General features: G+C 58.2%; 49 protein-coding genes and 1 other RNA gene. 28 read left to right on the top strand and 22 right to left on the bottom strand.

What is annotated here, in order from left to right; all coding sequences use genetic code 11:
* Positions 1-658 precede the first annotated feature (658 nt).
* Complete coding sequence (locus KP703_RS04720; RefSeq protein WP_253555792.1) at positions 659-2,365, top strand: carbohydrate porin; 1,707 nt, start codon at positions 659-661, stop codon at positions 2,363-2,365.
* Positions 2,366-2,375: 10 nt separating this feature from the next.
* On the opposite strand, the gene KP703_RS04715 is transcribed toward KP703_RS04720, so the two are convergent.
* The gene (locus tag KP703_RS04715) at positions 2,376-2,897 is read right to left on the bottom strand and encodes a DUF721 domain-containing protein (protein WP_215753962.1); all 522 of its coding nucleotides are present in this window, start codon (positions 2,895-2,897) and stop codon (positions 2,376-2,378) included.
* A gap of 10 nt (positions 2,898-2,907) precedes the next feature.
* Here KP703_RS04715 and mutY point away from each other — a divergent pair, with 10 nt between their 5' ends.
* A complete protein-coding gene (gene mutY / locus KP703_RS04710; RefSeq protein ID WP_215753961.1) occupies positions 2,908-3,966 on the top strand; it encodes an A/G-specific adenine glycosylase in 1,059 nt (352 codons plus the stop codon).
* Positions 3,967-3,974: 8 nt separating this feature from the next.
* Positions 3,975-5,012, top strand: a complete 1,038-nt coding sequence (gene hemH, locus KP703_RS04705) for a ferrochelatase (protein ID WP_215753960.1) — start codon at positions 3,975-3,977, stop codon at positions 5,010-5,012.
* 38 nt (positions 5,013-5,050) lie between these two features.
* On the opposite strand, the gene nth is transcribed toward hemH, so the two are convergent.
* A complete protein-coding gene (gene nth / locus KP703_RS04700; protein WP_252353854.1) occupies positions 5,051-5,716 on the bottom strand; it encodes an endonuclease III in 666 nt (221 codons plus the stop codon).
* A gap of 304 nt (positions 5,717-6,020) precedes the next feature.
* Here nth and KP703_RS04695 point away from each other — a divergent pair, with 304 nt between their 5' ends.
* Positions 6,021-7,814 carry an ABC transporter ATP-binding protein gene (locus tag KP703_RS04695; protein ID WP_215753958.1) on the top strand — a complete coding sequence of 598 codons (1,794 nt, stop codon included), beginning with the start codon at positions 6,021-6,023 and terminating at the stop codon, positions 7,812-7,814.
* Between the two features lie 411 nt (positions 7,815-8,225).
* A complete protein-coding gene (locus KP703_RS04690; protein WP_215754011.1) occupies positions 8,226-10,688 on the top strand; it encodes a TonB-dependent receptor in 2,463 nt (820 codons plus the stop codon).
* 205 nt (positions 10,689-10,893) lie between these two features.
* Here the strand turns inward: KP703_RS04690 and KP703_RS04685 are convergent, their stop codons facing one another.
* Positions 10,894-12,540, bottom strand: coding sequence for a dihydroxyacetone kinase subunit DhaK (locus tag KP703_RS04685; RefSeq protein ID WP_215753957.1), 1,647 nt, complete (start codon positions 12,538-12,540; stop codon positions 10,894-10,896).
* Between the two features lie 206 nt (positions 12,541-12,746).
* On the opposite strand from KP703_RS04685, the gene KP703_RS04680 reads away from it, so the two are divergent.
* Together KP703_RS04680 and KP703_RS04675 are read left to right on the top strand one after the other, a co-directional pair.
* Complete coding sequence (locus tag KP703_RS04680; protein WP_215753956.1) at positions 12,747-14,048, top strand: CocE/NonD family hydrolase; 1,302 nt, start codon at positions 12,747-12,749, stop codon at positions 14,046-14,048.
* Positions 14,049-14,092: 44 nt separating this feature from the next.
* A protein-coding gene (locus tag KP703_RS04675; protein WP_148425110.1) for an IS5 family transposase occupies positions 14,093-14,850 on the top strand; the annotation gives its coding sequence in 2 pieces (ribosomal slippage) (positions 14,093-14,414 and positions 14,414-14,850; 759 coding nt in all).
* 307 nt (positions 14,851-15,157) lie between these two features.
* On the opposite strand, the gene thiC is transcribed toward KP703_RS04675, so the two are convergent.
* Complete coding sequence (thiC, locus tag KP703_RS04670) at positions 15,158-17,032, bottom strand: phosphomethylpyrimidine synthase ThiC (protein WP_215753955.1); 1,875 nt, start codon at positions 17,030-17,032, stop codon at positions 15,158-15,160.
* 451 nt (positions 17,033-17,483) lie between these two features.
* Between thiC and KP703_RS04665 the strand changes: the two genes are divergently transcribed.
* Positions 17,484-18,977 (top strand): sugar porter family MFS transporter, encoded by a 1,494-nt coding sequence (locus KP703_RS04665; protein WP_062249539.1) that lies wholly within the window; start codon positions 17,484-17,486, stop codon positions 18,975-18,977.
* Between the two features lie 90 nt (positions 18,978-19,067).
* On the opposite strand, the gene KP703_RS04660 is transcribed toward KP703_RS04665, so the two are convergent.
* From KP703_RS04660 to aroQ, 4 genes are all read right to left on the bottom strand, one after another.
* Positions 19,068-19,859, bottom strand: coding sequence for an acetoin reductase (locus tag KP703_RS04660; RefSeq protein ID WP_215753954.1), 792 nt, complete (start codon positions 19,857-19,859; stop codon positions 19,068-19,070).
* 154 nt (positions 19,860-20,013) lie between these two features.
* Entirely contained in the window at positions 20,014-21,357 is a 1,344-nt protein-coding gene (accC, locus tag KP703_RS04655; protein WP_062140967.1) for an acetyl-CoA carboxylase biotin carboxylase subunit, read from the bottom strand.
* A complete protein-coding gene (gene accB / locus KP703_RS04650) occupies positions 21,357-21,821 on the bottom strand; it encodes an acetyl-CoA carboxylase biotin carboxyl carrier protein (RefSeq protein WP_062140969.1) in 465 nt (154 codons plus the stop codon). Before accB ends, accC begins: the two co-directional genes overlap by 1 nt.
* Positions 21,818-22,273, bottom strand: coding sequence for a type II 3-dehydroquinate dehydratase (gene aroQ / locus KP703_RS04645; protein WP_025829366.1), 456 nt, complete (start codon positions 22,271-22,273; stop codon positions 21,818-21,820). Before aroQ ends, accB begins: the two co-directional genes overlap by 4 nt.
* A 266-nt stretch (positions 22,274-22,539) precedes the next feature.
* On the opposite strand from aroQ, the gene KP703_RS04640 reads away from it, so the two are divergent.
* Positions 22,540-23,157 carry a septal ring lytic transglycosylase RlpA family protein gene (locus KP703_RS04640; protein WP_215753953.1) on the top strand — a complete coding sequence of 206 codons (618 nt, stop codon included), beginning with the start codon at positions 22,540-22,542 and terminating at the stop codon, positions 23,155-23,157.
* Positions 23,158-23,254: 97 nt separating this feature from the next.
* On the opposite strand, the gene KP703_RS04635 is transcribed toward KP703_RS04640, so the two are convergent.
* Positions 23,255-24,241, bottom strand: a complete 987-nt coding sequence (locus KP703_RS04635) for a YihY/virulence factor BrkB family protein (RefSeq protein WP_082779377.1) — start codon at positions 24,239-24,241, stop codon at positions 23,255-23,257.
* Positions 24,242-24,688: 447 nt separating this feature from the next.
* Here KP703_RS04635 and KP703_RS04630 point away from each other — a divergent pair, with 447 nt between their 5' ends.
* From KP703_RS04630 to KP703_RS04620, 3 genes are read left to right on the top strand one after another with little or no spacing between them, the layout of a single operon-like run.
* Entirely contained in the window at positions 24,689-25,819 is a 1,131-nt protein-coding gene (locus KP703_RS04630; RefSeq protein ID WP_061490982.1) for a type III PLP-dependent enzyme, read from the top strand.
* Between the two features lies 1 nt (position 25,820).
* Positions 25,821-25,994, top strand: a complete 174-nt coding sequence (locus KP703_RS04625) for a hypothetical protein (RefSeq protein WP_197463929.1) — start codon at positions 25,821-25,823, stop codon at positions 25,992-25,994.
* Entirely contained in the window at positions 25,991-26,707 is a 717-nt protein-coding gene (locus KP703_RS04620) for a YfdX family protein (RefSeq protein ID WP_215753952.1), read from the top strand. The genes KP703_RS04625 and KP703_RS04620 overlap by 4 nt, the downstream gene beginning before the upstream one ends.
* Before the next feature lie 53 nt (positions 26,708-26,760).
* On the opposite strand, the gene KP703_RS04615 is transcribed toward KP703_RS04620, so the two are convergent.
* On the bottom strand, positions 26,761-27,633 hold the full coding sequence (locus KP703_RS04615; RefSeq protein WP_373687439.1) for a sulfurtransferase: 873 nt from the start codon (positions 27,631-27,633) through the stop codon (positions 26,761-26,763).
* Positions 27,634-27,926: 293 nt separating this feature from the next.
* On the opposite strand from KP703_RS04615, the gene KP703_RS04610 reads away from it, so the two are divergent.
* On the top strand, positions 27,927-28,973 hold the full coding sequence (locus tag KP703_RS04610) for an aldo/keto reductase (protein WP_215753950.1): 1,047 nt from the start codon (positions 27,927-27,929) through the stop codon (positions 28,971-28,973).
* A 13-nt stretch (positions 28,974-28,986) separates the two neighbouring features.
* Here the strand turns inward: KP703_RS04610 and ccmB are convergent, their stop codons facing one another.
* Positions 28,987-29,655 (bottom strand): heme exporter protein CcmB, encoded by a 669-nt coding sequence (gene ccmB / locus KP703_RS04605; RefSeq protein ID WP_082779376.1) that lies wholly within the window; start codon positions 29,653-29,655, stop codon positions 28,987-28,989.
* Positions 29,652-30,308, bottom strand: coding sequence for a heme ABC exporter ATP-binding protein CcmA (gene ccmA, locus KP703_RS04600; protein ID WP_082779807.1), 657 nt, complete (start codon positions 30,306-30,308; stop codon positions 29,652-29,654). Before ccmA ends, ccmB begins: the two co-directional genes overlap by 4 nt.
* A 263-nt stretch (positions 30,309-30,571) precedes the next feature.
* On the opposite strand from ccmA, the gene acnA reads away from it, so the two are divergent.
* From acnA to KP703_RS04580, 4 genes are all read left to right on the top strand, one after another.
* Complete coding sequence (acnA, locus tag KP703_RS04595; protein WP_062140981.1) at positions 30,572-33,265, top strand: aconitate hydratase AcnA; 2,694 nt, start codon at positions 30,572-30,574, stop codon at positions 33,263-33,265.
* Between the two features lie 82 nt (positions 33,266-33,347).
* Positions 33,348-34,094, top strand: coding sequence for an amino acid ABC transporter ATP-binding protein (locus tag KP703_RS04590; protein ID WP_043549388.1), 747 nt, complete (start codon positions 33,348-33,350; stop codon positions 34,092-34,094).
* A gap of 62 nt (positions 34,095-34,156) precedes the next feature.
* Positions 34,157-35,653: an ABC transporter substrate-binding protein/permease gene (locus KP703_RS04585; protein WP_252353851.1), complete on the top strand. Its 1,497-nt coding sequence runs from the start codon at positions 34,157-34,159 to the stop codon at positions 35,651-35,653.
* A 226-nt stretch (positions 35,654-35,879) separates the two neighbouring features.
* Entirely contained in the window at positions 35,880-36,785 is a 906-nt protein-coding gene (locus tag KP703_RS04580) for a LysR family transcriptional regulator (RefSeq protein ID WP_062140983.1), read from the top strand.
* A gap of 44 nt (positions 36,786-36,829) precedes the next feature.
* On the opposite strand, the gene KP703_RS04575 is transcribed toward KP703_RS04580, so the two are convergent.
* The 3 genes from KP703_RS04575 to KP703_RS04565 form a co-directional block, all read right to left on the bottom strand.
* Entirely contained in the window at positions 36,830-37,795 is a 966-nt protein-coding gene (locus tag KP703_RS04575) for a hypothetical protein (RefSeq protein ID WP_215753949.1), read from the bottom strand.
* Between the two features lie 62 nt (positions 37,796-37,857).
* Positions 37,858-39,141, bottom strand: coding sequence for an AAA family ATPase (locus KP703_RS04570; protein WP_062249557.1), 1,284 nt, complete (start codon positions 39,139-39,141; stop codon positions 37,858-37,860).
* On the bottom strand, positions 39,138-39,731 hold the full coding sequence (locus KP703_RS04565) for a hypothetical protein (RefSeq protein ID WP_215753948.1): 594 nt from the start codon (positions 39,729-39,731) through the stop codon (positions 39,138-39,140). The genes KP703_RS04570 and KP703_RS04565 overlap by 4 nt, the downstream gene beginning before the upstream one ends.
* Positions 39,732-39,956: 225 nt before the next feature.
* Here KP703_RS04565 and rimP point away from each other — a divergent pair, with 225 nt between their 5' ends.
* The 5 genes from rimP to rbfA are packed head-to-tail and all read left to right on the top strand — an operon-like array spanning position 39,957 to position 45,919.
* Entirely contained in the window at positions 39,957-40,541 is a 585-nt protein-coding gene (gene rimP / locus KP703_RS04560) for a ribosome maturation factor RimP (protein ID WP_062140989.1), read from the top strand.
* A gap of 30 nt (positions 40,542-40,571) precedes the next feature.
* Complete coding sequence (gene nusA / locus KP703_RS04555; RefSeq protein WP_062140991.1) at positions 40,572-42,104, top strand: transcription termination factor NusA; 1,533 nt, start codon at positions 40,572-40,574, stop codon at positions 42,102-42,104.
* Between the two features lie 25 nt (positions 42,105-42,129).
* Complete coding sequence (locus KP703_RS04550; protein WP_062140993.1) at positions 42,130-42,783, top strand: RNA-binding protein; 654 nt, start codon at positions 42,130-42,132, stop codon at positions 42,781-42,783.
* Entirely contained in the window at positions 42,780-45,452 is a 2,673-nt protein-coding gene (gene infB / locus KP703_RS04545) for a translation initiation factor IF-2 (protein WP_215753947.1), read from the top strand. The genes KP703_RS04550 and infB overlap by 4 nt, the downstream gene beginning before the upstream one ends.
* Positions 45,449-45,919, top strand: a complete 471-nt coding sequence (gene rbfA, locus KP703_RS04540; protein WP_215753946.1) for a 30S ribosome-binding factor RbfA — start codon at positions 45,449-45,451, stop codon at positions 45,917-45,919. Before infB ends, rbfA begins: the two co-directional genes overlap by 4 nt.
* Before the next feature lie 22 nt (positions 45,920-45,941).
* Here the strand turns inward: rbfA and KP703_RS04535 are convergent, their stop codons facing one another.
* The gene (locus KP703_RS04535) at positions 45,942-46,394 is read right to left on the bottom strand and encodes an Lrp/AsnC family transcriptional regulator (RefSeq protein WP_215753945.1); all 453 of its coding nucleotides are present in this window, start codon (positions 46,392-46,394) and stop codon (positions 45,942-45,944) included.
* Positions 46,395-46,520: 126 nt separating this feature from the next.
* On the opposite strand from KP703_RS04535, the gene alr reads away from it, so the two are divergent.
* The 3 genes from alr to KP703_RS04520 all read left to right on the top strand — a co-directional run bounded on the left by alr (position 46,521) and on the right by KP703_RS04520 (position 50,860).
* Entirely contained in the window at positions 46,521-47,675 is a 1,155-nt protein-coding gene (gene alr / locus KP703_RS04530; protein WP_373687437.1) for an alanine racemase, read from the top strand.
* Positions 47,676-47,703: 28 nt separating this feature from the next.
* Positions 47,704-48,963, top strand: coding sequence for a D-amino acid dehydrogenase (locus tag KP703_RS04525; RefSeq protein ID WP_215753944.1), 1,260 nt, complete (start codon positions 47,704-47,706; stop codon positions 48,961-48,963).
* Positions 48,964-49,228: 265 nt separating this feature from the next.
* A complete protein-coding gene (locus tag KP703_RS04520; RefSeq protein WP_252353845.1) occupies positions 49,229-50,860 on the top strand; it encodes a glucoamylase family protein in 1,632 nt (543 codons plus the stop codon).
* 75 nt (positions 50,861-50,935) lie between these two features.
* Here the strand turns inward: KP703_RS04520 and KP703_RS04515 are convergent, their stop codons facing one another.
* The 5 genes from KP703_RS04515 to KP703_RS04495 form a co-directional block, all read right to left on the bottom strand.
* Positions 50,936-51,328: a VOC family protein gene (locus KP703_RS04515; RefSeq protein ID WP_043549369.1), complete on the bottom strand. Its 393-nt coding sequence runs from the start codon at positions 51,326-51,328 to the stop codon at positions 50,936-50,938.
* 25 nt (positions 51,329-51,353) lie between these two features.
* The gene (locus KP703_RS04510; RefSeq protein ID WP_215753943.1) at positions 51,354-53,009 is read right to left on the bottom strand and encodes a fumarate hydratase; all 1,656 of its coding nucleotides are present in this window, start codon (positions 53,007-53,009) and stop codon (positions 51,354-51,356) included.
* Positions 53,010-53,051: 42 nt separating this feature from the next.
* Positions 53,052-53,600 carry an SspB family protein gene (locus tag KP703_RS04505; RefSeq protein ID WP_215753942.1) on the bottom strand — a complete coding sequence of 183 codons (549 nt, stop codon included), beginning with the start codon at positions 53,598-53,600 and terminating at the stop codon, positions 53,052-53,054.
* Positions 53,601-53,843: 243 nt separating this feature from the next.
* Positions 53,844-54,176, bottom strand: a transfer-messenger RNA (tmRNA) gene (gene ssrA / locus KP703_RS04500).
* A gap of 35 nt (positions 54,177-54,211) precedes the next feature.
* Complete coding sequence (locus KP703_RS04495; protein WP_215753941.1) at positions 54,212-54,916, bottom strand: HPP family protein; 705 nt, start codon at positions 54,914-54,916, stop codon at positions 54,212-54,214.
* Positions 54,917-55,133: 217 nt separating this feature from the next.
* Between KP703_RS04495 and thyX the strand changes: the two genes are divergently transcribed.
* The 3 genes from thyX (at position 55,134) to KP703_RS04480 (ending at position 56,770) form a co-directional block, all read left to right on the top strand.
* The gene (thyX, locus tag KP703_RS04490) at positions 55,134-56,045 is read left to right on the top strand and encodes an FAD-dependent thymidylate synthase (protein ID WP_061507791.1); all 912 of its coding nucleotides are present in this window, start codon (positions 55,134-55,136) and stop codon (positions 56,043-56,045) included.
* A 10-nt stretch (positions 56,046-56,055) separates the two neighbouring features.
* Positions 56,056-56,331, top strand: coding sequence for a hypothetical protein (locus tag KP703_RS04485; RefSeq protein WP_062248999.1), 276 nt, complete (start codon positions 56,056-56,058; stop codon positions 56,329-56,331).
* Positions 56,332-56,485: 154 nt separating this feature from the next.
* A complete protein-coding gene (locus KP703_RS04480) occupies positions 56,486-56,770 on the top strand; it encodes a hypothetical protein (RefSeq protein ID WP_062141009.1) in 285 nt (94 codons plus the stop codon).
* Between the two features lie 40 nt (positions 56,771-56,810).
* Here KP703_RS04480 and KP703_RS04475 read toward each other — a convergent pair.
* On the bottom strand, positions 56,811-57,671 hold an 861-nt coding region (locus KP703_RS04475), incomplete at its 5' end, for an Mrp/NBP35 family ATP-binding protein (protein WP_215753940.1).

Below are 57,671 nucleotides of genomic sequence, written 5' to 3'. Positions count from 1 at the left end.
TCCTTTTCGTTATGCTCTTTCCAGATAGATAGCATTTCTGGTTCAGTAGAAAACAAGATAAGTCATTGATAAAATTATAATTTGTATGAGAAATTCAATAGAGTCGAACGCTATGTGCACGTTATATCCATATGGAAAAAATATGGAAAATCCCTCTTTCATATATTGGACATTGGATGAATTTCAGCGCCTTAAAGGGTTCATGCACAGCAACAGTCAAGCGCGATGTTTTCAAGGGTGTCTCTCAGGTCATTCTTGATGCGTCTCTTTTGCTCTCTAAGGAAGATTTGGAAATAACAGTACGGTATTCTTGTTTATAATATCTTACGTTTTCTATTTCCATTTTGATATGAACCGATATTCTGTCGGATCTTTTTGAATGCGTGCGCATAATTATATATAAATAAAAAACCAAAACTCCATATAAATTACTTAATAGTTAGATTCTATATTTATTGAACATAACGTTTTTGTGTTTTATATACTGTTGTTTTCCCAAATCATTTCAGAAAAAACATGCTATCGCATTTTGCCGCCTTTCTGGTGAGAGTCGGCATTCTTGGCGGAAGGCGGGCCCTGATGTGTCAGGGCCCGTTTTAAAAAATGTTGGGTGACCTCTCCAGCTTTCCACGCTTTAACCGGGAACTTTCTGGCCAGAGTGCTAAAACTTATCCATGGTCAGATGATGTATCGCAAACGCTGCAACAGGTTTCCTGTATTCAAACCGTTTTCTGCTTTACGGGGAGTAACGCTTGCAGGAAGCCTGCTAATCACTCTCTCTTCCGGTGTCGCGCACGCTGAAGACGCCAGCGTCTTATCGTCTCCGACCAAAAAAACCGTTTATGTTGATGTTCTTTCCGGAACACCATCCCAGGATGATCCGTCTCAGCCGGACGCCCGTGTGCTTGTGCGGCCTAAGAACTCTCCGCTTCCGGCAAGTGGTGTGCCGGTTGCCCCCTGGCCCGGGCTGGCGACGATGGATGTTCCCAGTGTGGATGAATATCAAAGTGCCAGGACCTTTCATAAACTGGAGCTGGATGATCTGACGGGCAAAGAAGGGCCATCCTGGCTGCTTCCTTCAGAAGTGGATGCCCAGCGCCGCACGGATATGGATGACCCGTATTATGTCCCCACCGCAGGGAGCGGTCATCTGGTTCCGCAAATCATGCCATTCCGTGAAAGACTTCAGAAAAAAGGCTTTGTTTTCTCTTTTACGTATAAAGGGGAAGCTATGGCCAATATCCATGGTGGCATGCAGCGTGGCATGGATTATGTGCATGAGCTGACCCTGCAAATGAACTTTGATCTGGGGAAACTGGCGGGCTTGAACGGGTGGTCTATCCATACCCTGCTCATGAACCGTGCGGGGCGAGAAGTGTCGCATGACCGGGTTGGGGATTATTATGTAAACCTTATGGAAGTTTACGGACTTTCCGGGCACGTCGTGGCCCATCTGGTCGATTTTTATGCGGAAAAGAAGTTTCTCCAGAACCGTATGGATATCACGTTTGGCCGCATGTCTCTGACGCATGTTTTTGCAACATCCCCTCTTATCTGCTCTTTTATGGTGACATGCTCGGCACCCGTAGCTCTGAAAGTCGATCCGGGATTTGCCGTTTACCCAAAAGCGACATGGGGTAGCCGTGTGCGCTTTCGTCCCACGCGCGATACCATGGTGCAGCTGGGTGCTTATCAGGTCAGCCCGCTTGCCAATAACCCCAGCGGGTGGGCATGGGGGAGTGAAAACACCACAGGCCTGATGTTGCCAATAGAGTTTACATGGCAACCCTTCCTAACGCGAAACCGCCTGCCAGGGCATTATGTTTTTGGTTATGCACATGATACGTCGCGCTACCCGGATGTTATGGGAACATCTCCGGCCAACAAGGTTGTCGCTGCGGGCCGCCTGCACAGTGCGCCAATGGATATGTTCTGGTTTGAGGGGGACCAGATGATTTACCGTAAAGGGGGCCGTAACCAGATGGCTGGTGGTTACCTCATGGCGGGGTATATTCATAACACGCCGCGTGTTTCCTCCATCTCTGATGAAGCCTATGGAGGCCTGTCCTTTAATGGTGTCATTCCGGGTCGCCTGACTGACAGGCTGGGAATTTTATATTCCTGGTATCATGTCAGTCATCGGAAAGAACTGGGGCAGATGTATGCGCAGGATGCCGGTCTTTCTCTGGGCGCTCAGGTTCTGGCACCGCAGACGGACTCTCACGTTATTGAAGCCTATTACGCAATCGACGTCGTTCCCGGTGTGCTGGTTCAGCCTGAATTTCAGTATATGATTCGTCCGGGCGAAACCTCTCGCAGACCAGATGCCGCACTGGTTGGATTGAAAGTAATTGCCAACCTGTAAGGATTGTTCGTTAACGCCCCGCTTTTTTCTGCACGATATGCGCGCCCAGAGATTCCAGCGCCTCCTTTAACGGGCTGTCTTCCATCTCCGGCAGATGGCACGGGCGCATGGCGGCCTTGGGCGTGCGGCGTGCGGTTATGCGTTGCCCGGCGGCTGGGTCCTGCACAAAACGCAGACGCGCCACCAAAGCCTGCCCGCACCATGTATTGATGCGCGCAATCAGGGCATCGCTCAGATGCTGGAGCTCCATGGCGACCGGCCCGGCACACGCAATGCTCAGAGTGCCGGCAGATAATTTGCGGGGTGTTGTGACGGCAGCATGAGCCGGACCCACAATATCAGCCCAGTCTGTAAAGAGCTGCACGCCTGCCGGGGAGCGTTTCTTGAAGGCCGGGGCCGTAACATTGGGCAGCAATGCGGCGAGACTGCGGGCCGTCATGGCCCGGCGTGGCGGTGCGGGCGGTGTTTGCGCTTTTTTGGTGGTGGCAGTTTTGCGCCCTGTTGTCTTGCCGGAGGGACTCTCCTTCGTCATAACACTCTCCGTGAAAAAGCCATCCGCCCGATCCCTGCTCGACTGGTATGACAGACATCGCCGCACTCTGCCATGGCGCGCCGAAGTCGATCAGCATGCTGACCCATACCATGTCTGGCTGAGCGAGATCATGCTTCAGCAGACAACGGTCAAGGCTGTTGGTCCGTATTACCATCGTTTTCTGGAAAAATTCCCTACCGTGCAGGATCTGGCGGCGGCGGACCGGGATGCTGTGCTCTCCGCATGGGCCGGGCTGGGCTATTATTCCCGCGCCAGAAACCTGCATGCCTGCGCACAGCAGGTCGTGGCACTGGGCGGCTTTCCGCAGGATGTCGCCGGCCTGCGCGCTCTGCCGGGGGTAGGGGCTTATACAGCGGCGGCGGTGGCGGCCATTGCGTTTGGCGTGCCGGTGGTGCCGGTGGATGGCAATGTGGAGCGCATTACCGCCCGCCTGTTTGCGGTGGAAGAGTCGCTACCCGCCGCCCGCAAAACACTGGCGAAGCTGGCTGAAGGGCTGAATGCGGACCGGCAGGCACAGGCACGTCCTTCCGATTTTGCTCAGGCGTTGTTTGATCTGGGGGCGTCCCTGTGCTCGCCGCGTTCTCCGGCCTGTGCTCTGTGCCCGTGGCGGGAGAGCTGTGCTGCGCAAAAAGCCGGTATTGCTGCCACTCTGCCACGCAAGGCCCCTAAAGTGGCGCGGCCGGTGCGTTATGGCGCGCATTTTCTGGCAGTAGATGCAGCGAAGCAGGTCTTGTTGCGGAAGAGGCCGGAAACCGGGCTACTGGCAGCCATGACGGAACTTCCCGGCACGGAGTGGCGTTCGGAGCCCTGGTCAGAGGCCGGGGCTCTGGAACAGGCGCCCTGCAAAGCCTCCTGGCAAGCTTGTGGCGTGGTGCGGCATGTGTTTACGCATTTTACGCTTGAGGTCACAGTTTACGCTGCGCGGGTGCAGCATTTTTCCAATCAGGCCGTGCAGTCGGGTTTTCTGGCGCCGGTTGGTAGTGTGGCCGGGCTTTCATTACCCTCCGTCATGCTCAAATGCATAAAACTGGGGCTTAAAGCTCTGTAAGAGGTTTCATGGTCTTCCACCACATTCCCTCCCGTAAACAGCCCAACGGCAAAGCGCGGCATGAAGGTCGTCCGGGTATTCTGCTGCTCAATCTGGGCACGCCGGATGATACGGGGTATCGGGCCGTGCGGCGGTATCTGTCCGAATTCCTCTCTGACCGACGGGTGATTGAAGGCTCTCCGGTGCTCTGGCAGCCCATCCTGCAGGGTGTGGTGCTGACCGTCCGCCCCGGCAAAAGCGGCAAAGCCTACGAGCGCATCTGGGATAAAGAGAACAATGAAAGCCCGCTGCGGGGTTACACGCGCGGGCAGGCAGAGGGGCTGCACGCCCGGTTTGCGGCTGATAATGTGCCGGTCGCCTGGGCCATGCGCTACGGCACGCCGTCCGTTGAGGCTGGGGTACGTGAGCTGCTGGAACATGGGTGTGACCGTATTCTGGCCGTGCCGCTCTATCCGCAATACAGCGCGACCACCACCGCGACTGCGAATGACCAGCTTTTCCGTTTTCTGATGACGCTGCGTAATCAGCCCGCTATTCGCACGCTGCCAGCGTTCCCGGACAATCCGACTTATATCGAGGCTTTGGCCAGTTCCGTCCGTAAGACAATGGCCGCACTGGATACGCCGCCGCAAATGGTGGTGGCATCGTTCCACGGTCTGCCTCAGGAGTATGTGGACAAGGGCGATTCCTACCTTGCGGACTGCCAGCGCACAGTGAAAGCGCTGCGTGAGGCGTTGGGGATGGATGAGACTATGTTGCCGCTCACCTTTCAGTCCCGCTTTGGCCCCACCAAATGGCTGGAGCCCTACACCGCGCCGTTTATTGCAGGGCTGCCCGAAAAAGACGTGAAGCGCATTGCCGTCATCACGCCCGGCTTCATGACCGACTGTATTGAAACGCTGGATGAAATTGGCAACGAGGTCTGTGAAGACTTCATCAAGGCTGGTGGGGAGGAATTCACCCTGATCCCCTGCCTGAATGACAGCGTGGAAGCCATTGACGTGCTGGAACAGCTCACCCGGCAGGAACTGGCGGGCTGGTTATAAGGCGCTCCTGAACACCTCGTCGGGGCAGTAAGGCACTCTCACAGTGTCTGACGCGGCGGCTTGATAACGGGCCGGTCTGTTTTGACAGGATACAGGCACGGCTCACTGGCGGCACAGCGCCAGCATTCCGGCTTGCGGGCTTTGCACACGTAGCGGCCCTGCAGGATCATCCAGTGGTGGGAATCGCGGATCATCTCTTTGGGGATGCGTCGCTCAAGTGCGGCTTCCACCGCTTCCACTGTCTTGCCGCGCCCTAGTCCTGTGCGGTTGGCGAGCCGGAAAACATGCGTATCCACCGGCACGGTCGGCTGATGGAAGGCGACATTCAGCACCACATTGGCTGTTTTGCGGCCCACGCCGGCCAGCGCTTCCAGCTCTTCCCGTGTGCCGGGAACCTCGCCTTTGTGGCGTTCCAAAAGCTGGCGAGAGAGTTCCACCACATTTTTCGCCTTGTTGCGCCAGAGGCCGATCGTGCGGATCAACTCACCCACGCCATCTTCCCCCCGCGCCACCATGGCTGCCGGATTGGGAGCTGCGGCAAACAGGGCCGGGGTCACGCGGTTGACGGAGGCGTCCGTCGCCTGTGCGGAAAGCACCACCGCAATCAGCAGCGTGAACGGCGTGCTGTAATGCAGTTCCGTTTCCGCATCCGGCCAGGCGCGCTCAAGGTCTGTCAGAAACTGCACAATTTCTGGCCGTGTCATGTCCCGCGGGGCTGTGACCTTGCTATCTGCGGCGGTGGGGGCAACAGGCTTTGCGGCCTTTGCTGTCTTGCGTCCGGCAGCGGAGGATTTGGGAAGGTGAGCCTCTGCCTCGGCAGGGGTGCGTGTCTGTCTGGCCATGTGCAAACTCTACCGCGTGCGGGGCGTTGGCGTCTATCTCCGGTTGGCCAGAACAAAGCGGCGGTCAGTGCCGGAATGTTTGCTAAATACGAGGCCGCACGATACAGACACAGAACCAGACCTCAGCCGAGGTTCGCTGTTTTCTCCCTTTTTTCGGATTGTTCTGATGAGTACCTCCTCTTCCGATACGGGTCGTGCCGTACGGGGGCCAAACCTGTTTGTCGATGTTCTGAAGTTTGTCATGCAGCGGTGGATAGAATTCCCCCGCCCGCTGATAGTCACAGTCGCCGGGGTCATGTTTGCAACCCTGCTGGATGTGCTGATGCCAGTTCTGGCCGGCCGTCTGGTGACCGATGTTGCGCAGCCTGCGGCTGAGTCCAACCTGATCCGCGACGCTTTGTGGATGCTGGCTGGCATGGCTGCCTGTGGCGTGGGCAACGTTCTGGGCAAGCGTGCCGCGTATCTGGGTATTACGCATCTAAGCACGCAGGTCATGCAGAAAATTGTCGGGCAGGCCTTTGCGCATGTGCAGCGCCTCTCCACGGACTGGCATGCCAATACCTTCGCCGGTTCCACCGTACGGCGGCTGACGCGCGGCATGTGGGCTGTGGACATGCTGGATGACACACTGCTGCTGATGCTCATCCCGGAAGCCTGTCTGCTGGTGCTCACCACACTGGTGCTGGCATGGCACTGGCTGCTGATGGGTGTGCTGCTGGGTGTGCTGTCGGCGGTGTTTATCACCTGCTCCTGTCTGCTCACACTGCGCTATGTGGCGCCCTCGGCCCGTCAGGCCAACCAGTGGGACAGCAAGATGGGCGCCGCTTTGGCGGATTCCATCACCTGCAACGCCGTGGTGAAAGCCTTTGGCGCGGAGGAGCGGGAAGAAGCCCGGCTGATGCAGGTTGTGTCTGAATGGAAAAAGCAGACTTGCCACACATGGACGCGCGGCACCAACAGCGCCAGCATTCAGAACCTGATGGTCACGGCCATGCGCGTTATCCTGTCCGGTGCGGCTGTCTGGCTGTGGCTGGACGGCAAGGCGGGGCCGGGGGATCTGGCCTATGTGCTGACCATGACGTTTCTCGTGCAGGGCTATCTGCGGGATATTGGCCAGCAGGTGTCTGTGGTGCAGCGCTCTGTGAATGAAATGGAAGAACTGATTGAGCTGTGGCGGACCGAGCCCGGCGTGAAAGATTTGCCCGTTGTGCAGCCTTTTACTATTCGGGAAGGGGAAATCCGGTTCGAGCATGTGTCCTTCCAGTATCCCGGTCAGACACGGCCCATATTTACAGATCTCAGCCTGACGATTGCGCCCGGTAGCCGCGTAGGGCTGGTCGGGCCGTCCGGTTCCGGGAAGTCGACCTTTACCAAGCTGTTGCAGCGGCTTTATCCGCTGAATGGTGGGAAAATTCTGATTGATGGCGTGGATATCGCCACGGTGAGTCAGTCTCGCCTGCGGTCGCAAATTGCCATTGTGCAGCAGGAACCCACCCTGTTCCATCGCAGTCTGGCGGACAATATTGCTTATGGTCGCCCGGACGCCACACAGGCGGAAATTGAAGAAGCCGCCCGTTTGGCCAATGCGTCAGATTTTATTGCGCGCCTGCCTGATGGGTATCAGACGCTGGTAGGGGAACGGGGTGTGAAGCTCTCTGGCGGTGAGCGCCAGCGTGTTGCCATTGCCCGCGCCTTTCTGGCCGATAACCCCATTCTGGTGCTGGATGAAGCCACGGCCAGCCTTGATTCAGAATCTGAATCTCTGGTGCAGGACGCTATGCAGCGGTTGATGGAAGGCCGCACGGTGATTGTGATTGCGCACCGTCTGGCCACGGTGGTGGATCTGGACCGCATTCTCGTGTTCGAGCGCGGGCAGGTAGTGGAAGACGCACCCCACGCGGAACTGGTGCAGAAGCCGGATGGCCTTTATCGCAGGCTCTATAATCTTCAGTCTTTGTAACAGAAACTTTCCGGGGCAAGGGGCGTTGTCTCCTCGCTCTGGTCTGCCTCGCTTAAGAGCAGGGAAGGTGCGGCCTTGTGGTGGCACTCTGTTGCAGGATCACCACACCTCCTGAATAATACGAGATAACCCGCCCCAACCCTAATTGCACATTAATAAGAGTGTTATAAATAAACACGCAATATATGTGTTTATTAAACATGTGCTTGGGAGCGTTCTGCTGTGCGCAAAGGTTTTTCGTCAGAGACTATCATTCGGGTCCGTTCAGCACAGGGGCGCGTACCGGTTTGTGGTCGTGGTTTTTCCTCTGCTCTGCTGGCTGCCACCCTGTTGTCCGGTTTTGCCGGAGGGAAGGCTTTTGCGGCGGAGGAACAACCGTCCGGGAAGGCCGTAAAGCACACAGCTCAGGCTGTGCCGCATAAAACCACGGGACAGGCCGTTCGCCCGGCAGCGGTGCATCCGGTCTCCGGCACGGCGGCTCCTGGCACAACCGCAGCTCCCGCTACGCTGACTCCCCAGCAGGTGCGCACGCTGCGTGGGTCAGTTGCGGCGCCCGGCCCGGTTGCGGCGGAGGGTGAAGAATCCGTGATTGTGACCGGCACGCGCGAGACGGGCGGCCGCAAGGCGCGTGAGAGCCTTTCCCCGATTGATGTCGTCTCGGCCAAGCAGTTGAACCAGACCGGCCAGCCCAACCTGCGGGAAGCACTGGCTCAGCTTCTGCCGTCTCTCACCATGCCGACCGGCGGGTTTGATAGTGGCGCGCTGACGGATTCCATCAGTCTGCGGGGCCTGAACCCGAATGAAACACTGGTGCTGGTGGACGGAAAACGTCGTCATACCACAGCCAATATCTATGCCGATCCCGGCCCGCAGCAGGGCTCCACGGCTGTCGATATCGACATGATCCCCATGGCGGCTATCGACCATGTGGAAGTGCTGCGCGACGGGGCTTCCGCACAGTACGGGTCAGACGCCGTGGCGGGGGTGGTGAACATCATCCTCAAAAAGCAGGACCACGGGTTCCATGCGGAATCTATCTCCGGCATTACCGCTGCGAAGGATGGTTTCCAGCAGGGCGTGTATCTGGACGGCGGGGCACAGCTTGGCAGCCGTGGTTTTGTGCATGTGAGCGGCGATTTTTATCATACCGATCACACTTTCCGCAGCGCGCCCGATGCACGCACAGGCCAGAAAAACAATTACGTGCTGGGCCAGCCGGAACAGACGCGTGAAAGCGTTGCCATCAAGGCCGGGTATGATCTGACAGATAGCATTCAGCTTTACGGCACGGGCACATATGCGCATCGGCACGCGGAATCCTACCAGAACTATCGCCTTGCCAGTTCTCTGGCCAGCTATCCGGGTTATGCGGCCATCTATCCGAATGGTTACTCGCCTCTGGAAACAATCGAAGAGAATGACTTCGAGCTGACTGCCGGTGTTAAAGGAAAACTCGCTGGCTGGAACTGGGATTTTTCCACGGTTTATGGGCGCGATTTTGACAATATTGGTCTGACCAACTCCGCCAATCTGGCTATTGAGAAAGATACAGGCCGCACCCCGACAAACTTTGACGTGCAGGGCTTTAACAATTCTCAGTGGAGCAACAATTTCGACCTCTCCCGCAAGTTTAAATTCTCAGGCTGGCCGCATGAGATCAACGTCGCAGGTGGGGCGTCCTATCGGTATGAAAGCTATTCCATCGGCACGGGCGATGCGGACTCTTTGTATGGTAGCGGGTCCGATGCCATGGCGGGGACCAACCCCGGTAATGCAGGCAACTTTAGTCGTGATGTCGTGGCCGGATATATCGATGTTTCCACACATCTGACACGCCACTGGCAGCTGGATCTTGCTGGCCGCTACGAGCATTATACGGATGTGGGGGACACAGAAACCGGCAAGGTTTCCACCCGGTATGAGGTCTCTCCGCGTCTGGCCTTCCGCGCGACTATCTCCAATGGCTTCCATGCGCCGACACTGGCGCAGGAACATTACAGTGCACTGGCGATCTCTCCCACCGCAGCACGAGGCCTGATTGCCGTGAACTCTCCGGGTGCTCTGGCCAACGGGTCTTCCCCGCTCAAGCCGGAACGTTCAACCAACGTCAGTGGCGGGATTGTCATGGAGCCGTTCCGCAAACTGCATGTGACTGTGGATGTGTATCAGATCAACCTGCGCGATCAGATCATGCCCGGTGGGCAGGTTTATGGTGCGCAGGCCGCTTCTGCGCTGACCATGAACGGCTTTAGCCTGCCGAGTGACGTTAACACATGGTCTGCGTCCTCCCTGTCTACCCACTGGTTTGCCAACGTGGCCAGCACCCGCACGCAGGGGCTGGACCTGACGGCGACCTACCCAACCCAGCTTGGGAACATTGGGCGTATTGACTGGGATGTGGCGATCAATCTCAACCGCACCCGTCTGTCCCATCAGGGGACAGATGCGCAGGGAAATCCGTTGATGAATGCGCAGAGTATTGCATATCTCACCACAGCCTATCCGCGCAGCAAGATGATTTTTGGCGGCCGCTTTACCAGTGGAAAGTGGACAGTGGGTGTGCACGAAATTCGTTATGGCCAGACCACGTCTCAGCTCACCTATTATGGGGGTGCAGGGAATACCAGCTCTCTGTCCAGCACAAACTTCCTACAGTTCCATAACACGCCGAAATTTATTACCAATCTGGAAGTCACCTACCGCGTGCATCCCAGACTGGCGCTGACACTCGGTGGCAATAACCTGTTTGATGCCCGTCCCAGCCGCGTGCCGGATAACAACCGCTATCTGGGGGCACCGCAATATTACATGAGCACGTCCCAGCTTGGCATGAATGGCGGCTTCTATTATTTGCGGGGTGATATCAATTTCTGAACGCAGAAAGAAACAGAATCCTTAAACAATCTGACCCAGTAAGGACGATTTTTTAAGTGTAGTGCAAGTTTGTTCAGTCGGCTTGCAGCGGGTGCTTTAAGCGCGTGAGGCATCCAGATTTCTTATGAAAAATGCCTGTGCATCATGGAGGAAACCCATTTTGCACAGGCATTTTTTTTGCCGCTTTCTGAGGGCTGAAGGTGGATCAGCCCATGCTGGCCAGAGCCTCAAACATCCGGGCAATAGCTTCCGCGCCGGGGTCGGGGATATTGGCTAGTTTGGAGTCCGGCACATAGGAGGCGCGGCCTGCATTGGCGTGTGTCATGCGTTTGGTGGCATCCGCGCCGTCACGCGCAGCCTGCGCGACTTCTGCCAGTGCGCCACCAGCGGCCAGAACTGTAAAAGCCGGGTGCAGAGCATCAATCATGGTACGGTCTCCCGGCTTGGCCCCGCCATGCTGCTGCATGGTGGTCAGGCCTTCCACCAGGGCCCTGGCCCATGTGTCCGAACTCCGTCCGGCGGCGGAGAACATGATGGAGAGCAGCACACCACTGGACCCACCGGCATGCCGGGCCAGAATAGCGCCGAAAGTAGCAAACAGCTCCTGCGGGTTTGCCAGAGGCAGGCGATCCACGGTCTTCAGGATTTCCTGAGCACCTTCCGCAAAGGTAGACCCGGCATCCCCATCTCCAATCTGGGCATCCAGCGCATTCAGGGCTTCCGCATTGCCAATCAGCGTTTTGGCAGCGTGGCGGATCAGTGCTTCAATTTTAGGGGATGCAGAGGGCGGGAAACGGAATGTTTCCGGCAAGGCTGGCAGAGGGCGCACGGTGGGGGCTGCAAACGGAGCAGCGCCCGGCCACGCCCACGGTTCCACCGGCGCGGTCAGGGCGGCAAGGATTTCTGCACTCAGCGGAACGGCAGTCAGGGAGAAACCGTTCATGTCCAGCGCCGTCATCATGGGGGCCGGACCAATAATCAGATCCGTGTTTTTGGCCAGATCAGTTTTGGCAAAGGCGTTGAGCAGCAAGGTCATTTCAATGGGTGGCACACTGCCCAGCATGTTCAGAAGCAGGGCGTAGCGTTCGTGTTTGCCTGAGGCATTTTTGGCGGGGAGAGCTTTGGCGAGTGTATCTGCGGCCAGCCCCATCAGCGTGTCCGCCTGTGCCAGCGTAATCTGCTGCGCGCCCGGTTCTCCGTGAATGCCTAAACCCAGTTCCGCCTGCTCCGCTGTCAGTCGGGTTGTGTGGGCCGGGTCATAAGCGTTGCAGTCCGTCAGCGAGAGGCCGATGGAAGAAATCTGCGCAGCGGCACTGCGAGCCCGCTCGGCCACGCGGGCCAGCGGTTCACCCTGACTGGCGGCATAGCCGGCAACTTTATGCACCAGAACGGTGCCAGCCAAACCACGGGCAAAGCGATTATCGGGCAGGGCAATATCATCCCCCACCACAACGGTTTCGACCTGATACCCCATGCTGCGTGCCTGCTCGGCGGCCAGTGCAAAATTCAGGCGGTCCCCGGTATAGCTTTTAATAACCAGCAGGCAGCCTGCTTTGCCAGTCACGGCCAGAATGCCTGCCAGAATGGCATCCACGCTGGGGGAGGCGAAGAGCGAGCCACATACGGCGGCATCCAGCATGCCTGCGCCGACAAACCCGGCATGGGTTGGCTCATGTCCGGCCCCGCCACCGGAAATAACGGCGACATGCTCAGGGTTACGCTCTTTTCTCAGCACCACGCGAATATCGGGATATCCATCCAGCCGGCACAAATGCTGCCCCATGGAGGAGCGGAGCAGGCCATCCAGAGAGTCTGTCACAAGTGTTTCGCGTGTGTTGAAAAAACGCTTCATAGAAAACTGGTCCTGCAAGTGTGCCAAAAACAAAGACTAAATTTTTAACTCTTTGAGAGATTTTTAAAAGACAAATACAGGTAATTTTTTAAGTGATATGCAATTTTGATGTAGATTTTGGTGTGTGAAAATTTCCGTGGCACGTTTTTTGACACTCAAAGACTTTATGAAATAATGGACTAAACCGATATTAAGGTACCATCATTATGCGGCTGTATAAAAAACTATATTATTCTCTTTCTCTTTCTCTTTCTCTTTCTCTTTCTCTTGCCTCTCTTCTGGTAACAGGCGTGGCGTCTCCGGCTCAGGCAAAAGATGTCACCTTCCCTTATCTCTCCATTCCTCTGCATGAAACCATTTTAGGAGTGCGCGGCCCTGCTGATGGTAATGCGCGGTTGCAGGTGACGGTTTATCTGCCCGATGGGCGTGGTCCATTCCCAGTTGCCGTGATTAATGCCGACGCAGATCATGTGTCTGATACGCAACCGGGGGAACGGCTGGGTTATACATTCCTGACCGGGTATTTTCTCTCGCGCGGTTACGCCGTTGCACAACCGATGCCGCAGGGGTTCGCTGGATCTTCCGGTAAGCCACTCTCAACTGGCTGCGCGCTGGATCAGACCGGACTTCTGAACGCTCAGGACATCAAAGCGGTTCTGCACAATATGTCTGCCATTGTGGAACTGGATATGTCGCGGATTATTGTGGCCGGGCAGAGTTTTGGCGGCTGGACCAGTCTGGCACTTTCCACTCTGCAGATACCGGGCCAGAAGGGGCAGATTGTATTTTCCCCGGCTTTTCTGGCGCGTTCCTGCCAGCAGGGAGATACGGCGCTCATTCAGGGAGCGGAAAAACTGGGGGCTGCCAGTCACCAGATGCCAACCTTGTGGGTCGAATCTCATCCCGATAGTCTGGTGCCAGAGGCCACATGGCGGCAGATGCAGGCCGCGTACCAGAAAGGCGATGCGCATGTCAGCGTTCTGGATGTGCCTACGATTAAGAAAGATAGTGGGTCACTCACAGGAAATCCAGAAAATTTCTCACTCTGGATACCGAAGATGGATGCCTTTTTGCAAAGGCTTGGTCTGCCTGCGCAGGACGTCCAGCCGGGATATTTACCGTCTGTTTCAAAAGCCCCGCCTGAAACGCATTTTGCAAAAATTGATGATCTGGAGGCGTTGCCGACACAGGATGACAAAGCAATTGCTCAGTATAAGATTTTTTTGAAAAAGCCGTTCCCGCGTGCTTTTGTGATTGGCGATAATGCTGCGTCATCAGAGTCCGGCGGGCTTGACCCTCGGGTAGGGGCCTTAAAGCGGTGTGCCCAGATGAGCAGAAACTGCCAGCTCTATGCGTATAATGACAAAGTGGTTTGGAAGGGCCCCTTGCATGGTCAGGTCGCGGTCCATTCTATCGTCATGACGCATCAGCAAACGGTGGGCGTTTTTCAGGTTTCTCTTGATCAGAGCTGTAAGGAACAGTTTGTTCCTAGGCTCAGGACCCATTGATTTTTGTAGGGAATTTTGATTCAGGCTCTGCAAGGAGACTGAAGATGAGCGACCTGTTTTGGCTGACGGACGATCAAATGGAGCGCCTGCGACCGTTTTTTCCCAAGAGCCACGGCAAACCTCGTGTTGATGACCGCCGCGTGCTGAGCGGCATCATTTTCGTGAACCGCAATGGTCTGCGCTGGCGGGATGCGCCCCGGGAATACGGCCCACACAAGACGCTCTACAACCGTTGGAAACGTTGGGGCGACATGGGCATTTTCATGCGGATGATGGATGGCCTGTCTGCCGAAAAAGCAGAGCCTCAGACCATTATGATTGATGCGACCTATCTCAAAGCACATCGCACGGCTTCAAGCCTGCGGCTAAAAAAGGGGATCCAGGGCGTCTGATCGGACGGACAAAAGGTGGCATGAATACGAAGCTGCATGCGGTCACGGATCAGAACGGACGACCGCTGAGCTTCTTCATGACGGCGGGACAGGTCAGTGATTACACCGGTGCCGCTGCTCTGCTGGACAGCCTTCCTATGGCACAGTGGATGCTGGCGGACCGGGGTTATGATGCTGACTGGTTCCGGGATGCCTTGGAGGAAAAAGGGATCAGGCCCTGCATTCCGGGACGGAGATCCCGCGGAAAGCCAGTCAAATACGACAAGCGAAAATACAAAAGACGCAACCGCATCGAGATTATGTTCGGAAGGCTCAAGGACTGGCGGCGGGTCGCAACCCGCTATGACAGATGCCCCACCGTCTTCTTCTCCGCCATCTGCCTCGCCGCAACCGTCATCTTCTGGCTATGAGTCCTGAGCCTAAGGTTAAAATTGTCAGACCGCCGCTGCATGGTAGCATAGGGATTGTGCCGGATACTAAAGGCATTCCCTCTTATCAGCCGCCCTCACCCCTGGCGCGGTGTACGCAGCCTGTGCACGGGTCATTAGTGCAGTATCGTCCATTTGCCAATTATGCTGGGCAGGATAGTTTTGTGTTTGAAGAGCAGGTAAACCGGGACAATACCCGGCATTCTACAACAGTTATGAATATTTCTATTCACTGAGTAGAAGGCTTCCCCTCTGCGTAATCACAGAGGGGAAGGGTAGAAACATAGTTTTATTCCGCAGGCACGTAGACGGTACCGCCTGCTTTGCGGAATTCCTCGTTTTTCTGCTCAATGCCTGCCATACGGGCGGCATCTTCCTTCAGATCCTGACTGATCCGCATGGAGCAGAATTTCGGACCACACATGGAGCAGAAATGTGCGGCTTTATGGGCTTCCTTCGGCATGGTTTCATCATGATACGCACAGGCCGTATCCGGATCGAGTGACAGATTGAACTGATCCTGCCAGCGGAAGGAGAAGCGCGCACGGCTCAAAGCATCATCCCGCAGTTTTGCCGCCGGGTGGCCCTTTGCAAGGTCTGCTGCATGAGCGGCAATGCGATAGGTAATCACACCAGTTTTTACATCATTGCGGTCCGGCAGGCCCAGATGCTCCTTGGGGGTGACGTAGCAAAGCATGGCGGTGCCAAACCAGCCAATCATGGCCGCACCAATCGCTGAGGTAATGTGGTCATATCCCGGAGCGATATCGGTCGTCAGCGGGCCAAGCGTGTAGAAGGGGGCTTCGCCACAGTCGCGCAGCTGCTTGTCCATGTTCTCCTTGATCTTGTGCATGGGCACATGGCCCGGCCCTTCGATCATCACCTGGCAGCCCTTGGCCCAGGCAATCTGGGTCAGTTCGCCTAGCGTTTCCAGTTCGGCAAACTGTGCGGCGTCATTGGCGTCGGCAATGCTGCCGGGGCGCAGGCCATCGCCCAGAGAGAAGGAGACATCATAAGTCCGCATGATGTCACAAATCTCTTCAAAATGCTCATACAGGAAGCTCTCGCGGTGGCCGTTCAGACACCAGCTGGCCATAATGGAGCCGCCGCGGGAGACAATGCCGGTCACGCGGTTAGCGGTCAGCGGCACATGCTGGAGGCGCACACCGGCGTGGATGGTGAAGTAATCCACCCCCTGTTCCGCCTGCTCAATCAGCGTATCGCGGAAGACTTCCCAGCTTAGCTTGCTGACTTCACCACCGACTTTTTCAAGCGCCTGATAAAGCGGCACGGTGCCGATGGGAGTGGGCGCGTTCCGCAGAATCCAGTCACGAATATTGTGAATGTTACGGCCTGTGGACAGGTCCATCACCGTGTCCGCACCCCAGCGGATGGACCAGACGAGCTTTTCCACTTCTTCCGCTGCGGAGGACGTCACTGCAGAATTGCCGATATTGGCATTCACTTTCACAAGGAAGTTGCGGCCAATAATCACCGGTTCCAGTTCCGGGTGGTTGATGTTGGCCGGAATAATGGCGCGGCCACGGGCAATTTCGTCCCGCACAAATTCCGGGGTCACAAACGTCGGAATAGCGGCATCAAAGGAGTTACCATCCGCAAGCCGTGCTGCGGCATCGTCAGCCGCTTTCTGGCGGCCCAGATTTTCCCGGTGCGCCACATAAATCATCTCTTCGGTGATGATACCGGCTTTTGCAAATTCATACTGCGTGACGGGTTTGCCTGCCTGCCCCTGCAGCACGGTATGCGGAGCCGGGCAGGGGGCGACGAGCTGTTCGCCCTGTGCGTTGCCATTGTCTTCCGGTTTGACTGCACGCGGGGTGGCCTGCACCAGATTGCGCTTAGCCAGCCAGGCTGCACGGGGTTTGGGCTGGCCGGTGCGGACGTCAATCTGCTCCGCATCATCCGTGTACGGGCCGGACGTATCATAGACACGCAGCGGCGGCTCATTGGCGGACGGGTCCAGCATGATTTCACGGAACGGCACGCGGATGTCCGGATGCGCTTCCGGGCTGGAATAGACTTTTCTGGAGCCGCGAATGGGGCCGGTTGTCACCTGGCCGGGGGCCGGTGCGGCGGTATTCGCAGGTTTTGGGTTGCCCGTGACGGCCTGTGTGGCGGTCTTGAGGGTGTCAGTTTGGGTCACAGCGTTCTCCTCTGCCCAGAGGAGGACAGAGGCCGGAAGCGGGCCGCTACAGAGAGGACCGGTGTACGGTCCTGCAGCGGTGAACATCTTCTGGCGCCAGTCCCTCCGCCGGTATGATCCGGATCAGGTTCCCCACCAGAAGCAGCATGCCTCTGGTGGCAGGGTCACCACGCGTCCTTGCGGACAAAGTGGACTCTCAGTTCCTTGCCGGAACCCCCCTTGGTCTATGGTCTGGAGCAGATAGTGTTCCGTGTGTTTCTGTCAAGAAAAAACCGCTTGGGCTGAGGTGTTTTGCCGGGAACGTCATGTGCCATGCAGCGTTTTGCAGCTGTCATTCAGCCTGCTGCAAACCCTCTGTTTGCAAGGGGATTGAAAAGACCTGATGGGCTGCAAAATAATAAAAAATTTCATTTCCGATGCAATCGTTGCAAAAGTGTGGTATTAAGAAGGCATGCAAGCAGAAAGAAACAAAGCTCAGGAAGCAATCGCGAACGTCGAAATCTCCCCTCATGCTCACCGTGTCTTATGGATAGCTGCAATTGTTGCTGCCATATGCGGTGGTCTTTATGGATATGATACGGGTATTATTTCCGGCGCTCTTCTTCTTATTACAAAAGATTTTCACCTGACGTCTGGTCAGGAAGAAATGGTGACGTCCGCCATTCTCGTCGGGGCTGTTGTGGGCGCACTCTGCGTCTCGTGGCTGTCTGAAAAGTTTGGGCGGCGTAATTCCGTTATGGTCGTAACAGGCGTGTTTGTGCTGGGTGCCGTCGCCTGCTCCCGCGCACCGGATGTGACGGCTCTGATTATTGCCCGTGTTTTTCTGGGGCTTGCCGTAGGCGGGGCCACGCAGGTGGTGCCAACCTATATCTCGGAACTGGCACCTGCCAGTAAACGCGGCAATCTTGTCACCATGTTTAACGTCGCCATTGGCGTTGGTATTTTCCTTGCCAACCTCGTCGGTTTTACCATGCGGGATGCATGGGGCTGGCGGCCGATGATTTCCGTTGCGGCGCTGCCGGCAGCGTTTGTGTTTGTGTGCATGTTCTTCCTGCCCAAAAGCCCGCGCTGGGCTGCTGAGAATGAAGGGCTGGCGTCAGCTGTTGAGCATCTCAGCCGCGTTCGAAACTCCCGCAAGGCTATTCGTCGGGAAATTCGGGAAATTCATGAAAACGCCTCTGGTATTGATGAAGATGAGCGTGGCTGGAAAGGCCTGATGCTGCCGTGGGCGCGTCCCGCTGTCATCGCAGCTCTGGGTATCGCCTTCTTCACGCAGGCCGGTGGTCTGGAGATGATGATCTACTACGCCCCGACCTTCCTGTCGGACGCCGGCTTTGGGAGCTCTGCCGCTCTGATGGCCAGTCTGGGCATTTCCATTGTCTATCTGATTATGACCCTGCTGGGCTGCATTTTTGTGGACCGTATTGGCCGCCGTCGTCTGGTGCTCATCATGGGGCCGGGGTCTGTCATTAGCCTGCTGGGTCTGGGTATCATGTTTGCTATCCACCCGGACAAGGGCAGCGTGGGGAGCTGGGCGATTATCGCGTTCCTGCTGCTGTTCATGATGTTCAATGCCGGGGGTATTCAGGTTGTGGGCTGGCTGCTGGGGGCTGAGTTGTTCCCGCTGCCCATGCGTGCTGCCGCTACCAGCGTGCATGCCGCCATGCTGTGGGGGGCTGATCTGCTGGTGACCTCTACGGCGCTGACGCTGGTGCAGATTGTCACGCTGGGTGGCACCATGTGGATCTATGCCGGGGTCAATCTGGCGTCCGTGCTGTTTGTCTACTTCTTTGTGCCGGAAACTGCCGGGGCAACGCTGGAGGATATCGAGATTGCTCTGCGGCGTGGCGAGTTTAAGCCGCGTGTGGGGCAGGACCCGCGTATTCGCTCCTACGATGATGAGGAAGACGAAGAAGAAACCGCTCAGGCCCCTTCAGCGGCCTAAGAGGCATTCCCTTTTACGGATGACGGAAGAAAGGCTCCTTCGGGGGCCTTTCTTTTTGTCCGGGTGGTCGCTTGCTGGGGGGGTAGCGCCTCAGCGGAAAACGAGGCCGCCATCAATCATCACGGACTGGCCCGTCATGTAGTCTGCGTCTGCGCTGGCCAGATAGGAAACAAAGCCCGCCACGTCGTCCGGTGTTTCCACCCGGCCAAGGGCGATGCCTTCCACATATTTTTTATAGGTCGCGCCAATTTCGGCCCCGGTGGTCTCGGCCATGCGGCGGTCGATTTCCGTCCACATGTCTGTGCCCACCACGCCGGGGCAATAGGCGTTGACGGTAATCCCGGCGGAAGCCAGCTCCTTGGCGGCAGCCTGTGTCAGCGCCCGCACGGCAAATTTGGTCGAGGAATAGATGCCGAGAAACGCATATCCTTCATGTCCGGCAATGGAGCAGGCATTGATGATCTTGCCCTTGCTCTTCTGAGCCTTGAAGGCCTGTGCAGCAGCCTGAATGCCCCACAGTGTGCCCTGCACGTTGATGCGGAAAATGGTCTCCACATCCTCGGGCGTAGCATCCAGCAGTGAGCCCACATGTGCGATACCGGCATTGTTGACCATGATATCGACATGCCCGAACGTCTTGCTCGCTTCCTGCACCACGGCAAAAACCTGATCGCGCTGGCTGATATCGGCCGTCTGCACGAGGGCTTTGCCGCCAAGCGCCTCAATTTCCGCAGCGACGGTGGCCAGCTTGTCTTTCTTGAGGTCCGTCAGCACCACAGCGGCGCCGTCGCGGGCCAGACGCAGGGCAATACCCCGTCCGATTCCCTGAGCAGCGCCCGTGACAATGGCGGTTTTCCCGGCCAGTTTTTCTGAAAGAGACATCGTATGATCTTCCTCTTCAATGCGCGTTTTGCGCAGCGCCCACGCTGGAAAAACCAGCGATAGTGAACAAGGGCTGAAGGAAAGATGTCACGGAATTGTGTCCCCGGCCAGCGGCTCCGGTAAAGGAGGCACAGGCCGGGGGCAGGCGGGCCTTTTAGTGCGGGCGCGCAGTAAACTGTTCCAGCCAGTGGATGGTGTAATCCCCCTTCTGGAACTCAGGGTCAGCCAGAATACGGCGGTGCAGCGGAATAACGGTCTTGATGCCTTCCACTACAAACTCATCCAGCGCACGGTGCATACGGGCAATGGCCTCGGCCCGTGTGGGGGCGTGGACAATCACCTTGGCAATCATGCTGTCGTAATACGGCGGCACCTTGTAGCCCGTGTAGAGCGCGCTATCGATGCGCACACCCAGACCACCCGGTGCGTGATACACCGCCACCGTGCCGGGGCAGGGGGCGAAGGTATCCGGGTCTTCCGCGTTGATGCGGCATTCAATGGCATGGCCAGAGAACGTCACGTCAGACTGCGTGTAGCCGAGCTTCTCACCAGCGGCGAGGCGGATCTGCTCACGGACCAGATCGACATCGCACACCATTTCCGTCACCGGATGTTCCACCTGCAGGCGGGTGTTCATCTCGATGAAGCAGAACTGACCGTCCTGATACAGGAATTCCAGCGTGCCTGCGTTCCGGTAGCCCATTTTGGAGAGGGCGTCCGTCACCGTCTTGCCGATGGCGTTCCGCTGGTCCGGCGTAATGGCCGGAGAGCCAGCTTCTTCCAGCAGTTTCTGGTGGCGGCGCTGCAGGGAGCAGTCACGTTCCCCAAAATGCACCACGTTGCCGTAGTTATCGCCCAGAATCTGGAGTTCGATATGCCGGGGCTTATCGAGGTATTTTTCCAGATAGACCGCATCATTGCCAAAAGCTGTGCGGGCTTCCGTGCGGGCGACGCTCCAGGCTTCCTCAATTTCGCTGGCGTCATGCGCGACTTTCATGCCGCGCCCGCCACCGCCTGCGGTCGCCTTGATCAGCACCGGATAGCCAACCTGTGCGGCCACGGTCCGGGCTTCGTCCAGGCTCTTCAGCTCACCATCGGAACCGGGAACCAGCGGCACACCCAGCGCTTCCATGGTGGTCTTGGCGGTAATCTTATCGCCCATCATGCGGATATGCTCCGCCGTCGGGCCGATAAAGGTCAGGCCGTGGGCTTCCACCGTTTCCGCAAAATCCGCGTTTTCAGACAGAAAGCCATAGCCGGGGTGAATGGCTTCCGCCCCTGTGATAGTGGCGGCAGAGAGAATGGCGGCCACGTTCAGATAGGAATCCCGCGCGGCAGGCGGCCCGATGCACACGGCTTCATCCGCCAGACGCACATGCATGGCGTCTTCATCCGCTGTGGAATGAACCGCTACGGTCTTGATGCCCAGTTCCCGGCAGGCGCGCAGGACACGAAGGGCAATCTCGCCGCGATTGGCGATGAGGATTTTGGAAAACATCACTCGATAATGGCGAGCGGCTGGCCAAATTCCACCGGGTCGCCAGAGGCAACGAGCAGGGTTTTCACCGTGCCGGCTTTGGGGGCTTTGATCTGGTTGAAGGTCTTCATCGCTTCAATCAGCAGCAGGGTCTGGCCAGCGCTGACAATCTGCCCTTCGCTGACAAACGGGGGAGAGGACGGGTCGGGCGTGAGATACGCCACACCCACCATCGGGCTGTTAACAGCACCCGGATGGCGGGAGAGGTCCGCAGGGGCTGCCGGCACAGGGGCGGCAGGTGCTGCCACGGGAGCCGGAGCAGGGGCTGCAACAGCCGCCGGAGCCGTAGCCTGCACCGTTGCGGGGGCACGGGCCACCCGGATGCGGCTGTCTTTCTCCGAGACCTCGATTTCAGTCAGTCCGGTGTCGGTCAGAATTTCGGCCAATGCCCGAATGGCATCTGCGTCCACGAGCAATCCGCTCATTGGTCATCCTCATCTAGAATAAGATCTGTCATTGCCTGCAATGCCAGAGAATACCCCGCCACGCCTAGCCCACAGATTACGCCAACAGCGGCGCGTGAGACATAAGACATGTGACGGAACGGCTCACGACGGTGAATGTTGGAGATATGCACCTCGATCACGGGCAGGTCCGTGGCCAGCAGCGCATCCAGCAAAGCCACAGAGGTGTGGCTGTATCCCGCCGGGTTGATGATGATGCCGCGCGCACGCTTGCGGCATTCCTGCACCCAGGAAATCAGCTCCCCTTCAATGTTCGTCTGACGGAAGTCGATGGCCAGATCCAGCTTGTCGGCTGTCTGAATGCAGATCTGCTCCACATCATCCAGCGTGGCGCGGCCATAAATTTCAGGCTGGCGCTGGCCAAGCATGTTGAGGTTCGGGCCGTTAAACACAGCGATGAGGGGTCTTTCCATAGTGTTCCGGGCCGTAGCACGATGCCGGACAGCATCCAAGAGAAGAGATGCCCTGCACCCCTAAAACCTGATGAAAAACCTGCCTGCCCGGCGTCTGTTGCTTCGGGAAGCGCGGACTGGAAAGGGCACACATGCCATGTTTTTGCCATTTGGGCAGGGCATGCACGGGGAGAACCAAAAGGTTTGCGGGGTAGAAAGCGGTTGCTTTTTACCCCTGGCACCGGCTTTATTGGCCGGGATTAACGAAAAACGGAGTAAACAAGCGGATGTCAGCCCTGCGCCGGGCACTTCTGGGAAGTGTGTTTGTTATGGCCTCCATGGCCTCTGTCTCCGCTGCCAAGGCAGCTGATGAAGGACAGGGGACGACCAGCTGGGCCGACTCCGTTCAGCGCGCTCTGGCCGTGCGGGAGGAGCAGGACCCGACGTTCAGCACTCCGGAAACCGGACAGACTGCGCATGCGCGCCGTTTCCAGAAAGGCATGGCCAGCTGGTATGGCGGCCGTTTCCATAACCGCCGCACTTCTTCAGGCGCTTTGTTCAACAAGGCCAGCCTGACCGCAGCGCACCCCACAGCCCCCCTTGGCAGCAAGCTGCTGGTGACGTCTGAAGAGACGGGGCGCTCTGTTGTGGTGACAGTGAATGATCGCGGCCCGTATAGCCACAACCGAATTATTGATCTTTCACAGGCCGCGGCTGCGCGCATCGGCATGCTGGGCGCTGGTGTTGCCCATGTGAAGATTGAAGCCGCCCCGATTGAAGTCGCATCCGCGCCTCGGGATGGTAGCGAATCGCTGGAGTCCAACACGCTGGAGATGGCTGCGGCCCAGCCCCGGGACGGGGTGCGGGTTCTGCATCGCCCCCGCGTGAGAGCCGCACGCCACTAAGATCTGACGTTTTTAAAGCGTATAAAAAAGGCCGGTCAGGTGATCCTGAACCGGCCTTTTTTCTGTTCGCCCAGAGTGGGCGCGTATCGAGGGAGGGTCAGAACGTCAGCGGTTTGCGGCGTTCGCCCCGGGCGTAGATTTCCATCTCGGCGTTCAGTTCCGCCCCCATCAGCACAACCCACGCACTGACGAAGAACCACATCATGATGGCAATCACCGCGCCGAGAGGTCCGTAGGTCGCGTTGTAGCTGGCGATGTGGGCTACGTAATAGGAGAAGCCAAAGGCCACGATAATCCATGTGCAGGTGGCAAACAGCGCCCCCGGCATCACCCAGCGCCACAGACCCGGTGCTTTACGGTCCGGCCCAAAGCGGTAGAGCGCGGACATGGCCAGAATCTGGAAGGTGAACATAATGACCGGGCCGCTCCACTGCGCCAGAAACTCAATGGAGCCGGGCGGGGTAGGGATGTGCAGCCATGCGGGCAGATTAAGCAGCAGCGGCAGGGCCACCATGAGCGCCAGTGTCAGCGCGGCACCCAGCACGGCGGAGAGCGTCATGGCGAGTGCTGTGAGCTGGAACACAAAGAAATTTCGGTTTTCCTGCGTGTTGTAGGCAATGTTCAGCGCTGACAGAATGGATTTGGTGGCGGCCGAGGCGGACCAGAGTGCCACACTCAGGGAGACGACAAGGTTGACCGTCAGAGAGCTGTGCGGTTCGGCCACCAGTGTCTGAATGCGGTCATAAATCAGTGCGTAAGCCCCCGGCGGCAGCAGATTCCGCAGTACTTCCAGCTGGGGGGTGACGGTCTGCACATCAAACGCCAGCCCATAGATGGAAATCAGTGAACTGATGGCGGGGAACAGAGAGAGGGTGGTATAAAAAGCGCAGCCGGCGGCCACCAGCGTGGTGGGGCCGGAAATCAGGCTTTTGAACGTCAGCGTGAAAATGATTTTCCAGTCCTGCCACCGCAGGGCAGAGGGGCGGGAAAACTTAGGGCCTTGGTCTGGGGCGTCCGCCCTCGATCCCTCAGCAGGGTTCAGATCGTGCTGATGCGGAGCGGCTGGATCACAGAGAACCTGCATCGTGTTTGAAGCATCCTTTTTTGGCGTGTGGCATCGCGCCTGAGGGGGCCGAACCGTGGAATGCCGGGCGCTGGGCCGGGCTTGCTGTAACGAGCGGTTCCCTTCACGGAAGAAAAAGGCGTTCTGCAATGCTCAAGGCGCTGTGCAGACGTGAAGAAACCGAATGAAGCCGGTTTTATAGTCCTTGAGGCCCCTTTTCCACGTTTTTTTAAAACAGGCCTTTTTTTGACTTGCACTTGTGACGTTCTGGCCTCATATGCACCCCCCTACGCAGCAACGCACGTGCCACTGGCCCTCTGAGGTTACGCAACGACGTCAAGCGTTCTGGCAATCGGGGTTCCGCTGTTTGGAGCCCTTCTCTGGTCGCTGGTCCGTTAGACCGTTTCGCAACTCCTCCTCGCGTATTTACCAAAAGCGATGGAGCCTTATTTTGGGGGAATGGGTGGGATGAATCCCAAAATTGCCCGTTTTTTCGCTGAGCAAAAGCCAGCAACACCTTGCCTCGTCGTCGATGTCGATCAGGTCGAGGCTCGTTATCATGCCCTGACAAGCGCTCTGCCGCATGCGCGGGTGTATTATGCCGTCAAGGCCAACCCGGCCATGCCGATTCTAAACCGGCTGGTGGGGCTTGGGTCCTGCTTTGACGCGGCCTCCTGGGAGGAAGTGTCTCTGTGTCTGGAAGCGGGTGCCGCGCCGGATGCAATTTCCTTCGGCAATACGGTCAAAAAAGTCTCCGCTATTCGCGCAGCCTATGAGGCTGGCGTGCGGATGTACGTATTTGATTGCCGGGAAGAGCTGGAAAAGCTGGCGGCGCATGCCCCCGGCTCCCGCGTCTATTGTCGCCTGCTGGTGGATAATGACGGCGCGGAATGGCCCCTTTCCCGCAAGTTTGGCACCACGCTCGACTCCGCGCGGGAGCTGATGCTTCTGGCGCGGGAACTGGGGCTGGACCCGTATGGTCTGTCCTTCCACGTCGGCAGTCAGCAGCTTTCTTCCGATGCGTATGAGGTGGCGATTGCCCGTGTGGCTGCCCTGTTTACAGACCTCAGCGCGGCCGGGCTGGACCTGCGGATGGTTAATCTGGGCGGCGGTTTTCCGGTGCGCTACCGGGCCGATGTGCCGGAAATCGACCATTTCGCACAGGCCATCAGCCACGCCATGACCACCCATTTCGGCAATGCACTGCCGGAAATGCTGGTTGAGCCGGGCCGCTTTATTGTGGGTGAAGCCGGGGTTGTGCGCTCAGAAGTCGTGCTGGTCAGCCGCCGTGGGCGGGAAGACGGGCCGCGCTGGGTCTATCTGGACATTGGCCGCTTTGGCGGTCTGGCGGAAACGGAAGGCGAGGCTATTCGCTACGCCATTCGCACCCCGCGTGATGGCTCGCCCACCGGTCCGGTCGCTATCGCCGGCCCGACCTGTGACGGCGCGGACATCATGTATGAAAAGACAGCCTATGAGCTGCCTTTGGGGCTGGAAGCGGGTGAGCAGGTGGAACTGGATGCCACCGGTGCCTATGTGTCCACCTATTGCTCCACCCGGTTCAACGGTTTCCTACCGCTGACGGAACATTATATCTGATATGTTCCAAGGGGGTGGCTGGTCTCTTATGGGCCTGCCACCCTTGTTTTATGCCTCTCCGGCTCTGACCAGACAGGACGGCAGCCCAGCCTTGTGCGGGCCTGCCTTTGCAGATGTGCTGATCTGGCTCAACACTCCTGCGACCTTTGATGATGAGTCTGGAGAGATCTCATGAAAAAAACAGGACTGCTGCTGGCGGCCCTTCTGGCCTCTGCAACCTCTGTGGTTCCGGGTTTTGCTCAGACCACCAGCACAGCAACGCCCACCGCGTCCGCTCCCCCTGCGGTTGCCGATGCGGCGGCGCAGGATTTTGGACGGCTTTCTGTAGATGGCGGTACTGCCTCGGAAGATATCGGGCTGGCGCGTCAGGCTATTTTTGACGGGGATCTGGACGCCGCTGGCCGTCTGATTGCCGATGCCAATATGGCGCTGGAACGTGCGCGTGTGGACAACACGGCTTTCCAGAAAGCGGAAACCGAATTGCAGCCCAGCAAGACAAAAGCAACAACGTCCACCCATGCAGCATCCGCCAACAGCACGCCGGTGGCGTGGTTGCCGATTGATGGCGAGCTGGTGCTGGACGAGGCGATCGAACCCACCCCGGAAAAAAATGCGGCCGTTGCGGCGGCTAACCGTCACCTGCGGGCCGGGAATACCGCGCGGGCTGGGGATGTGCTGAAAGTTTCCGGGATTGATGCGGACTATATTATTGCCGCAGTGCCGCTTGAGCAGACCCGCAAGGATGTGGCCAAAGCGGCCAAATTCATCAAGAGCAATCCCTATAAAGCTAGTGAAGCTTTACGGGACGCGGAAAACGCCGTGCGTTATGCGTCCGTCAATGTTCAGGCTGTGCCGCAGCAGGCTCCGGCCGCTCCGCAGGCAAAATAAGACGCTGCTTTGAGAGTAAGCCCCGGTTACGTATCTGTAACCGGGGCTTTTTCTTATGCGTTTTCTAACGGAGCGGCAGCTTTGGGGATGCCGCCCTCAATCGGCAGCTCAGGGTTACGGGACCACTCGTTCCAGGAGCCCATATAAATCCGCAGCTTTTTGAAACCGGCCTGAGAGAGCGCAACATAGGTGTTGGCGGCCCGGGCACCCTTGAAACAGTAGATGATAATATCATCGTCTGGCGTCAGACCACGGGAGGCAGCGAGGTCAAGAATGTCTTCCTTGGGCCGAAAAGAGGCCTGTCCGTCAGAGACTTTCATGAAGTCATACCATTCGATCCACACAGCACCGGGGATGCGGCCTTTGCGCGGGGCGAAATCCACACCGTAAGGGGAGGAGCTTTCTGCCAGCCATTCCACTTTGTCCCGGTTGTCCAGCAGTTTGACGTTCGGGTTCGTCAGGGCATGCAGAACATCCTGATAGGTCGCCATCAGGTTCGGCTGAATGCTGATCGGGAAAACTGTCCGCTTCGGCTTGGTGGTTTCCGTTGTCAGAGCGCCACCAGCCTGTTTCCATGCCATCAGGCCGCCATCAAGAATGCCCACTTTCGGGTAGCCCAGATACTTCAAAATCCAGTAGCCACGGCATGAGCCGCCATAGCGCGTATGCAGAGCGTCTTCGTAAATGATGGCTGTTTTTTTGCCGTCGAGACCATAATCCGAGAACAGGTCAACAAATTTGTCCTGAAGGGTCTTGAGGCCATCGTCCGTCGTTTCTGCAAGATAGGTGAAAATATCCGGCATATTGACAGCACCGGGCAGGTGGCCGGCCTCAAAATCCTTTCGGTCACGCACGTCAATAAAAACGGCGTTGCCCGTGGAGATGAGCTCCTGAACCTGTTTGGGTGAAAAAAGGACAGAGTCCAGCATTCGGTTTCTCCACAACAGTTTGAGATCGCAGACTCTAACAGCCCCGATAGGACACCTGTAGGTCTGCATATGCGGTGCCGTTATGAGGCAGGCAGGACGCTATCGGGTTTGTGAAGAGTTGCGGGGGTGTCAGCGCTCTGTCCGGTAACCGGCTAAACATTTTTTCAGGATTCAGACAGTTTCAAAGCTGGTCTGGTGGACGTGTGCGGCTGTTCTTCTCAGGGGCTACGCTGGGAAGATTAGCCTTTTCAGGATAGAATTTTCTTCAAACACTCCGAAGGGATTAGGGCATGCAGTATCGTGAACTTGGCCGCACCGGCATTCTGGTCAGTGAAATCTGCCTGGGCACCATGACGTTTGGCCAGCAGAACACGGAAGCGGAAGGGCACGCGCAGCTCGATCTGGCGCTGGAGCATGGCGTCAACTTTATTGATACCGCCGAGCTTTATTCCATTCCACCACGTGCCGAGACCTATGGGGCGACGGAAACCATTGTGGGCAGCTGGCTGAAAGCCCGTGGCAGCCGCGACAAGATTATTCTGGCCAGCAAGGTTGTCGGGCGGAGTTCCTCCCCGTGGTTCCGGCCCGGTGGTGAGGAAGCACGTCTGACCCCGCGCCAGATTCGCTATGCGCTGGAGCATTCCCTGCGGCGGCTGGGCACGGATTATCTCGATCTCTATCAACTGCACTGGCCGGACCGGAAAATCGGTTTGTTTGGCGAAGGTGGCACAACTTTTACAACCGTCTCGGACGTTGATGAAGTGCCGCTGGAAGAAACGCTGGGTGTGCTGGGCGACCTCGTGGCGGAAGGCAAGATCCGCCATGTCGGCCTGTCGAATGAAACAGCATGGGGTGTGGCAAAGTCTCTGGCCTGCGCCAGAGAGGGGGCGCCGCGTGTGGCATCCATTCAGAACGCCTATAATCTGATCAACAGAACTTTCGAAATTGGTCTGGCGGAAATAGCCCTGCAGGAGAAGGTCAGCCTGCTGGCATATTCCCCGCTGGCGCAGGGCTATCTGACCGGAAAATATCTGAACGGCGCACGGCCTGCGGGGGCGCGCACCACGCTGTTTAATCGCGGGCAGCGTTATGAAAAGCCGGGTGTGGATGTCGCGGTGGAAGCCTACATGAACCTTGCGAAGGCCGAGGGGATTGACCCGGTGCAGTTCGCACTGGCGTTTGTAACCTCCCGTCCGTTTGTGACATCCAACATCATCGGCGCAACCAGCGTGGAGCAGCTCATGACGGCTCTGACCTCAGTAAAGGTGCAGATCACGCCGGAGCTGGAAGAGAAAATCAACGCCATTCATCAGGTGCATTCCAACCCGGCTCCGTAAAGGGGGGGCGGAGTTATTCCACCGCGGCCCGTAATCCGGCCCCGGCAGCCAGCGGGCAAAGGGGAATGGCGGCAGCCAGAAAGGCCCCCAGCAATTCCAGATCCGGTGCCCATGGCAGGCCGGTGCGGGCGGCATCAATGGCGGCGGCGCCAAAAATCAGTGCTGGTGTAATGAGTGGCAGCACCAGCAGGGGCAACAGCACACCGCCGCGTCGGGCTCCCAGCACAATGGAAGCCCCCATGCCGCCGATAAGAGACAGCACCATGGACCCCAGCAGCAGCCCCGCCAGCAAAATAGGCAGGGTGGAGGTGGGCAGGCCGAGCATGATGGCCAGTGGCACCGCAGCCAGCAGCAGCGGGACGCCGGTGGTCAGCCAGTGTGCGGTGATTTTAGCGAGGGCCACCAGTGACGGCGGCAGGCCCAGTAGCAGAAGCTGATCAAGTGATCCGTCTTCCAGCTCCGCGCCAAATAAACGGTCCAGCGGCAGCAGGGCTGCCAGCAGGGCACAGACCCAGATAATGCCGGGGGCCATATGGCGCAGCAGATCCGGTGAGGGGCCAAGGGCTAACGGAAACAGCGTGCCCGTCAGAATAAAGAAGAGGACTGCGCCCAGCGTGTCGGCCCCGTGGCGCAGAGCCAGCCGCAGGTCCCGGGCAACCAGAGCGCAAAACAGGCCCATCATGCGGCATCTCCTCTCAGGTCAGTCTCGTCAGCACCCCACCACCCACGGCTCTGGTCCGGCATACCGGGCAGCGCCAGATGGCTGACCTCTCCTAAAGGCAGAGGCACATGCGTTGTGGCGACCACAAGGCCGCCTTGTGCGCGGTGGGTGGCGATAGCCTGCCCCAGCAGTTCTACAGCAGCGGCGTCCAGCCCGAGGCTTGGCTCATCCAGCAGCCACAGTGGAGCCTGCGCCAGCAGCACGCGGGCGAGGGCCGTACGGCGCTTCTGGCCAGCAGACAGCAGGCGGGCGGGCAGGGTGGAAAGATGCAGGAGATCCACTGCTTTCAGGGCGGCATCCATGTCACCGCCTCCGGCACGGGCGAACAGGGCCAGATTTTCCCGCACTGTCAGGCTGGGCTTTAACGCATCCTGATGCCCCAGATAGGCTACGCGGGCCGCATGGGCCGTGCGGTCATGCGTAATGGGCTCACCATCCCACAGCAGAGCGCCGCCATCCGGGCGGCGTAATCCGGCCAGAACCCGCAGTAAAGTGGACTTGCCAGCGCCATTGGGGCCTGTGAGCAGCAGCGCGCCGCCGCGCTCCAGCGTCAGGCTGACATCATCCAGCACCAGCCGATCCCCCCGGAAAACCGAGAGAGACTCTGCCACCAGCCGGGGTGTGGCATCAGAAGAAAGCTCGGAGATGGGACTTCTCCTTATTGTTACCAGTTAAACACCGCCAAAGCGGGCCTGCTCGCGTTCTCGTGGTCGCCAGCCCGCTTGTGCCGCGCCAGACTGCCGGTATGTTCTAACGTCATCGGGATATCAAGCCGGCCGCCCGGAAGACCGGGTGAGCGCAAAACGCCGCACCTGGCGGCGTGCCGGCTCCGGAACGTATCACCAGCCATCGGCTGTGATCGGGGAGAAGGGTAACTATGAAGACGGTTGGGCACGATTCACTCAAGACAGGTCGCACGCTCTCGGTTGATGGCAAGACCTATCATTATTTTTCCATTCCGGAAGCGGCAAAGACCATTGGCGACGTCAGCCGTCTGCCTGTTTCGCTGAAAGTGCTGCTGGAAAATGTGCTGCGCTTTGAAGACGGCCATTCCTACAGTGTGGATGACGCCAAGGCGATTGCCGGCTGGCTGCCGGAAGGCCACAGCAGCAAGGAGGTGCCATTTAAGCCCTCTCGCATTCTGATGCAGGACTTCACCGGCGTGCCGGCAGTGGTTGACCTTGCTGCCATGCGCGACGGGATTGTGAAGCTGAACGGCAACCCCCAGAAGGTGAACCCGCTGGTGCCGGTCAATCTGGTGATTGACCACTCCGTGATGGTGGATGTCTACGGCTCGCAGGATGCGCTGCAGAAAAACATCACGCTGGAATTTGAGCGCAATGGTGAGCGCTATGCGTTCCTGCGCTGGGGTCAGGAAGCGTTCGAGAATTTCTCGGTCGTGCCGCCGGATACCGGCATCTGCCATCAGGTGAACCTGGAATATATCGCTCAGGTTGCCTGGACCGCGAATGTGGACGGCAAAGAGTATGTCTATCCGGACTCACTGTATGGCACGGATAGCCACACCACCATGATCAACGGCCTTGGCGTGCTGGGCTGGGGTGTGGGCGGGATTGAGGCTGAAGCCGCAATGCTCGGCCAGCCGATTGCCATGCTGGTGCCGGATGTGATCGGCTTCCGCCTGACGGGCAAGATGCCTGAGGGGGCTACCGCGACCGATCTGGTGCTGACAGTCACCCAGATGCTCCGCAAAAAGGGCGTGGTTGGCAAATTTGTTGAGTTCTTTGGCCCGGCTCTGGACCACCTGCCGGTGGCTGACCGTGCGACCATTGCCAACATGGCTCCGGAATATGGCGCAACCTGCGGCTTCTTCCCGGTTGATACGCTCACGCTGGACTTCCTCCGTGAAACCGGCCGTGACGAACACCGCATTAAACTGACGGAAGAATATCTGCGCGCGCAGGACATGTTCCGCACAGCAGAAACGCCGGAGCCGGTCTTTACCGATATTCTGGAACTCGACCTGTCCACGGTTGTGCCGTCCATCTCCGGCCCCAAACGCCCGCAGGACCGTGTGGTGCTGAAGGAAGCCAAGACAGCGTTTGAAAAAGAACTGACCTCTTCTCTGGGCGTGCCGGCGAACGACGCGAACAAGAAAGTGCCGGTGGCCGGGACCAATTACGAAATTGGTCAGGGCGATATCGTCATTGCCGCGATCACGTCCTGCACCAACACCTCCAATCCGGCGGTGCTGATTGCCGCAGGTCTGGTGGCCCGCAAGGCGCGCGCTCTTGGCCTGAAGCCGAAACCGTGGGTGAAGACCTCTCTGGCTCCCGGTTCTCAGGTGGTGACGGACTATCTGGACCGTTCCAAACTGTCTGAAGATCTGGACGCACTGGGCTTCAACACGGTGGGGTATGGCTGCACCACCTGTATCGGGAACTCCGGTCCGCTGCCGTCTCACATTGTGGACGCCATTGAGAACAACAACCTCGTTGCGGTGTCTGTTCTGTCTGGTAACCGTAACTTTGAGGGCCGGATTTCCCCCAACGTGCGGGCCAACTATCTTGCCAGCCCGCCGCTGGTGGTTGCCTACTCTCTGCTGGGCACCATGCGGAAGGATATCACCACGGAGCCACTGGGCACATCCAAGGATGGCAAGCCCGTCTATCTGAAAGATATCTGGCCTTCCAACAAGGAAATCGCGGACCTGATCGGCTCGTCCATCAACCGTGAAGAGTTTATCCAGCGCTACAAGAACGTGTCCAAGGGCACGAAGGAGTGGCAGGATCTCAAGGTGGCCACCGGGTCTGAAACCTACAAGTGGGATTCCAAATCCACCTACGTGCAGGATCCGCCGTACTTCAAGGACATCACGCACGAACCCACCGCGCCGGGCAACATTGAGAACGCCCGTATTCTGGCGCTGCTGGGTGACAACATCACGACCGACCATATCTCTCCGGCCGGTGCCATCAAGAAAGACTCTCCGGCTGGCCGGTATCTGATGGAACACGGTGTGGAACCGCGGGACTTCAACTCCTACGGCTCACGCCGCGGGAATGACCGTGTGATGGTCCGTGGCACCTTTGCCAATATCCGCATCAAGAACGAGATGCTGCCCGGCACGGAAGGGGGGCTGTCCAGGCACTTCCCGGATGGCAAGGAAGGCGCGATCTATGATGTTGCCATGGAATACAAGAAAGAGGGCACTCCTCTGGTTGTGTTTGGTGGCAAGGAATACGGCATGGGGTCCTCCCGTGACTGGGCGGCCAAAGGCACCCTGCTGCTGGGCATCAAGGCTGTGATTGCAGAAAGCTTTGAGCGTATCCACCGCTCCAACCTTGTGGGCATGGGCGTGCTGCCCCTGCTGTTCAAGGATGGCGTGACGCGCCAGACCCTGAACCTGAAGGGTGATGAGACCATCACCATCAAAGGGCTGGAAAAAATCACGCCGCGCATGGACGTCACCATGACGATTACGCGGGCTGATGGGTCTACGCAGGATGTGGAGCTTCTGTGCCGCGTCGATACACTGGACGAAGTTGAGTATTACCGGCATGGTGGCATTCTCCAGTATGTGTTGCGTGGGATGACCAAAGCTGCCTGACGATTTTCTTGTTCCATCGGAACATCAGAATGCCGGCCCGGATAACTCCGGGCCGGCTTTTTGCCTTGAAAATGAACCTGTTGTGCTCGACGCACAGGATATTCACAAAAGCTTTGGGGACGGTGCCATTCTTGGAGGCGTCTCTCTTCAGGTGCGCAAGGGGGAGCTGGTCTCCATCATCGGCCCCTCAGGGTGCGGGAAATCAACCTTTCTGCGTTGCCTGAATTTTCTGGAAATTCCCGACCGTGGCACCATTAACGCCATGGGGGTGACCATTGCGCGGGACGGCGGCCCCTGGCGGCGTGCGGATGAGCATGTGGCCCATCGGCTCCGCACCCATGTGGGCATGGTTTTTCAAAGTTTTAATCTTTTCCCGCATCTGAGCGTGCTGGATAACGTCCTGCTTGGCCCGCGTGTTGTAAAGCGTGAGACCGGACCTGCCGAGCGGGATGAAGCCATGGCTCTGCTGGAAAAAGTCGGGCTGGGTCGTGTGGCGCAGCGTTACCCTGTTTCTCTCTCCGGCGGGCAGCAGCAGCGGGCGGCCATTGCGCGCGCGCTGGCCATGCGGCCGGAGATCATGCTGTATGACGAACCGACCTCGGCACTGGACCCCATTGTGGCGGAGGAAGTGCTGGGCGTGATGCGCAAGCTGGATGATGAAGGCATGACGCAGATTATTGTGACGCACGATATGCGTTTTGCGCAGGTGGCTTCGGACACAATTGTTTATATGGATGGCGGCCACATTATTGAATCTGGCCCCCCGGAAACCCTGTGTGTTAATCCGGCGGATGATCGGACACGGCGCTTTTTGAGGACTGTTTTGTGAAACACGGCATGCGGCGCCATCTGGCCCGTTTTCTAACCGTTCCGCAGTGGATTGTGTGCGCAATGGTTCTGGTGCTGCTGGCCGGGGCAGGGGGCGTGGCCCCTCAGACTGCCCGTGCGGAACAGCCTTTGCGCTGGGCAGCCGATGCCTCGGCGGACGTGCCCTATACCTTTCATGATCTGAATGATCAGTCTCGCCTGACGGGCTTTGAATATGACCTGATGCAGTCTCTGGGCGAGCATATCCACACGCCCCTGCAATTTGTGCAGAATGACTGGGATGGTCTGATCCCCGGCCTCCAGCGCGGCCTGTATGAGATGGTGATCTGCGGGATTGAGATCACGCCAGAACATGCCGAAGGGATTGATTTCAGTGCGCCGTATTATGTGACGTCTGAGCGGATTGTGGTGCGGCGCAATGGTCCGGCTCTGACCGGGCTCGATGCGTTGAATGGCCATGTTGTTGGAACCATCAAGGCCACGCAGGCGGAGCGCATTCTGGCCAATCATCCGCAGGTGCAGGTTCGCACCTATGATGAAGAGACCAATGTTTTTATGGATCTGGTCAATGGCCGCACGGATGCGGTGCTGATCGACGGCCCGATTGCCCAGTATTACGGCGCGACCAACCCGGACCTTCTGGTGGTGGGTGAGCCGATTGGCACGGTCTCCTACGGGATTGCCTTTGCCAAAGGGAAGAATGCCGCGCTGCGGGAGCAGGTGAATACCGCTCTGGAAGCCATGAAGAAAGATGGCAGCCTGCACCGTATTCTGGCGCGCTGGAATTTGTGGACGCCGCAGACAGCGGCCTGGGCTGAAGATGCCTCCACACCAGAAATCGAGCCGACGAGCTGGAATGATTACGTAGCCGCGTTGCACGGCTCTTCCGGCTGGCACGCTAAAGTGGCGCGTTATGCAAGCTTCCTGCCGCTGCTGGCCAAAGGGGCTGTGCTCACCCTTCTGGTCTCTCTGTGTGCCATGGTGCTGGCTGTGGGATTGGGGCTGACGCTTGCCTTGCTGCGGCTCTATGGCCCGGCTCCGCTGGCCACGCTCTCCTCGCTCTATGTTGAGATTGTGCGTGGCACGCCGCTGTTGATCCAGATTTTGCTGATTTTTTACGGTCTGCCGCAATGTGGCCTGAACCTGACCCCGTTTGTGGCCGGAGTGCTGGCCCTTGGGCTGAACTACGCAGCGTATGAAGCGGAAAATTATCGGGCCGGGTTGCAGTCCGTCGCGCGCGGGCAGATGGAAGCAGCCCTCGCGCTGAATATGACGCATGTGCAGGCGCTCCGCTACGTGGTCGTGCCGCAGGCCTTCCGGCTGGTGATGCCGGTTATGACGAATGACTTCATTTCTCTGCTGAAGGATTCCTCGCTGGTTAGCGTGATTACCCTAACTGAGCTGACGCAGACCTATATCCGCCTTTCCTCGACCTACTTTGACTATTTTGGTACGGGTCTGATGGTCGGCGGGGCGTATCTTCTGCTGGGTCTGCCGTTTGTCCGGCTGGCTCGGATGGCGGAGAAAAAACTCTCTCAACCCCATATCAGGCGGCGTTAAACCCGCCTGCCAATGCGCTTAGGGCATGGCGGGGCCGAGAACTCACTATATTGTCTCTCTCAGGAGCATGCTTCACAAATGACACAAATAACCTGATAGGTTTGGGTTATCATCTGTTTCTGTCTGAGGGTGTAGGACGCGGCGCAAGAACCGGGCTGTCCGGTCCGATTATCCTGAGGGTGGCGGCGGGTTATGGCGGAATTTCTGCAAAAAAGTCCGGGATTGAATGGATCTTCTTTCAGCATTGCACAGCTTTGTCCGCGTGGCGGCCACAGGCTCCTTTTCCGCTGTTTCGCGAGAGACAGGGGTTAGTCAACCGACGATTTCCCGCCATATTGCGTTGCTGGAAGCGCATTACGGCACAACGCTGTTTGCGCGTACCACCCGCAGCCTGATGATGACGGAAGACGGGCGCAGCCTGCTTCCGCATGCGTACGAAGTGCTGGAAATTCTGGAAACGGCGGAAACCGTTCTGGGCCGGCGGAGGGCCTCTGTCTCCGGTCTGGTCCGGTTAGGGATGACAACGGCCTTCGGGCTGTATTTCACCAGCCGTCTGGGTGAACTGCTGGAACGGCACCCAGATCTTTCCGTCGAGGTTGTGATCCGTGATGGATTTGGCGATCTGGTGGAAGAAGGGCTGGATCTGGCCGTGCGTGTCGGGGACATTGCCGAAGGCTCTCTGATTGCCCGCAAGCTGGGTGTCGTCCGTAAGTGGCTGGTCGCCTCTCCGGCCTGTCTGGCCCGCTGTGGCACACCGGAACACCCCAGAGATCTCCCGGAATATCCTGCCATTGTCTATAACTATGGCGGCGGTCGGCATGACTGGCACCTGTTCCGGGATGAGGAAGAAAGCGTTATCGCACCGTCTACCGTATTCCGTGCCAATAGTAGTGAGGCCGTTCTGTCTGCCGTTCTGGCGGATATCGGGATTGGCCTGCTGCCGGAATTTCAGGTGCGTGAGGGTGTAGAGGAAGGCAAGCTCGTCCGGCTTTTCCCGGACTGGCGTATTCCCAATCTGCCCTTCTATGCCGTGCATACCGGGCCGCGCACATTGCCGCTCCGCACCCGGACAGTTCTGGATTTTCTGGTGGAAGTTTCTTCAGAAGTCCTGCGGGACGATCTGTCTAGCTGACCGGACGTTGTGGGCGGGCCACTGCCGCCCACTGCACCGCCCTTTTAGCTATGAAAGCCGGGGTCTGTGGCAACGGCTGGCGGCAGAGGAACGCTGCTGTCCATCTCGCCTTTGTAGCTCTTGCGCAGGTAAGGCAGCCAGCCTTTCAGCCAGCTATCGGTCCGGTCTACAAAATCAGCCACCACAGGCGCGTCCGCCATGCCACCATGTGACCAGTTCTCCGGGGAGCCCGGCACAGTCGCTTTCGGGCCGGGCAGCGCCGGGCTGATCAGGGTGTGAATGGTCGCAAAATCCACGCCTTTTCCAGATTTGCTTTTTTCAATGCGCGTCCATGCCGCATCCACCAATACCGGCGGAAGCTGAAAGCCCATCATGCCTAGCCGTTGCAGGGCAGGCGGGATGAATAGCGGGCTGCTCATCATACCCTGCAGAGCCTGATTGGATGTGAGGAACAGATTGTTGGCCACCTTGATGGGGGACGTCATCCAGCATTCTGTCCGGTTGCCATCCTGCGGCAGGTCTCCCACCGTAAAGTTAAAGGTGTTGTGGCACTGGGCTGGCAACTGTTCTGTTTCAGAGGTCGGGAGAGATTGCGTCGTTGCCTGCGCAATGATGAAGCCGGTGACGGCCCCCTGTTCTGAACGCACGAAGATGGAGGTCAGCACCTCTCCGTGGTCAACGTCATCCTGATAGTTCAGGACCGGATGCCATTTGCCCGCAGGAAGCGGGAGCTGCCGCCCGGCAAAGGGAATTACGCCTTCAAACTGCGCATCCATCGGCGGCTGCGAGATCATGCGCCGTCCTTCATCTGCGTTGGGCTGTGCATCCGTGCTTGTGGCCGAGCGGCCCATCATATGGCCCACTTTGGACGTCAGCGTTCCATAATAAGGCAGCCGATTGACCAGCCAGGGGGCCGGGAACAGCACGGAAAACACCCCGCACACACCGGTGGTAATCAGGGCGGTGCGCCACAGGGGCGCCCGTTGCCAGAGGCGGGTAAAAGCGGACATGCCGGGTTGCTCAGTTCACACAGTTCAAAGGCGGAAGGTAAGGCCAGTCGGGAAGACTGGCCTTACGGCGTCAGGCGGGCATGAATGGCGTCGCCATTATCAGGCGTACCATCCGCAATCTTGGCGGTAATCGTGCCGTCGTCTTCCCGAACGATGCGCACCATCTCTGCCCCTTGCTGGCGGGCCACAATCAGCGATTCACTGATCATGTCTTCAATGGAGCGCACCAGATCACGCGCGGAGGCCGAATCGCCCATGCGGCTCTGGCGGCGCATCACGTCAATCAGCAGGCCGGCATCAATGCCGCCGGTTTCCACTTTCAGGCCGTAGCTTTCAATCATACCTTCGATTTCCAGCGCGGAAACGCGGGCAATATCCAGCCCCTTCAGGGCGCGGAACACAAAAATGCGGTCCAGACGGTTGAGCACTTCCGGCGCAAAGCCTGCCTGACGCAGCGCCTCGACCGACTCGGCGCGCATGCGGTCCGGGTCATTATGCAGGCGGTCAGCAATTTCCGTCAGCGCATCGGTGGCAATGTTGGAGGTCAGCACAAAAATGCAGCGTACGGTGGAAATCTGCTGCCCGGTGGAGGCTTCCGTCACATGCCCGTCGTTCCAGGCTGTCAGGAACTTTTTGAACACATCCGGGTGGGCTTTTTCAATTTCGTCCAGCAGTACCACGGCGTCCGGCTTTTCCTTCAGGCCGCCGGTCAGCTTGCCGTAGGTATCAGACCCCACATAGCCTTTGGGGGAGCCAAAAAGCTGGGTGGCGGCATGCGGGCTGCTCATCTGCGTCATGTCAAAATGCAGCAGAGGGCGCTCAAGCTGGCGGGCCAGCTGTTTGGCCAGATAGGTTTTGCCGGTGCCGGGTGGGCCTGCCAGCAGGAAGATGCCGACCGGTTTGCCGCGCACCTGGAGCGCCAGACGGCGGCGCAGCTGCGTGGCAATATCCTCACACACCTGATCCTGCCCGATAACGCGGGCGCGCAGGTTGGCGGCCAGTTCCTCGGCATCAATTGTTGTTTCCCGCTGTTCCCGCGCCAGCATTTCTTCCAGCGCGTTGCGGTTGGTCAGTCTGGCGAGAACGTCCATCATCCACCCCCGTCGGCGTAAAAGGCCCTTGCGTGCGAGCCGTTCAGCGCGTGTTTCAAATAACAGCCCCCCGATTGTCAGCACTCCACCCAGAGCAGCCAGCACAGGCCATGCAGGCGCGCACCACTCCATGAAGTGGGTCAGGGAGGCCAGCGAGAGGTGCAGGCTGATGGCCATCTGGACACTGGCAAGCACCAGAAAGATGACCATCATCAGCGGCATCAGCCGGTTAAGGGCCGGGAGCAGGCCTTTCATTGCGCAATCACCGTCAGGCCAAGTGTGTCACCCTGATGCATGATGGGCAGGGCCTGCGGGCCAAACATGGTCACCACACCGCTGCCTATCCCGACATTACCGGGGTCAGACGACGGAATGATATCAACATTTCCGGCGACTGTAATGGGAAGAATGAGAACCGTTGGTTTAGGCTGAAGCAGCACGGTCTGGCGTGTGGTTCCACAAATCACGGTCACAGTGCCTCCTGCTCCGGTTGCATCAAAAATCGGCATGGCCACCAGCCGCAATTCCCGCCGTTTGACGGCTGCCAGAATATCGGCCTGTTCTTTTTCAGAAAAGCTGGACATGGCCAGCGCATCAGCTGCCTTGTCCGGCGCAATGAGGGAAAACTGCACGCCGGGGCGCGGCTGCGCGGTCCCGCTATTCTGGTCCGCAGCACCCCCGGAAAGAGGAGCGGTGCTCCCCCCGGTGCTGGAACCAGAATAATGATAACCGGCCCCGGCTACCAGAGCGCAGGTGGCAAGCGCCACCATAAGGAGGCGGAAATGGGAGGGTTTTTCCTCTTTTTCCGTCTGTGCCTTGTATGCGGGGTCAGGCGAATGAGTCATGAAGCAATCAGACATACCCGGGCAGGAAAGTGCAAGTTCTGAGCTCTTAGCAAAGCCCGGAAAAGAACGCATGCCCATTAATTTCTTTTTCACGAATTCGCGGGCCGGGGCGGCTCGACTCTGTTTCCGCCCTTGCAGCCTGGCAGTGTATCCCCTACATGAAGGATCATCCTTTCATTGAATCAGAATTTTGGGGGGTGGCCTTGACGGGCCGCCTTTTTTGCATTGGACGCTGATCTGCCTGCTCATTCCGGTCTTGAAGCCCGACTTGTCGCCCTTGTGGCGCCAACGCTGGAAGACCTGGGATATGAAATTGTCCGCGTTGCGGTGCTGGGGCGTGAAAGCCCGACCGTGCAGATCATGGCTGACCGTGCCGATGGTTCGCTGATCAGCGTGGAAGACTGTGAACGTATCAGCCATGCAGTAGGCGCTGTGCTGGACGTGGAAGACCCCATTCCGGGGGCGTGGACTCTTGAAGTCTCGTCTGCGGGAATCGACCGGCCGCTGACCCGTGCCAAGGACTGGAACCGGTTTGCCGGGCATCAGGCCAAGGCCGAAGTGCTGGTGCCGATTGATGGCCGCCGCCGGTTTTCCGGTGTTGTGCTTGGGGCGGAAGATGGTATTGCCCGGCTGCGGCTGGATGATGGGACCGAGGCCGCCCTGCCGCTGGAAGAAATCCGGCGGGCAAGACTGGTCCTGACAGATGCCCTGATCGAGGCGAGTGCGCAGATGGCGCGCCCGACCGAGACGGGTGAAGAAGAAAAGAGCAAGGCCGGGGAAGAAGATCCGGCCGGGCGCAAGTTACACTGATCAAGCCGCCTGCTTTGGAGAGCTGAGAGTATGGATACCTCTGTTTCCCGTCCTGAACTGCTGCTGGTTGCAGATGCTGTCTCGCGCGAGAAGGGAATCGAGCGCGAGGAAGTTCTGGAGGCCATGGAGCAGGCCATCCAGAAGGCCGGTCGTGCAAAATACGGGCACGAAAAAGATATTCGCGCGACAATCGACCGCCGCACGGGGGAAGTCCGTCTTTCTCGCTGGACGGAAGTTGTCGACACGGTAGAGAACGAAGAAACTCAGATTCCGCTGGCGATTGCCTGCAAATTCCAGCCGGAAATCAAGGCTGGGGAGTATCTGGTTGATCCGCTGCCGCCGATTGATTTCGGCCGTATTGCCGCCCAGACCGCCAAGCAGGTGATTGTTCAGCGCGTGCGTGAATATGAGCGCAAGCGCCAGTACAATGAGTTCAAGGATCGCGTAGGCGAGATCATCAACGGCACCGTCAAGCGGACCGAGTATGGCAACCTGATGGTTGAAATCGGCTCTGCGGAAGCGCTGCTGCGCCGTGATGAGCTGATCCCGCGTGAAACGTTCCGCAACTCGGACCGCGTGCGTGCGTATATCTATGATGTGCGTGACGAACCGCGTGGCCCGCAGATCTTCCTGTCCCGCACGCATCCGGCCTTCCTGGCTAAGCTGTTTGCGCAGGAAGTGCCGGAAATCTACGACGGCATCATCGAAATCAAGGCTGTGGCGCGTGACCCCGGCTCCCGTGCGAAGATGGCCGTGATCTCCCGCGATGCGTCCATCGATCCGGTCGGTGCCTGCGTTGGTATGCGCGGTTCCCGCGTGCAGGCTGTTGTGGCCGAATTGCAGGGTGAAAAAATCGACATTATCCCCTGGAGCCCGCAGGCTGCGACCTTCGTGGTGAACGCTCTTGCTCCGGCTGAAGTCAGCAAAGTGGTGATGGATGAAGAAGCTGGGCGCGTTGAAGTCGTGGTGCCGGATGAGCAGCTTTCGCTGGCCATCGGGCGTCGTGGCCAGAACGTGCGTCTGGCCAGCCAGCTGACGCGCTGGGATATTGATATCCTGACCGAGGCTGAAGAATCCGAGCGTCGTCAGGAAGAATTCCGTCGTCGGACCAATCTGTTTGTGGAAGCGCTGGACGTTGATGACGTCATTGCAGGGCTGCTGGTCACAGAAGGGTTCCACACGATCGAAGAACTGGCCTATGCTGACCCGGACGAGCTGATTGGCATCGAAGGGTTTGACGAGTCGGTCGTCAGTGAGCTGGTTCAGCGCGCTGAAGGCTATCTGGTGCGTCAGGAAGAAAACCTTGATACCAAGCGCCGTGAGCTTGGTGTGACGGACGATATTGCCAATCTCGGGGTCTTCACAAACCAGATGCTTGTGACGTTGGGCGAAAAAGGTGTAAAAACCCTTGACGACCTCGCGGACCTGGCTGGTGACGAGCTTGTCGAGATTCTCGGATCCGATGCCATTGAGGAAGATGCTGCCAATGAAATCATCATGGCGGCACGTGCTCACTGGTTTGATGGAGAAGAGGGTAAGCCTTCCGGTCAGGAAGAGGGCTAAGCAGGTCTTTCGGGCCTGACGAACAATGAGTGGTGATTTGCCCGAAGCGTATGATGATGAGAAAGGTCCCCTGCGGCGTTGCGCGGTAACGCGTGAGCAGGGGCAGCCTGCCCTGATGATACGGTTTGTGGTATCACCCTCTGGTGTGGTGGTGCCGGATCTGGACGCTCGCCTTCCCGGTCGGGGAATATGGTTGAGCGCCCGGCGGGATGTGATAGAACAGGCCCGCAAACGCGGTGTGTTCGCACGGGCTGCGCGGTGTCAGGTTACGGTGCCGGAGGATCTGTCTGCTCAGGTAGAGGCAGGTCTGCACCGGCGGATGGTGGAACTTCTTGGGCTGGCACGGCGTGCCGGGCAGTCCATAAGCGGTTTTATGAAGGTGCGGGAATGGGTCACACAGCGTCGTGCTGCCGTGATTGTTCACGCATCGGATGGAAGCGGAGATGAACTTGGTCGGCTCGTGTCGGGCGCCAGGGACCTCCCCGTGGTTGAGGCGCTTTCGACGGAAGACCTTGCAAAGGTTTTTGGGCGGGAGCGAGTTGTGAATGCGGCGCTGGCGGCCGGGGTTCTGGCCTCGCGTCTGTGTTGTGAGAATAAGCGTTTTTCGGGGGTTGCCGATGGTGGCTCCCGGGTTCGTCGGACCTTTCCGGCGGATGGGTGTGAACAGGCGGGTCAATGAGCGAAGGCAAGGATCAGGATCAGGGTAAGGGGCGTCTGTCCCTTCGACCGGCAGGGCGTTCGGAAGTCGGACGGACGGTTGATGCCGGGTCCGTGCGGCAGAGTTTCAGCCATGGGCGCTCGAAGGTTGTACAGGTTGAGGTGCGCAAAAAGCGTGGCCCCGGTACTCCTGGTAGCGCTGGTGGACGAGGTGCCGGTGGACGGGCCGGGGGTGGTCGTACCCTGACGGCTGCTGAACTGGCCATGCGCCAGCGTGTGCTGGCGGAACAGACAAAAGCGGCCGCTGAGGCTGAACGGCGCGAAGCCGAACGGCGCGAACAGGAAAAGATTCAGATCCTGTCCGCTGCTGAAGAAGCGCGTCGTCGGGAAGAAGACGAAAAGCGCGCTGCAGAAGAGCAGGCCGCAGCTGAAGCTGAGGCAGAAGATGCCGAACGTAAGGCTCGTATCGACTCCATCAAGCAGATTGAGCCGAAAGGCCCCGTTGTGTCGGCTGTGCCGATCCCGGGTGAAGTCACACTGGCTCCGCCGGTCAGCCGCCTGAAGCCTCTGGCTGAACGCGCCATTATGCCGGCGCGTCCGCTCAAACCGGCAACGCCGCGTCCGCAGCCTGCTGCTGGCGCCGGTGCGGAAGCCCCGGCTGCACAGACCCTGCGTCTGCGTGGTCGTGGTGCAGAGGGTGAGGACGAACCGCGTCGTGCTCCCTCCCGTCGTCCGGGTGGTGGGGCTCCGCCAAACCGCAAGAGCGCTGGTCCCCGCAAGGGTGATTCCGGGCGTCGTGCAGGCCGTATTGACGTGCAGGCCGCGATCGAAGGGGATGATGACAAGACGCGTTCACTCGCATCTGTTCGTCGCCAGCGTGAGCGTGAACGCCGTCAGGCTGAACTCGAACGTCTGCGTGCCGATCAGGTCCGTGTGGTGCGTGATGTTATTCTGCCGGAAACCATTACCGTGCAGGAACTCGCCAACCGTATGGCCGCCCGTCAGGGTGAAGTTATCAAGGCGCTGATGAAAAACGGCGTTATGGCGACTGTCACGCAGAGCATTGATGCCGATACGGCTGAACTGATTGTTGAAGAATTCGGCCACCGTGTGCGCCGTGTTTCCGAAAGCGACGTTGAGCTGGGCATTGAAGGTGTTGAGGATCAGCCCGAAGAGCTGAAGTCTCGTCCGCCTGTTGTGACCGTGATGGGCCATGTTGACCATGGTAAGACCTCCCTGCTTGATGCTCTGCGCACCACGGATGTGGCCGCAGGGGAAGCCGGTGGTATTACCCAGCATATCGGTGCCTATCAGGTTACTCTGAAGTCCGGCGCGAAAATCACGTTCCTGGATACACCTGGACATGAGGCGTTTACCGCCATGCGTGCCCGCGGTGCATCTATTACAGACGTGGTGGTGCTGGTGGTTGCAGCGGATGACGGCGTGATGCCGCAGACGATTGAAGCCATCAAACACGCCAAGGCTGCGAATGCGCCGATTGTTGTGGCCATCAACAAGATCGATAAGCCGGGTGCAAACCCGGACCGGGTGCGGCAGGAACTGCTGAACCACGAAATTGTTGTGGAATCCATGAGCGGTGACGTTCAGGACGTTGAAGTGTCTGCCACCAAGCGTCTGGGTCTGGACCAGCTGGAAGAAGCCATTCTTCTGCAGGCCGAGATTCTGGACCTGAAGGCAAACCCGGATCGTTCTGCTGAAGGTGCGGTGATTGAAAGCCGTCTGGACCGTGGCCGTGGCTCCGTGGCCTCTGTGCTGGTGCAAAAAGGCACCCTGCATAAGGGCGACATTGTTGTGGCGGGTTCCGAATGGGGCCGTGTGCGTGCGCTGATTGATGACCGCGGTCGTCAGGTTGCGGATGCAACACCGTCCATGCCGGTGGAAATTCTGGGCCTGACTGGCGTGCCGTCTGCCGGTGCACCGTTTGTGGTCGTGGAAAATGAAAACCGCGCTCGTGAGATCTGTGAATTCCGTCAGCGTAAGCTGAAGGAGCATCAGGTTGCTGGTCAGGTTGCTGCGCGCGGCACGCTGGACCAGATGCTGGCCCGTATTCAGGCTGGTGAGCAGAAAGAAGTTGCGGTTCTTATCAAGGCCGACGTGCAGGGCTCTGCTGAAGCAATTCAGACAACAGTCCTCAAGCTGGCGCATGAAGAAGTTGCTGTGCGGGTGCTCAATGCAACGGTGGGGCAGATCACGGAAAGTGATGTGCAGTTCGCCAAGGCGTCGGATGCCATCATCATTGCCTTCAACGTGCGTGCCACGGCGCAGGCCCGCACACTCGCCCAGCGCGAGGGTGTGGAAATTCGCTACTACTCCATCATCTATCAGGTGGCGGATGACGTGGAACAGCTGGTGCGCGGCAAGATTGCGCCCAAGCATCGCGAGAAGTTCCTGGGTTATGCCGAAATCCGCAAGGTTTTCGAAATTACCAAGGTCGGCAAAGTGGCCGGTTGCTACATTACAGAAGGCGTGGTCAAGCGCGGCTGTGGTGTGCGTCTGCTGCGTGATGGCGTAGTGATCCATGAAGGTGATCTGAGCCAGCTGAAGCGCTTCAAAGACGATGTGAAGGAAGTGGCCAAAGGCTACGAGTGCGGTCTGTCTTTCGCGGGTTACAATGACCTGCGCGAAGGTGACGTGGTCGAGTGCTTTGAAAGCGAACTGGTGCCTGCATGAGCCGTCGAAACGGATCAGGCAAGACAGGGATTGGAGGGCCGGCGGGGTATCTCGCCGGTCTTTCTCCTTTAGGGCCGTCTCAGCGCCAGTTGCGCGTGGGCGAAGAAGTACGGCGTGTGCTGGCGGAACTGTTCGCCCGCACCACCTTCCGGGACCCGGATCTGGCAGATGCCACGGTGACGGTGACGGAAGTCCGGCTTTCTCCTGACTTTAAACACGCCACTGTCTTTGTGGCCCGTCTGGGTCGCAGTGATATTGATGGGTTGCTGCCTGCGCTCAAGCGGGTTGCACCCTGGCTGCGTACACAGATGTCGCACAAGCTGCGTCTGCGTGCCGCACCAGAACTGCACTTCCAGCCGGACACCACGCTGGATGTTGCCATGCATATGGATTCGCTGCTGAAATCCCCGGATGTGCGGCGGGATCTGACGTCCGATGATCAGGACGATGAAGAGCCGGAAGACTAAGACTTCCGGGGCTTCTGACTGTTCAGCTCTTCCAGGGCTGAACAACGGGGCGGATTGCAAAATTGCTTTGAATCCGCACCACACCCGGCATCCGGGATAATTCTTCTTTATGAATCCGCTCATAGTCTGACATATCGCGCGCTTCTACGCGCAGCAGGTAGTCAGCATCGCCTGTCATCAGGTAGCATTCCTTCACGTCGGGGCATTCCCGCGCGCGGCTTTCAAAGCGGCGCAGGCAGTCGTCTGTCTGGCGTTCCAGCGTGATCTGCACAATGACGGTGGACATGCTGTGGACCGCGTTTTTATCAATAATGGCGCGATAACCCTGAATAACCCCTTCCTGTTCCAGAATTTTTACCCGACGCAGACAAGCGGACGGGGAGAGGCCAACTTTCTGGGCCAGCTCGGCATTACTCATGCGCCCGTCATGCTGGAGGTGGCGCAGAATCGAGTCTGTCATGCGGTCGAAGATCATAAGGCGATATCCTGCTTTTTTACGCATTTTATAGAGAATTATGCCGCATATGTCGCATTTTATGCGACTGATCGACAGGATATGCCATCGGCTTTTTGTTAAGGTTTTGAGATCGAAATATCCTGGGTGGTTGCTGTGGCGTCTTCCTGTGTTTCTGTTTCTCCCAACTGGCCGGCTCATCGGGCCGGCGCTGTTTTGACGATTGATCTCGCGGCCATTGCAGCAAACTATCGTCTGCTGGATGCCAGAACGCCCGGCGCGCTCTGTGCGGCCGTGGTGAAGTCTGATGCGTATGGGCTGGGTGCCGCACAGGTCGCACCCGTGCTGGAGCAGGCCGGGGCGCGGCACTTCTTTGTGGCGCATGTGGATGAAGGTCTTGCTCTGCGTCAATGGGTCTCACCCACAGCACAGATTACGGTTCTGCATGGGGCACGTCCTGAGGCTGCGGAAGACTGTGTGCAGTCTGGTTTGCGCCCGGTTCTGAATTCTCTGGAACAGGTGAGCCAGTTGCAGGCGCTGGCGGACAAGCTTGGCCGCCCGCTTGATGCAGCTTTGCAGCTGGATACTGGTATGTCCCGCTTTGGGCTTTCCGGTGCGGATGTCCGCACGCTGGTGCAGGAGCCTGAGCGGTTGCGGGGTATTTCGCTCAGCCTGATTATGAGCCATCTGGCCTGTGCAGATACGCCAGAAAACCCGGCCAATGCGGAACAGCTTCAGACCTTGCAGACCTATGCCGCTTTGTTGCCAAAAGCGCCGCTCAGCCTCGCGGCCTCCTCAGGTATTTTTCTGGGGCAGGCGTTTCACCAGAGCCTCGTCCGTCCCGGTGCGGCTCTGTATGGCATTGCGCCCAACACATCTGGCCCCAATCCGCTGGCGCCTGTTGTGAAACTTCAGGCGCATATCCTGCAAATTCGTCAGCTCTCCAAAGGGGACCGGGTGGGATACGGGCTGACATGGCAGGCGGATGGCCCGCGGCGGGTCGCAACCATTGCCACAGGCTACGCGGATGGCTTTGCGCGGCAAGGGGCTGGCAAGGGCTGTGCGTGGTTTGGCGGCCAGCGTTTGCCCATTCTCGGTCGTATTTCAATGGATTCCATGACCGTGGACATTTCCCATATCCCGGAAGGGAAGATTACCGCAGATGACACGGTCGATCTGCTGAATACCTCTTACGGGGTGGATGCCGTTGCTGAGGCAGAAGGCACTATTGGGTATGAAGTGCTGACCTCACTCGGGCGACGCTATCATCGCGTTTACGAAAAGACTGAACAGAACATCTGAATTTTCAAAAAATTAAAAGGTGGTTGCCATGAAGGTTATTGTTCTTGGTGGTGGTGTGGTTGGTGTGACATCAGCCTGGTATCTCGCGCAGGCCGGGCATGAGGTCACGGTGGTGGAACGCCAGCCGGAAGCCGGTATGGAAACCAGCTTTGCCAATGCCGGGCAGGTGTCCCCTGGCTATTCTGCACCGTGGGCTGGCCCGGGTGTGCCGTTGAAATCCATAAAATGGCTGATGATGGCATATCGCCCATTTGTGTTCTGGCCGATGCCGGACCCGCATTTGTGGTCATGGCTGGTGCAGATGCTGGAAAACTGCACGTCTGCGGCTTATGACCGGAACAAAGGCCGCATGGTGCGTCTGGCGGAATATAGCCGGGACGTGATGATGGACCTGCGGGCAAAAACGGGCATTGAATATGATGACCGCCAGCAGGGCACCCTGCAGGTCTTCCGCACCCAGAAGCAGCTTGATGGTGCCGCACAGGATATCGCTGTTCTCAAACAGTATCAGGTGCCCTACGAAGTTCTGGATCGTGCTGCCTGTGTGCAGGCTGAACCCGGGCTGGCGGATGCCGCCAACAAGATTGTCGGTGGCCTGCGTCTGCCGGGTGATGAGACGGGGGATGCCTTCAAGTTCACGCAGCGTCTGGCCAAAATGGCGGAAGAAGCGGGTGTAAAATTTCTGTATAACACCCGTATCAAACAGCTGTTATCCGAAGGTGGCCGGATTACCGGGGTGGATACCAGCAACGGTGTGCTGACGGCAGATTCCTATGTTCTGTCTCTGGGGAGCTTCTCTCCGGCTCTGGTGCGCTCTCTGGGAATGAAGCTGCCGATCTATCCGGTAAAAGGTTATTCTCTGACAGCAAATATCACACAGGCTGACCGCGCGCCGGTTTCCACCATTATGGATGAGACCTTTAAAATCGGCATTACCCGTCTGGGTGATCGTGTGCGTGTGGGGGGCACGGCAGAGCTGGCCGGGTTCAGCCGCCGTCTGCGTGCTCCGCGCCGGGCGACGCTGGAACATTCCGTAACGGATCTGTTCCCGGAGTGCTGTGATGTTCCGGGTGCGTCCTTCTGGACAGGCCTGCGCCCCATGACGCCGGATGGCACGCCCATTATTGGTCGTACCGGGCTGGAAAATCTGTTCCTCAATACCGGTCATGGTACGCTGGGCTGGACCATGGCCTGTGGGTCTGGTCGGGTTCTGGCGGATATCATGTCTGGCAAGAAACCCGATATTGCGTATGAAGACCTGAATATTTTCCGTTACGGTCTTTCATAAAACCTTTGTCATGATTTGCTCATTTTTGTGCCTGCAAGCGGGGCATGCAGGCCATGCAGAAGCGTATGGTCTGCGTTTTTTCAAAAAACTGTAAAACCGGTCAGGCAGAAAAAATGTTCTTCTGAAAAAACATATTTTCCGCTGGCGTATGACATGGATATGCCCCTTTTGGTTGGTGAGATAGCCAGCGAACAGGGATGTTCATGTTGCTCCTGATGCTTTCATAGGGTGGGCTTTGGTCGTTATGCTGCCAGACTGGTTTTTCTTGCCTTCGCGCTTTGTCTCATCTTTCCGCCGTGCCTGCCGACCGGTTCCCCTCTATGCCCAGAGGTTGACCCTTGGAGTTAGCCTGCTTGCTGTTGTCGGTGGGCTGACTGCACATCCTGTGGTTGCACAGGCAGCGGATATACAACAGTCCTCTCCGCAAAGTGCTGTGGCCATTCCCGCCCCACCGTCCGCCAGCCAGCAGCGACAGGCTGCCCGTCTTTCCACAAGCGTTGTGTTCAAACCCACCCGCACTGATATGGCGCTGATTGAGGATCTGGAGCACCGCACGTTCCTCTGGTTCTGGGAAGCAGGTGATGCGCAGACGGGGCTGGTGCCCGACCGTTATCCGTCTGACCAGACGCAGGCCAGTGTGGCGTCCATCGGCTTTGGTCTGACAGCTTATGGCATTGGGGCGGAACGTGGCTACATTACCCGCCAGCAGGCCATAGAGCGCACGCTGAATACCCTGCGTTATCTGACTAAACTCCCGCAGAATGACAGTGCAGAAAATGCCTCAGGCTATCACGGCTTTTTCTATCATTTCCTGAACAACAAGACCGGCCTGCGTTTTAATAAAGATATTGAACTGTCCAGCATTGATACGGCTTTGCTGATGCAGGGTATTCTGTTTACGGAAAGCTATTATACGCAGGACACGCCGCAGGAAGCGGAAATTCGCAGTCTGTCTAATCAGCTTTATCAGAATGTTGACTGGGCGTGGATGCGTCGGCCAGATATGCGGCTGAGCATGGGGTGGTCACCTGAGCATCAGTTCCTGCCCAACTACTGGGAAGGCTATAGTGAAGGCATGATGGCCTATATTCTGGCCCTTGGCTCGCAGAAGCATCCGCTGGAACCAGCCTCATGGCAGGCATGGCTCACGACGAATGATCGGCGATGGGGCGAGTATTACGGCCAGACTATGCTGAATTTTGCACCACTTTTCGGGCATCAGTACACCCATTCCTGGATTGATTTCCGGGGGATTCAGGATGACTGGAACCGGGAAAAAGGCATCGACTATTTTGAAAATAGCCGCCGTGCCACTTACGCCCAGCGCACCTACGCCATGACCAATCCCGGCAAATGGCAGGATTACGGGAAAGATGTGTGGGGCCTGACAGCCAGTGACGGGCCGGGTGAACTGACGCAGACTGTGGGAGGCACGCCGCGCCACTTCATGTCCTATTCCGCACGCGGGACAGGGCGTGATTATACGCAGGATGATGGCACCATTGCCCCGACGGCAGCGGGGGGTTCCGTAGCCTTTGCGCCGGAAATTGCCATTCCTGCTCTGCGGGAAATGAAACACCGTTATGGCAACCACATTTATAGCCGCTACGGGTTTGTGGATGCGTTCAACCCCAGCTTCCACACCGCAGACAAGTCGTTCTGGTCTGACACAGCCTATCTGGGCATCGATCAGGGACCGATTTTGCTGATGATTGAAAACTGGCGCAGCGGACTGGTGTGGAACACCATGAAGCGGAATCCCGCTATCCGGCAGGGCTTGCTGAAAGCAGGTTTCCGGGGTGGCTGGCTTGGGAACGAGGCAGAGGTTTCTGCACCCGCAAGCCAGCATGCCAATGCGCAGCATTCGGCTCAGAGTGGGCAGCAGCAGTCGGGCTGACTTTCGTTTGCAAAGTTAGTCAGGTGAGACCGGGTTATTATCACAGCCGGTTCCAGACTTTGATGGGAGAGGCGCTTATCCCTGATAAGACGCAATCTCGATCAGATTCTGGTCCGGGTCGTGGCAATAAACGGATGTGATCGGCCCCAGTGCGCCCAGTCGGGCTACGGGGCCTTGCACAACGCTGACGCCGCATTTTTCCAGATGTTCAACCACGTCGTCGCTCGTCACGGCGGTGACAAAACACAAATCGTTTCCGCCGGGTAGGGCATGCACGGCGGTCTCCCACCCGGTTGCGTCCTGCGGGCGAAGGTTGAGCTTCTGCCCGCCAAAACGCAGAGCTGTGCGGTTATTGCGCCCATATTCCTCGCGCTCCATGCCCAGCACACGCTGGTACCAGGAGGCGGAAATTTCGAGGTCTCTTACGGTCAGGACCGCATGGTCCATCCGGTCAACAGTAAAGCGCATGAGGTCAACACAGCTCCTTTAATGTTCAGCTGAGTTCAGCGTAGAAGTCATTCCCCTTGTCGTCGATAACAATAAAGGCGGGAAAGTCCTCAACCTCGATTTTCCACACGGCTTCCATGCCCAGTTCGGGATACTCCAGAACCTCAACCTTGCGGATGCAGTCCTGCGCCAGCCGGGCTGCCGGGCCACCGACGGAGCCGAGATAGAAGCCGCCATAGGTCTGACAGGCGTCCTTCACAGCTTTGGAGCGGTTGCCCTTGGCGAGCATGATGTAAGACCCGCCAGCAGCCTGAAGTTCGGCCACGTAGGAGTCCATGCGTCCCGCCGTGGTGGGGCCGAAGGATCCGGTTGCCATGCCTTCCGGCGTTTTGGCGGGGCCAGCGTAATAGACCGGATGGTCTTTCAGATACTGCGGCAGGCCTTCACCGCGTTCCAGCCGTTCCCGGAATTTGGCGTGGGCAATGTCACGCGCCACAACCACCGTGCCCGTCAGGGCAAGGCGGGTTTTGACGGGATAGCGCGAGAGTTCCTTGCGGATCTCATCCATCGGGCGGTTGAGATCGATTTTTACGGCCTCGCCTTCCAGATGCTCATCTGTGGTTTCCGGCAGGAAGCGGGCCGGGTCATGCTCCAGCTCTTCCAGAAAGAAGCCGTCTGCCGTGATGCGCGCCTTGATCTGCCGGTCTGCCGAGCAGGAGACGCCCATGCCCACCGGCAGGGACGCACCGTGGCGGGGCAGGCGGATTACGCGGACATCGTGGCAGAAATATTTGCCGCCAAACTGTGCGCCAATGCCCAGCTTGCGGGTGAGTTCCAGAACCTTCTGTTCCATCTCCACGTCCCGGAAGGCATGGCCAGTCATGCTGCCGCTGGTGGGCAGGCTGTCATACCAGTGGGTGGAAGCCAGCTTGACGGTCTTGAGCGTCTGCTCGGCAGACATGCCGCCAATCACAATGGCCAGATGGTAAGGCGGGCAGGCGGATGTGCCGAGGGTTTTGATCTTCACGTCCAGCCAGTCCAGTAGCTTCTGCTCAGAGCCGAGCAGGGCGCGGGTTTCCTGAAACAGGAAGGTCTTGTTGGCTGAGCCGCCACCCTTGGCCACAAACATCAGGTCAAACTGTTCATCATGATGCGTGGCGGGGCTGGCGAAAATATCGCACTGCACGGGCAGGTTGGTGCCGGTGTTCTTTTCCTCAAACATGCTGAGGGGCGCCATTTGCGAATAACGCAGGCTGGTGCGGGTGTAGGTTTCATACACGCCTTTGGAGAACGCGACTTCCTCATCGCCTTCCACCCACACGCGCTGGCCTTTTTTGCCAAAGACAATGGCGGTGCCTGTGTCCTGACACATAGGCAGCACGCCGCCTGCGGCAATGCAGGCGTTTTTCAGCAGGTCCAGTGCCACGAAGCGGTCATTGTCCGAGGCTTCGGGATCCTTGAGGATGCTGGCGAGCTGCTTGAGGTGGGCAGGGCGCAGGTAATGCGCGACTTCATGAAAGGCCTGCGCCGTGAACTCCGTCAGAGCTTCCGGTGTGATGTGCAGGATGGTCTTTCCGCAGCATTCCGATGTGCTGACACCGGCGATATCCACCTTCCGATAGGACGTTGTGTCCTCCCCCAGCGGAAAAATGGGGGAATAGGTGAAGGCGGGTACCGGGGGGCGAGGGGGCTGGCTGGTCATGATGTGCTGAACTCTCCGTCGGCCTGCCCCGAAAAGTGGGGCTTAACCGGGTGATGGCCCCTTCTTGCGAAAGGCGTCAAGACTGACAACCTGTGAGGAGGTGTCACTTTCCGCTGAGCTTTCAGCCTCTTTCCCGGCCGACGGCGCTGGGGTGGCGTCTGTTTCGGGTGCGGACTCTTCTGCCGGTTCCGCCGCCATGAAATGCAGGCTGAGATGGATGGAGGGGTCTGCAAAACCGGTAAAGGCGCGCACGGGAATTTCCAGAATGGAGCCTGCGCCGCCAAAGGACAGACCGACAGACACCTTGCCGGCTGTGCGGTCCACGTTCAGATCCCAGAACTGATGCTGCAGCACGATGGTCATCTCATGCGGATACTGTGCACGCAGACGATCCGGGATCACCACACCGGGGACGTCCGTGCGGAATGTCAGGTAAAAGTGATGTTCGCCCGCAAGGCCTTCACGGCTTACATACTCAAGCGCGCTCAGCATCACGCCGCGATAGGCGTCTTCCAGCCATGTTTCATACGGCAGCAGGCTTTCGGGCGGAAAAGTGCCATTTTCCGGGGTGTTATCGTGGTCATCCGCCATGAAAGCTCTCCTCGCTCGCGCCGGGTGGACGTGCCGACGTCTTGAATATCACTCTACCGTCAGCCATGCGTGAAAGAGGGGGGAAGTGCAAGGCGGCAAGTTATGATTCTGCAACACAGCAGGAGGCCGAAGGGTCTGCCGGATGACGATCAACTATGCTTGACCTGTGCAGGACGGGGCTTTTTGGGGTGTTGCCGGGTGCGGGACTGTAGGGGCTGAGTCCGGCTCATCTCATGGCTGTAAAGTGGGAGGGCTTCTGTTGCCCGGTGCCCTCCCGAACCGCGCTTATCGCTTATGCAGCGACAGCGAGCACCTCAGTGTTATCATTGGCACTTGTAAGTTTAGCCCGATAACGGCGGTACAATGCCGGGCAAAAGGAAGGTCTTTACCACGCGTGTCGAGCCTGTTTCGTCCCCATCTATCCGAGCCGCAAGGACCGGATTGTATTGGTGGAGACGCCGGGTACTGCCCCCGGGTCCACAACGATTATTCCACGTTCCGTTTATCACCATAGCCAAGGGGCAAGCCCCTCCGGCACTGATGAACATAAGGAGCACGGGGGCGGATTGCAAGAGCAGAGAAAGGGGACATCTGCCCGCAGCACGACGCGTTCAGTTTGGCGCAATACGGATGGCGCCCCGCCCGTTCCTGTGTTCCTCAGCCAGTGTGAGCAGGCGTTCCAGATCTTCGAGTTCAATGTCAAAGGCTTCACCGGTTTTATGAAGTGCGGCGAGGATATCCTCCCGACGCAGTTCGGTTGCGGTTTCTGTCGTGGGTGAAGGGGGCATGGCGTGATGAGGGTAGCTACGGCCAGAAAGCCGGTGAAACGCTATGCCCACACAGACCAGAATGAGCGAATTAAGCCCAACCGGAACCAGTGGAAACAGGAGGGCAGCGGTCGGTCCGGCTGAAGAGGGATGTAGCAGAACGGCTGTTAAGGCCGCAGCCCCACCGGGAGGGTGAAGTGAACGAGTCGCAGTCATCACCATGATGGCCAGCCCGACAGCCAGCCCCGCAGCAAGCATCTGATGCGGGATGGCGATGCTGACCAGCACCCCGATTGCGGCGGACAAAACATTTCCCATGATAACGGCATACGGTTTTGCCAGCGGACTTGCCGGAATAGCAAAAACCAGAACGGAAGAGGCGCCTATGGGAGCGACAATGGCGGGGAGCGCCGCGGGCGCTATCAGACCTGTCAGCGTCAGGCTGGCAAGGATGCCACAGACGGCCCCCAGGCCAACAGCCAGAGACAAGAAAGACGTGTAGTCGCCCCGTGCCGTAAACGGCAGCACGGAGGAGAAAAATTGACCCATACCTGAAGTATCCGTTCGACTTCGTTATAATTAATTTTGTGTTTTTATTGAGAGTAAGGAGGTCAGTGCTTTCTCTGCCTGCGTGTCATACTCTGGTTGATGCCGTCTAATTGAATAACATTATTAATTTATAAATTTCTCTTATGATGAGGCGGGAGAGCGCTGTTGCGTGAGATCAGGCATTTTCGCCCAGTGTATTTTGCGCTAGGGAGAAGGCATGTCACTGACCGATGCCCAGCGCGCCGAAATTGCGGCGCACGCCCAAGAAACCAGCTCCACTCGCCGCCCCACGGTGCCGGCATTGGAGGCTATGCTGTATGAACCGCAGGAAGTGCTCGACCACGGATTCCTGCGGGTGATCGACTATATGGGGGATGATTCCGCCATTGTGCAGGCAGCGCGTGTGTCCTATGGGCGCGGCACCCGCAAGGTGTCGGAAGATGCCGGGCTGATCCGCTATCTGATGCGGCATCGCCATTCCTCGCCATTTGAAATGTGCGAGATGAAATTCCACGTCAAACTGCCGATTTTTGTGGCGCGGCAGTGGATCCGTCACCGGATGGCCAGCGTGAATGAATATTCTGCCCGCTATTCGATTCTCGACAGCGAATTCTACATCCCCGCGCCGGAACACATGGCCGCCCAGAGTGCCGTGAACCGTCAGGGCCGTGGCGATGTGCTGGCTCCGGATGATGCCGCAGCGGTGATGGACATCCTGCGGGATGACGCCATCCGCACCTACCGCAATTATGAGACGATGCTGAGCACGGAAGGGGACGGCTACGGCCTGGCCCGTGAACTGGCGCGCATTAATCTGACGGTCAACACCTATACCCAGTGGTATTGGAAGATCGACCTGCACAACCTGATGCACTTTCTGGCCCTGCGGCTGGACCCGCATGCGCAGTATGAAATCCGCGTCTATGCGGAAGCCATGCTGAAAATCCTGCATGCCTGGGTGCCGCAGACGGCGGCGGCGTTTGAGGATTATCGCCGCGGTGCGGTGACGTTCTCTGCCGGAATGCTGAAAATTGTGCGCCGCATGCTGGCGGGTGAGCAGGTAGAGCAGGCCGGCTCTGGCCTGAGCAAGCGCGAGTGGGATGAAATGATGGCGGTCCTGAAGGGCTGATTTTCAGCCCATGAAGGACTCTTCATTCCATGACGAACCGTTTGTAGAGGATGAGGGCGCAAAGCCAGCATCCTCCCCTTTTCTGGCGACGTCGGATGACCTGAAAGGGCTGCGTCCGCCGTCCGACCGCCTGCCAAACTTCACCCCTTTTATTGTGGTGGCGGCTCTGCTGGTGGGTGTGTGGGCGTATCTGTTTTTTACAGCCCCGAAGGATATGAAGCCCCAGCATTTGCATGTGTGTGAAACACAGGGGCCGGATAGTCATAAGACACTCTGCCTTCACTAAAATTTGACAGAATCGTCAAGTTCCTTGTTTTCTGCGCAGGTCAGCCTCTCAGCATGAGGTGTGGTGGCGCGGCGGCACTCTTCTGTATCGTCACAAATGTCATCGTTTTTGGCGGCTGACGGGCTTTTTTGTACAGAAGATGGATTGCAGTGAGATGTCTATTTTATCATCAAAATTTTTACGCACGCTCTGTCTGGCCGCAGGTGGCGCGGCGCTGCTCGGCACGCTGACCCCGGCCCATGCAGAGGATTCTCTGCGCCAGCAACAGACGGAAGCCTGCAAGGGCGATGCGCTCAAGCTCTGCGCGCTGGCAATTCCCAATGAAAAGAAGATTACCGCCTGCATGGAGCGCAAGAAGGACAAGCTGAGCCCGAAGTGCCGCGCGTTCTTCGATAATAAACCGGCCAGCGGTAAGAAAGTGCCTGCTAAAAAACACTGAGTCTGACCGGGGGTGAGGCGGGTTAACCCGCCTCGTATAATCAGCTCGCTGCGTTGAGTTTGTCTTTAAGGGCGGCGGCCGTGGCCTGAGCAATGCGGCGGAAGGCTTTAGCCCCTTCGCTATCCGGTGCGCTGGCTACAATCGGGGTTCCGGCGTCCCCTGTAGAGCGGATATCTGCCAGCAGCGGCACTTCCCCAAGGAAGGGCACGCCCATGGTTTCAGCTTCCTTCTTCGCGCCGCCGTGGCCAAAGAGTTCTGTGTTGTGCCCGCAGTTCGGGCAGCAGAAATAGGACATGTTCTCAATCAGGCCGAGAACAGGCACCTTCATTTTCTCAAACATGCTCACGCCGCGCCGGGCGTCAATCAGAGCAATGTCCTGCGGGGTGGAAACAATCACAGCTCCGGCCAGTGGCACTTTCTGCATCAGGGAAAGCTGGGCGTCCCCCGTGCCCGGCGGCATGTCCACCACCAGAACATCCAGCGGGCCCCAGTCCACATCTGTCAGAAACTGATTAATGGCGCCCATCACCATCGGGCCGCGCCAGATCATGGCCTGTTTTTCATCCACCAGCATACCGATGGACACAGCGCTCAGGCCCCACACCTGCATGGGTTGCAGGCGACCTTCCCGCACTTCCGGCTTGGCTTCCGTGCCCAGCATGCGGTGCAGGGAGGGACCGTGAATATCGGCATCCATCAGCCCCACGCGTAGCCCTTCCTGCGCCAGACCAATGGCCAGATTGGTGGCGGTGGTGGATTTGCCGACGCCACCCTTGCCGGAGGCCACGGCAATGATGGCTTTCACATTCGGCAGCACGGGCGCGTCCGGGGCCGGGGCGGGGCCACCAAACGGACGATGCCCACCGCCGCCCGCTTTGGGGCGAGCCGGGGCGGAGGGGGC

Origin of the sequence: Acetobacter sp. P5B1 (assembly GCF_018811985.1) — a bacterium.
Classification (GTDB): domain Bacteria; phylum Pseudomonadota; class Alphaproteobacteria; order Acetobacterales; family Acetobacteraceae; genus Acetobacter; species Acetobacter cerevisiae.
The sequence above is the reverse complement of the archived record's forward strand: the minus strand, read 5'-3'. Positions and strand labels throughout refer to the sequence as shown.

Excerpts from the sequence above, each read along its gene's own strand:
- KP703_RS04715 (WP_215753962.1), bottom strand. The coding sequence starts at position 2,897 with ATGACGAAGGAGAGTCCCTCCGGCAAGACAACAGGGCGCAAAACTGCC.
- hemH (WP_215753960.1), top strand. The coding sequence starts at position 3,975 with ATGGTCTTCCACCACATTCCCTCCCGTAAACAGCCCAACGGCAAAGCG.
- nth (WP_252353854.1), bottom strand. The coding sequence starts at position 5,716 with ATGACACGGCCAGAAATTGTGCAGTTTCTGACAGACCTTGAGCGCGCC.
- KP703_RS04695 (WP_215753958.1), top strand. The coding sequence starts at position 6,021 with ATGAGTACCTCCTCTTCCGATACGGGTCGTGCCGTACGGGGGCCAAAC.
- KP703_RS04685 (WP_215753957.1), bottom strand. The coding sequence starts at position 12,540 with ATGAAGCGTTTTTTCAACACACGCGAAACACTTGTGACAGACTCTCTG.
- KP703_RS04680 (WP_215753956.1), top strand. The coding sequence starts at position 12,747 with ATGCGGCTGTATAAAAAACTATATTATTCTCTTTCTCTTTCTCTTTCT.
- KP703_RS04665 (WP_062249539.1), top strand. The coding sequence starts at position 17,484 with ATGCAAGCAGAAAGAAACAAAGCTCAGGAAGCAATCGCGAACGTCGAA.
- KP703_RS04660 (WP_215753954.1), bottom strand. The coding sequence starts at position 19,859 with ATGTCTCTTTCAGAAAAACTGGCCGGGAAAACCGCCATTGTCACGGGC.
- accC (WP_062140967.1), bottom strand. The coding sequence starts at position 21,357 with ATGTTTTCCAAAATCCTCATCGCCAATCGCGGCGAGATTGCCCTTCGT.
- accB (WP_062140969.1), bottom strand. The coding sequence starts at position 21,821 with ATGAGCGGATTGCTCGTGGACGCAGATGCCATTCGGGCATTGGCCGAA.
- aroQ (WP_025829366.1), bottom strand. The coding sequence starts at position 22,273 with ATGGAAAGACCCCTCATCGCTGTGTTTAACGGCCCGAACCTCAACATG.
- KP703_RS04640 (WP_215753953.1), top strand. The coding sequence starts at position 22,540 with ATGTCAGCCCTGCGCCGGGCACTTCTGGGAAGTGTGTTTGTTATGGCC.
- KP703_RS04635 (WP_082779377.1), bottom strand. The coding sequence starts at position 24,241 with ATGCAGGTTCTCTGTGATCCAGCCGCTCCGCATCAGCACGATCTGAAC.
- KP703_RS04630 (WP_061490982.1), top strand. The coding sequence starts at position 24,689 with ATGAATCCCAAAATTGCCCGTTTTTTCGCTGAGCAAAAGCCAGCAACA.
- KP703_RS04625 (WP_197463929.1), top strand. The coding sequence starts at position 25,821 with ATGTTCCAAGGGGGTGGCTGGTCTCTTATGGGCCTGCCACCCTTGTTT.
- KP703_RS04620 (WP_215753952.1), top strand. The coding sequence starts at position 25,991 with ATGAAAAAAACAGGACTGCTGCTGGCGGCCCTTCTGGCCTCTGCAACC.
- KP703_RS04610 (WP_215753950.1), top strand. The coding sequence starts at position 27,927 with ATGCAGTATCGTGAACTTGGCCGCACCGGCATTCTGGTCAGTGAAATC.
- ccmB (WP_082779376.1), bottom strand. The coding sequence starts at position 29,655 with ATGATGGGCCTGTTTTGCGCTCTGGTTGCCCGGGACCTGCGGCTGGCT.
- acnA (WP_062140981.1), top strand. The coding sequence starts at position 30,572 with ATGAAGACGGTTGGGCACGATTCACTCAAGACAGGTCGCACGCTCTCG.
- KP703_RS04585 (WP_252353851.1), top strand. The coding sequence starts at position 34,157 with ATGGTTCTGGTGCTGCTGGCCGGGGCAGGGGGCGTGGCCCCTCAGACT.
- KP703_RS04580 (WP_062140983.1), top strand. The coding sequence starts at position 35,880 with ATGGATCTTCTTTCAGCATTGCACAGCTTTGTCCGCGTGGCGGCCACA.
- KP703_RS04575 (WP_215753949.1), bottom strand. The coding sequence starts at position 37,795 with ATGTCCGCTTTTACCCGCCTCTGGCAACGGGCGCCCCTGTGGCGCACC.
- KP703_RS04570 (WP_062249557.1), bottom strand. The coding sequence starts at position 39,141 with ATGAAAGGCCTGCTCCCGGCCCTTAACCGGCTGATGCCGCTGATGATG.
- KP703_RS04565 (WP_215753948.1), bottom strand. The coding sequence starts at position 39,731 with ATGACTCATTCGCCTGACCCCGCATACAAGGCACAGACGGAAAAAGAG.
- nusA (WP_062140991.1), top strand. The coding sequence starts at position 40,572 with ATGGATACCTCTGTTTCCCGTCCTGAACTGCTGCTGGTTGCAGATGCT.
- KP703_RS04550 (WP_062140993.1), top strand. The coding sequence starts at position 42,130 with ATGAGTGGTGATTTGCCCGAAGCGTATGATGATGAGAAAGGTCCCCTG.
- infB (WP_215753947.1), top strand. The coding sequence starts at position 42,780 with ATGAGCGAAGGCAAGGATCAGGATCAGGGTAAGGGGCGTCTGTCCCTT.
- rbfA (WP_215753946.1), top strand. The coding sequence starts at position 45,449 with ATGAGCCGTCGAAACGGATCAGGCAAGACAGGGATTGGAGGGCCGGCG.
- KP703_RS04535 (WP_215753945.1), bottom strand. The coding sequence starts at position 46,394 with ATGATCTTCGACCGCATGACAGACTCGATTCTGCGCCACCTCCAGCAT.
- KP703_RS04525 (WP_215753944.1), top strand. The coding sequence starts at position 47,704 with ATGAAGGTTATTGTTCTTGGTGGTGGTGTGGTTGGTGTGACATCAGCC.
- KP703_RS04515 (WP_043549369.1), bottom strand. The coding sequence starts at position 51,328 with ATGCGCTTTACTGTTGACCGGATGGACCATGCGGTCCTGACCGTAAGA.
- KP703_RS04510 (WP_215753943.1), bottom strand. The coding sequence starts at position 53,009 with ATGACCAGCCAGCCCCCTCGCCCCCCGGTACCCGCCTTCACCTATTCC.
- KP703_RS04505 (WP_215753942.1), bottom strand. The coding sequence starts at position 53,600 with ATGGCGGATGACCACGATAACACCCCGGAAAATGGCACTTTTCCGCCC.
- KP703_RS04495 (WP_215753941.1), bottom strand. The coding sequence starts at position 54,916 with ATGGGTCAATTTTTCTCCTCCGTGCTGCCGTTTACGGCACGGGGCGAC.
- thyX (WP_061507791.1), top strand. The coding sequence starts at position 55,134 with ATGTCACTGACCGATGCCCAGCGCGCCGAAATTGCGGCGCACGCCCAA.
- KP703_RS04485 (WP_062248999.1), top strand. The coding sequence starts at position 56,056 with ATGAAGGACTCTTCATTCCATGACGAACCGTTTGTAGAGGATGAGGGC.
- KP703_RS04480 (WP_062141009.1), top strand. The coding sequence starts at position 56,486 with ATGTCTATTTTATCATCAAAATTTTTACGCACGCTCTGTCTGGCCGCA.